The organism is Caballeronia sp. INDeC2 (assembly GCF_023631325.1).
In the GTDB taxonomy this organism is placed as follows: domain Bacteria; phylum Pseudomonadota; class Gammaproteobacteria; order Burkholderiales; family Burkholderiaceae; genus Caballeronia.
Window position 1 is genome coordinate 1 of sequence record NZ_JALQDG010000047.1, and the last position, 57,671, is coordinate 57,671.

Below are 57,671 nucleotides of genomic sequence, written 5' to 3' on the forward strand. Positions count from 1 at the left end.
GCTCCTGGATTCGGTTGGTTGGATGAGCACCAATCGTTGCGCTCGCAGCTACATATGCGAGGGCTGTGCCAGGCGAGGCTAGAAGATCCGTTCGGTTAATCTAACCTACTGATAAAGATGAAGAAATTCAGAGTCCAAGCGGACTTCGCCTCGATTCCGGAACAAAGATTCGAGGCAACGTGTCGGCTCTTGAAAAACAGATCGGGGAGGGTTGTTGGCATCGGACGAACATCGTCGCGATAGAGGCGCCTTCGTCTTCGATACAGGACGCGCGCCAGCGAAAGCAGGCGCGTCCCGTATCGAAGACGACGTGATGAAGATCAGCTCAAAGCTGCTGAGAAACGCCGAGCGGCGCCATGGCTTCCACGACCGGCACGCTCTTGGGCTGCAGATCGTGAATGAACGTCTCCGAGAGCGCAATCACGCTGGCAAGCGCGCGCGTGTCATAGAGCGCGTGATCGACATCCCCGCATACGGCGGCCTTCACTCGCGTCGTTCGCGAGAGCTTCTTGCCATGCCTGCCGAAGTGGGCGTTGAGTTGATCGAGGCCTTCGTCACCCGCGCCGTACACGAGCAGCGTGCGCACACCCTTGCGTTCGAGCGCGTGAACGACACTGTGCGGGTCCGTGAGCGACTCGTTGCCGCCGCGGCTCTGAACCGCTTTCCTGCGCGTCACACCGAGCATCTGCGATTGCAGCCGCGCCGCCGCATTCGATACGAAGGCCTTCACGATCGGCTTGAGCCCGCGTTGACCGCTCAGCACGAGCCACCATTTCTGCGGCTTCAGAATGGCCGGCCCGAGACGCGCCATCGTGTTGCGCCGCTGGTTCCTGAGCTCTTGCAGAGTCAGCCGCTCGGGTATGTAGAAGCGCTGCAGATTCACGGCGATCACAGCCGCGATAGCCGGTTCGACGAGCGATGCCCGCAACGCGCTATACGCACCCGAACAGATGCCGAATGCGACGACGTTGTCGTAGCCCTTGCGCTTGAGCCATGCGCCCGCGGTCCCGACATCTTCGATCGTGCTTTCCGCATGGATCGATGCCGTCGTGTCCAGCGTTCCGTCCGGCGAACGCGCGGGACTATCGCCGATGCCGCGCGCATCGAATCGCAACGACGCGATACCGCGTTGCGCCATTTCCCGCGCGAGGCGCACGGACAGGCGGCTGTCGCCTTGATGCACGCTGCCCGCCGTGTTGGTGATGACGATGACGGGTCCGCCCGCGAGTCTGTCGCGCGGCTCGCACAAGATGCCGAAGAGTCCAGCCGCGCCGAAGATCACCGGGCGCTCGATGGCTTCCGGCGTTTCGATGATCGCATCGTCGCTCATGCTCGGCCGCGACGCCTTTCTCGTGCGGCCCGGCATATGATCGCTTTGCTCGTCTTCGATCACGCCGCGCGCGATCCATTGCGCGGTTCGCTTGAGCGTCTTTTCCGGCAAGGTCGAAGATGCAGTCTCCTGCATGAATTCGAAATAGTCGTCGAAGCTTTCCGTTTGTACGTCGACGCCGCGATCTCGCAATGCGACGCAAAGCGACTGGCTCGCGCCGGTCCGTATATCGGCGACGAACACGCGCTTGGGCATCGCCGAATGACTCTTCATGGACCTGCCGAGATCGATCCCGCTCAACCGGCTGCGGAACGCTTCGCTATAAACCTGCCCGAGCACGTGAAAGGGCGAATCGATTTGCCTGGCTCGCACGTCGAGGGGAAGATTCTCGACCCACGTCTTGCGCAAGGCCGTCAATTCGCGCAGGTAATGGCGTCCGTTCATCACGGGCGCGAGCAGTGCGAGCGAATCCACCAGCGGATGATGCGATGCCAGCGCCGCCAACGTTGCGCCCAGCCGTAAGCCGCACAACGTGACCTTGGTCACGCCTGTCTCGTGCCGCAAACGTTCGACAGCCGCGCCGATATCCGCGACGAAGTCGTCGAGCCGATCGCTTTCGTGGTCGATGCCGACTGAGTCGCCCGTTGCGAGATAGTCGAAGCGCAGGACCGGAATATCCCGCCGGGAAAGCTCCTCGGCGAGATAGCGCATGGCCTTGTGCCCCCACGCTTCCTCATGTCCGAATGGATTGCACAGCACGACGCCGCGGCTTCCCTGACCGACATGAAGCCACCCGAAGCGGCCCCCGAAGACGATCGGCGTCATGCGTCGCCTCCCCTTCCGAAATTACCGACGCATATACGCACGCTTCGGTAAAACGCGACGCTGACAACGTTGCGCATCCCTGGGCCGCTGAATTTTCTAATAAGGTCGCGCATTTTCTTGAGCTTCTCATTGCACGTTTTGCTGGATTTAACATCTTTTCGATTCTTCAGTTCGGTGCGGTGGCCAACAAATGAGGATGTGGGTAAACCTTTAGTCGGTGCAAGCGCGTCAAGGCGAGGTCCGGGTCTCGCTGCTCTTGCGAAGCAATTCACGGCGCTCGATCAGAGATTTGTGCTCCCTTCATCGATAAAGATAAGGATCCCTACCTTCTTCCGGCAAGCGCATGAAGCGGTTCACGAGGAACTTCCACATCACCACGTTTCGGTAAAAGCGCCCGCATTGACTATTCAGTGTCATCGTCTAGATTCTTCGTCGTAGCCACGGTCATCATTCCAATTCGATTTGAAACAGGACAGGATCATGTGCAATCACCTGAAGGCGGGCCGCCCTCACTCGATCTACTGCATTCTCCCGCCGCATATGCTCGAGAACATCGCAAAGCATGCTGATGCGAAAGAGCGTGAGATTGCGATCGATACTTTGTCGAAGGATCACACGATGCGGCATTTCCGTGCCGTGCAGTCGGCGTTGGCTCCACGCCGCGCAGCGCCGATGCCCACCGTTGCAACGCCTTGTGCAAACAGGACGATCTACACGGCCAATCACACCGAAACGCTGCCGGGCACGGTAATTCGCGTTGAAGGCGGCAAGCCCGTGAAAGACGATGCAGTCGACGAAGCCTATGACGGACTCGGTGCGACCTTCGAATTTTATTTCGAAGTGTTCCATCGCAATTCGATCGACGACGCGGGATTGCCGCTCGCAGGCACCGTCCATTTCGGAACCGACTACGACAACGCATTCTGGAATTCGCAGCAGATGGTCTTCGGCGATGGCGACGGAGAGTTGTTCAATCGCTTCACCATCGCGCTGGACGTCATCGGTCATGAGTTGACGCATGGTGTGACGGAGCACACGGCCAGCTTGAACTATATGGCGCAGGCGGGGGCATTGAACGAGTCGGTGTCGGATGTGTTCGGTTCGCTCATCAAGCAATTCGCGCACAAACAGACGGCCGACAAGGCGGACTGGCTCATCGGAAAGGGATTGCTTGCCAAGGGTGTGAAGGGCGTCGCGCTGCGTTCGCTGAAAGATCCCGGCACCGCCTATGACGATCCCAGGCTCGGCGCAGATCCGCAACCGGGCCACATGAGCCAGTACGTTCGCACGACGCAGGACAACGGCGGCGTGCATATAAATTCGGGCATTCCAAACAAGGCGTTTTGTGTGACCGCGCTGGAAATCGGCGGGCATGCGTGGGAAAAGGCGGGGCGCATCTGGTACGAGACGCTGACCGACTCGCAACTCAAACCGACGGCGACGTTCAAGACGTTCGCGAAGCTGACGCTTTCGACCGCGCGCAAGCTATATGGCGCGAGCAGCGCGGAGGCGTCGGCGGTCGAGAAAGGATGGACCGAAGTCGGTGTATTGTGACGTGCTTGAGACTCTTTCTTGGCGCGGTGCTGCTTTGCACGGGCTGCGCTTTGCATCAATCGTCACGGGGGCCTTCAATGCATGCCGAGTTGACGACCGACGGCGGACTCGCCGCCTTTCCGGGCCTTGCGCGGCCCGTCGTTCTCGACGAAGACGATCTGTCGCCGGAAGAAGGCACGGAATTCGCGCGCCTCGTCGCCGCGGCGCGTGATGAAGCCGGCGCGCCGGCCCCGCGCGCCACGAAGCCGGTCCCGGACGGCCGCACATATCGAATCGACATAAACGGCGACGATGCACTGCGCCTCAAAGCCGCGGATCCGTCCATTCCTCCCGCCTTTGCTGCCTTGATGGATTTCGTGAAGCGGCATGGGCATCGGTGATTGGCTAACGCATAGCTAATTCAGCATCTCTACGATGCACAGTCATTCCGGCTGTGCATGTGCATACGGCCGGTTTCTTTATCCGGAGCCGACCATGCAGCTTCTCGACTGTGAAGCGACATCACGAGATAAGCGCTATGCGAAGAGACGCATGTTTCGCGAAGCGTCGTCGACGGAGATGGCTTACATCGCAACGGGCGAGCGACGTTGCTCGATGTCGTGCTGGACACGCGAGAAAAGCTCTATAGCGTCCAAGTGCTTGCCGACGGCGATGGACTCGACATCTTCGTGCTGAGCCCCCACGCGATCACAGATGCGACATCACCGGTGGAGTTGCATGCATGTCTCGCTTATGTATGCGGTTGCATCGTGCGCGGCGCGGCGTTGCGCCTGCATTGGAGGCGCAACTGTTTCCGAGTCCGGTCGATGCAGCCGTGAGTCAAAACCTCGCCTGGCTCCCGGCAGATCGCACGCGCCATCCCGCACGGGCGCTTGCGAAACTCGGCATCGGCACGCAGCGCGAACTGGTTGCGCTAACAGCCTTGTTCGGACGACTGCGAATGAATGTTGTCCGGTTTCGTGAGGACAGACAGACGTTCGACACGACTCTAAACTGCGCTCGCCCGAATGAAACTTGCTGATCGGGCCAGCCGGGACGAAGCGCCGGTACACCGCTCATATAGATTCGTTATCCGTATTAAAGGAGGCGACGGTGTGCCTGAATATTCAACTAACTGCGACGAACAAGTGCCACGAGCGAAGGAACATCATGCGCGTGTCACTGGTTGAAAACGACCTGCAAATGGGGCAGGCGTGGTGCTGCGCTGTCAGGCGGGTTATGCGACTTCGTGCATCGGCGACGAAGGACTGAGCGTCGATCCCGACCGTCGCACGCGTTGGCGCGACGGTGTTTCGTCGCCGTTATCCGCGGGGAAATTCGCATTGATGCATGCACTCGACGTGCTCATTCACTCGATGCGCAAGCGTTTCGGGCGCATTGATCCGCAAAGTGCGTGGCATCGGTTGGACGCTGTCGCAATGGGTCAGGTGCGCGGTAGCCGATCGCGCAGCGCAGCCGGCATGAGTAATTCTAAGCTAACTCTGCATTACTAAGATGTGCTTGTAGTTTGCTGAATCCCAATCATCCATTCAAGGAGAATCTTATGAAGCCCGCCAAAATTCTGATGGCCCTGGTTTGTGTTTTTGCCGCTGGCGCTGCTAGCGCGAAGGAAACAAAAGTCAATCCCGCAAAAATGACGTGCGCAGATTTCGTGCAGGTCGACGAGGCATATCAGCCCGCGCTCGTTTACTACGTCGCGGGCGTCGACAAACTAGGCATCAAGGAAACGGAGACCACGGTGATCGATACGGCTCAGCCCGTCGGTGCGACTGTGGCGGAAGCGTGCAAGCTCGATCCGAAGGCGAAGTTTGCGACGAAAGTCCGTTCGATGGTCAAGGCCAATCAGATCGCGCTCTTCGATCATCATTGAACGCGTGCCTTGATTTGGAACGATCGATTTAAACGGATCTTCTCTCGCACATGATCTAACCGGCCTCCAGAATGAGGCCGTCAATCATCAGTCAAATGCGTGTGCAGTTTTGTCATACATGGCAGATGTTTTTCTGTTCGCATTTTCTTGGGGCACGGTATGATAGATCGACATTACAAAATGTAATGTCGATGATGAACGAATTTCTTCTGAGCTTGTCTGCATTCATATCGCCGAACACGCAGGCACCGACACTTTCCGACGGAGCCGGACCAAAGCAGCACGCAAAGGAGCCTTCATGACAAGTCCCGTTTTCGAGTCCGTGCGTCTGGACGACGTGTTGCTCGAATCAGATCCGATCGACCCGGCCTGGATCCTCGAAGGAAATCCCGTTGCCCGTAGTGGTCGATGGTCGCAAAGTCGCGACACCACGACGTCGTCCTGGGTCTGGGATTGCACCGCGGGTCGTTTCAACTGGTACTTCGAAGAAGACGAGACGATCTACGTGATCGAAGGCGCAGTTATCATCACCGCCGAAGGCCATGAACCGCAAACGCTGCGGGCGGGACACGCTGCCCTGTTCTACGCAGGAACGCGTTCCGAGTGGCATGTTCCCAGGTACGTGCGCAAGCATGCGATCCTGCGTCCGCATATAACAAAACCGGTATTGCTCGCCCTCAAGGTGAGCCGCAAGCTTCAAAGCAAGCCGAGCGGCTATCTTCCCCGTACGTCGCTCTGAATCACAAAGCGTTCACGAGGCAGGCGGAATGCGGCGCCATGTAACGATGACCGTGAGGAAGAAGGCGACGTAGGCGAGCGTAAAGACCCAGACCGGCAAGTCGAAGTACAGGCAGGCGCCCACCCAACGCTGCACGAAGCCTTGCGCGCCCGGCGCTCCGGTGCGCAAGCGATCTTCCATGACCGTGAGCGGGCAGGGAAGGCCAACGACGGCCAACGCCGCGACGATACTAATGGCAACGATGTGCGCTCTCCGAAACGTGCGGTTTCGCGCAAAGTTGAATCGGAATGCGGCGCCGACCCAGATTGCGATCAAGCCGCCGACGATAAAGAGCACGATCAGCGCATGCAGCACGAGAACCGCGTTGGCAATCCAGATCATTTCAAATCGTTCCGGCTGAGAGCGTTCCGCTTGTCAGGCCTCGATACAGGCAGCTATTTTCTCGCGCGTGCCGGTCTGCTCAATGGTTATCGATGCACGATTCATTGAGAGGACCAGGACAATGGGGCGAGCTTCCGAAGCTCGCCGTCTCTAACCGGCTCTGTGAGCTGAGTCGTGATCCTCGCACGCGGCCGCGTTCCTCGCCGAATACGCACCGGACAAGCGGCACGGCCTCTATACAAGCATTGTGCCCGCGCACGACGCCGGGCTTGCTGTTCGGCTCGGGTCTCGTCGCCTGATGCATGCCGCGCTGACGAGCGAGCAATTGCAGTCCTTTGACTGGCCGCGCCGTTTGGTCGCTATCAGATAGCGTGCAACGCAATTCGATGCTCATAGGTGCGTCGATTTTTTTCGCCGTGTTGACGGTGCCGTTATTGCGCTGCTCACGATGAACGACGGCACGCTGCCGTTCCTTCTGTCAGAAATCCTTCCGACGCGCGTACGCTATAGCGACTTCGCAGTCTGTTTAAATTTGCGGCAATGCGCTCTCTGGTGGCACGGCTCCGCTTCGCACGTGCCGCTGGCAGATGAATAGAAATGCTATCGATTCGTAACAGATGGTTCGACCGAGATAGCTTCACAAGCTATCTCAAGCTTATTGGGACGTTCCCGGATACGGCGAACACGATAAAGCGCCCTCTTTCATTTTCTTCTTCCAAGCGGCTATCTCGCATCGACATGAAAACATTGCGGCCTTGACATGCCACAACGTGGGTGGAACTTGCTTTTCACATCCGAGCCAACCGCAAACGATTGCGCGCAACATCCGTTCGGCTACCTATGAGCTTTCAATCGTCGATAAGGGAATCGTTCATATCGAATCCAAATTACTTAAAGGCGAGAGAAATATATTCTTCGGTGTAGATCGTGCGCCGCATTATACGAACGTCCGTCTGTATTCATCCGCCGATTGAATGAAGAAGGTTTTTCATACTGTGCATATTTTGACTAAGCTCTCGACGCAATTTTTTCTCGGCTGTAACCTGCACGCATTACAAGTTCAACAAGATACAAGTTCCACGACACCCAGCAGTCGATACGCTCGTTCCATACGAAGAACACCAACGCAACGACCCTGGAGGCTGCGCGATGTCAACCTCGACTGACGTCTCCGAAGCTATGTCATTCAGTGAGAACCGCACCTATTCCGTGCAAAGTTCCACGGTGATCAAGCATGTCGGAATTATTTTGTACGACGGCTTTTCCTTGCTCGAAGCTGGTACGTTCGTTGAAGCACTGCATGTAGCGAACGAGTTGCAATCCGAAGATGCGAACCGCTCGCTGACGTATCGCGTGAATCTCGTATCGGCGCGTGGCGGAACGGTCTCGTGTTCTTCTTCCATGTCGGTCTGGACTGAACAGCTCGCCGGCCGTCATTTCGATAGCCTCGATAACCTTATCGTCGCGGGAGGAACCGGTGTCGCGCGCGCATCCGGCGATGACAGCCTCATCGACCTCCTGCGACGCGTCAGCGCGAAGCGCGTGAGCATTACCGCAATCGGAAACGGCCACATGCTGCTGTCGGCAGCGGGCGTGGAGCGGCGCGACTGGCCTTCTATGAAGCAGGGCATTCATATCAAATCGCCCTCCGCACCTCGTCCCGAGCAAGAACGCGATCAAGCTTTGATGACCTCGCTCGCACTGCTCAAGAAGGATTTGGGAACGGAACTGGCTGTGCGCGTGGCGGATCGTCTTGGCTCCGGCGGCCATCTTTCGCCGGCGGGTACGTTCGAAGCAATGGACGATGCAACGCTTGCAGAGAAGGCGCGTGCATCTGCGCGCTGGCTCGTGCAGAACTGCGCAAAGCCGATATCCGTCGTGGATGCGGCGCGGATATCTTCGATGAGCGAGCGCAATTTCTTGCGCCTCTTCAAGCGCGAGATCGGCGTTACGCCTTCGAAGTTTCTGCTTCGGGCACGGCTCGACCTCACGTGCAAATTGCTCGAAAGTAGCGATCTTCCAGTCGATAAGATTGCGCGTCGCACGGGGCTCAGCAACGGAGAGCGACTCTCGAAACTATTTCGCAAGGAATTCGCGATGTCTCCGACAGAGTTTCGCGCACGAAGCCGTCAGAAGCGCTGACGTAATTGGGACTACGTGGTCGCCTGGTCGCCCACGCTGCGCTTGGCCGACACGCAGTTCCGGAGCCGCGCCTCGAAGTGCAGAAGGATCGACTCCTTGGAGAGATTGGATACCGCGTATTGCCGGCCGAGCGCGCCGAGATGCTCGCGAAGCGGCCGGTCATCGGCGAGACGAAGAATGGCGTGAGACAAGGCTATGGGTGATTCGGGTTCCACCGCGAGGCCGACCGAGTTCACGACGTCCCATAACTCGGTGCCTTGATTCGCCGTCGCGATGACAGGGCGATTACTCGATAACATTGCGCCCAGCTTCGAAGGCATGACGATATCCGCAGCATCCGCGCGTTGTGGAAGCACATGCATGTCGGCCAGCGCAAGCAGTTCATTGAAGCGGTCTTTGGGTTGCAGATCGAGGAACTTGATATTCGTTAGATCCCTGGCCTTTTCGAGCAAGAAAGCCTTGGCGGGACCGGCACCACAGATCACGAACACGATATCCTGGCGCCATTGAAGAATCTCCGCAGCATCCGCGATGATTTCCAGACCTTGCTTGAGTCCGAGATTGCCCGAGTACAGGACGACCTGCACACCGCAACCGATAGCTAACTGCACGCGATACGAGTTGTCCTCGCTATTCGAATGTGCGTGCTGCATATCGACCCAGTTCGGAAAGGTGAAGGCTTTCTCGCAGGGAACACCTTTCTGCACGGCTAGCCGAGTCATCGCGGCGCAGGGCGTGGAGACCACATCGGCGCGCGACATCAGCCATTTTTCAACACGCAGCGCGAGTCTTTTAACGGCGTGGCCTTTCAGGATGCCGAGACGAAAAGCGGCATCGACTTCATAGTCCTGCACGTGAAGCCAGCACGATGCACTGGCAATACGTGCCGCTATCAATGCGACGGGAGATGCGAACAAAGGCGGCTCGACGAGCCACACAGCTTGAGGACGCCACGCAATTTGCCATATCGCAGCCGGAATGGCGAAGAACGAGAAGCTCATCAGATGCAACAGGCGCTTAAGTCCGGAAGGGCGCTTCGGACACCAGAAAGGAACGCGTATCACGAAGACGTTGTTGAGTCGCTCCGTCATGTATGTTCGAGGGTTATAGCCGGACTGAACGCGCCACTCCGGATAGTACGGAGATGCGGTGATAACCCGGATCGTGTGCCCGCGCAATGCAAGCCATTCCGCCAGTTCCGCGGAATACTTTCCAATCCCGGTGACCTCGGGGGCATAGTTGAGCGAGATCATCAGCACTTTCATCGAGCCACCCATGTAGTTGGAGCAGGAAAGTCGAGTGTGCGTCGGGTACGCTGACTTTCAATCGAAGCGCTTGCGAAGGAGGCGGCACGGGTTGCCACCGTAGACGCCCTCGGGCTCGAGCGAACGATGCACGACGGACATCGGCGTGACCACGGCCGAACGGCCGATGGTGACGCCCATTTGCACGACGCAATTCGCCGTGATCCAGACGCCGTCTTCGATGATGATCGGCGCGACGCGCAGATTCATCGTCGTGCTCATATCATGCGAACCTGTCGTCAGGAAAGTGCGCTGCGAAATGCAGACATGCGAGCCGATGCGAACTGGCGCCTGGTTGTAGATCCACGCATCGAAGCCGAACCAGCAGTGATCGCCGACTACGAGATTCCAGGGCGCCTTCACGCGAATAGCATGCAGGAATCGGCAACCTACGCCGATCCTTGCGCCGAACAGCCGCAAGAGGGCAACGCGCACACTGGAAAAAGGCATAAGTTTGTTATCGACGATGCAGGCTTCGGCGACGAACCAAAGCAACGCGACAATCGATGAGCGAGTCTTCACATAGTTGCCCTTTCCCGCGCGGCTCAGATCGATAACGCCCTTTAAAGTGCGACTGTCGTCGGCTTCAGGAATATGGGATTTGGGGGGCGTCGAGTTGTCGTCGCTCAGCAGTTCCGAGGCCATATGAAGTTCCCGTCGCGCTCAGGACGCGCGATTGCCAAGCGACTGTGCAGAGGGCGCCCAGCACATGCGCCGTGCCCGGAACGTCTCCAGTGCGCTCTTGAGCACCGAAAGCCTTCGTTCATCCGTGAGCGATTCGATACGCCGCTTTCCTCGCTCGACCAATTGCATTCTCAGGTCCGGATCGGTGATAAGCCTTCTAAGCGCGTCGGCCATGCTGTCCGGATTCAGCAGATCGATGAGAAGTCCCGCGTCGCCGACCTGTTCGCGCAGATTCTTTAGATCGGAATAGAGCACAGGCACACCGAGATGGAACGCCTCATACGGGGGCAGGTTCGTAGGCCCGAAGTATGTGGGCATCAACAGTGCGATAGCCTGGCGATAGAGGCAGGCCACTTCGTTATCGGACACGAAGCCGGCGAAGTGGATTCTGTCGGTCAGCCCGAGATCGGCAGCCACGGACCGGACGTAGCTCAGGTTACCGAAGTCGCGCCCCGAGAAGATCGCTCCTACCTTGATATTGAAGCGATCTTCGAGACTGCGCAGCCCACGCAAAAGATAAACGTGGTTCTTGTGCGGCCAGAACTGAGCCGGATAGTAGACGTAGTCGCAACTCAAACCGTATTTAGCTTTGATATCGACAAAGCGATCCGGATGATCGACCTCGTGCTCGGAAAGCTGCGTTCCGATTGCGGGAGAGAAGGGGATCACGTGAACGCGTTCCACATCGACGGCATAGCGCCGGACTACGTTATCGCGACCCGCTTCCGAATCGACAACGATCCCGGTCGCCTTCTTCAGCGCACGTTGATAGATGTATTCGCGGCGTTCGAACTCGCCGGCACAGCGCACCTCCGGAAACTCCACTTCGTCCCGATGTGCGAGGTCCCATACCGTGTAGAGATAGCTGAAGTGCGTGGTCACGAGAGCAAGATAAGACGGTCCCGTGAAATAGACCAGATCCGCGCCCGCATTCCGCAGACACCGATCCAGCCAATTGAAGTAGATGTTCTTCTTGAGCAATGCCGGCGGATTCAACTGACGCCACATCACATGAAGACGAGCGAGCAGCCGCTGCCAGCGTCGAACGGGGACGAATCGAGCGTCTACGCCGCAACGATGCAGTTCTTCGATCGCGGACCGACGCGTCGTAATGAAAGTCACGGTACAGAGTTCGGGCGGCAGGCGCTTCACTAGAAGCGCTGCATTGGTTGCCTGCTGAAAGCCGCCGCCTACCGAGCTGTCCAGTTCGAGAAAGACCACCATCCGGATGGGCCTGACTTGAAAACGGGCGGCAACACGATCCGTTCCGCTCGCGTGTTCACGATAATCGACGCGGTGCTGGGCAAGTCGGGGAACAGCCAGATCACCTTCGAAGGTAGCGTTCGTAACGGCGCGCTTGGACAGCATATCTTCAGTTCCCCCGCAAAAGGATGCGCATGTCGCGCTCACGTGCTCGTTGACGGCGTTCGTCACGCAGCGACTCGGCTTTGTCCAGACCTTCGGTCGCTGACTCGTCCAACGATAGCGTCCGGCATATGTGCCGGACTCGTTCTGACCGATGTCGGCAAGACGTTGGCTGACCGATAGGGCGAACGCGCGTGTAGATAGGCAGCCAAAAGCTTGATGATTTCCGCCAATGGCGCTTGCCTGGCAGAACGGACACTACGATGGCTATCCGAGAGAAGTTCAATTCGGCATCGGAAAGCAACTGCGCATCGGAGGATGTCTTTGAAAACGCTCCACATCATTCCGTCGATCGAGGCGCGGTCGGGTGGTCCAGCCGAAGCCGTAAAGAGACTCGCAACAGAACTACGGGTTTCCGGACACACGATCGATATCGTCTGTCTCGACTCGTCGGTACGCGCCGATAAGACCGATGATGTCGCGTTCGAACGCGTCGTGCGCCTTGGCCACTACGCAGGCAAGTATGCACTGAGCTTCCGCCTGGTTCGATGGCTGATTCAGCACGGCAGACAATACGATGCAATCGTCGTGGACGGAATCTGGCAGTTCCATAGCGCGGCAGTCGTGTTTTCGCTGCATCCGAAAAAGATCCCTTATTTCGTGATGCCCCACGGCATGCTCGATCCGTGGTTCAACACTGGTCACCCGCTGAAGTACGCGAAGAAGCTTGTCTATTGGTTCTTCGTTGAACGTCATGTGGTCGGCAACGCAAAAGGCGTGTTGTTCACGACAGAAAGCGAGCGCGAACTGGCGCGCAAGTCTTTTCCGCTATACACGGCCAAAGAAACCATGATGACGATCGGAACGGCGCCGCCGCCTTCGATCGAGATGACGGAGGTCGAGAAATGGCGCTCTTTCCCCGAAGCGGATAACAAGAAGCTCATTCTGTTTCTCGGGCGGCTCCATGAAAAGAAGGGCTGCGACTTGCTGATCCGCGCCTTTCACGATCTCGGCAACTCAACGAACGACTATCGACTCGTCATCGCCGGACCGGATAACAATGGCCTCGCGGCGAAGCTGCGTCGTGAAGCGGAACGGCTCGGGATCAGTGAAAGAATGACCTGGCTGGACATGGTAAAAGGCGCGGACAAGTGGTCCTTGTTGCGTGCGGCCGACGTCATGGTATTGCCTTCGCATCAGGAGAACTTCGGGGTCGTGGTGGCCGAAGCGCTCGCGTGCGGAGTGCCGGTGCTCTTGACTGACAAAGTCGGCATCTGGCAAGAGGTGGTTGCCTATGGCGCGGGCCTCGCAGACGAAGATACGCAGCAGGGCGTCACGCGTCTGCTCGCGCAATGGACAAGCTTGCCGGACGATGCGAAGGCTGCGATGCGAGCGGCCGCGAAGCGGTGCTTCAATGATCGCTTTCACGTTTCCCGCGTTGCTCAGGACTATGTCGCGTTGATGAGCGGTCGGACCGGATCGTAAGTGAACGCTTCGAACGTGCAAGTGCCGTACAAGGTTATCGGCCAGGTGAACCCGCGAATCGGTCAACACCTTGCCAGATTCCGTCACCGGATGGCGAACGAAGTGCCATAGCCGCTATTCTCGATTTACGAAGTTGCGCGCTTTCGCCTCCGCCTCTCGTTTTAAAGCGCGGTCCGGGCCGGACATCTTTAGTCGGAATACATCATGGGGCTACTCTTGGCCGAGCACGACACCGTGGTTGAAAAAGGCATCGACATCATTGCTCATGACGGTGTCACGCTGGCTCTGATCATCCGCGACTCGTTCTCGAAAGAGGGGGTCAATTTCTTCACGCCTCGTGAATACTCGCAGCAGCTCGCGCATATGGAGCATGCCGCCGGAACGAAGATATCGGCTCACGTACACAACGTGATGGCGCGCGAAGTCAAGCTGACTCAAGAGGTTCTGCTCATCAAACGAGGCCGCGTTCGCGTCGATCTATACGGCTCGAATCTGCACTATGTGACGAGCAGGACGCTCGGACCGGGCGATGTGATCCTGCTGTCCGCCGGCGGGCACGGCTTCGAGATACTCGAGGACGCCGCGTTCATCGAGGTGAAGCAGGGACCCTACATGGGCGATCAAGACAAGGTCCGATTCGAACCGCGCGTCTAGAACCGTGACGATACCGGCATCCAGACCGTTCGAACGAATTCCGAACGTGACATAAGCAAACGAGGAGAAGAGACGATGTCGAACAAGGTCGCGCTGGTCACCGGGATCACCGGTCAGGATGGTTCTTATCTCGCCCAGTTTCTGCTCGACAAGGGATACGAGGTGCACGGCGTAAAGCGCCGCTCGTCGCTTTTCAACACCGATCGAATCGATCATCTGTACGAAGACGATCATGTAGCGCAGCGGCGTTTTCATTTGCATCACGGTGACCTGACTGATTCGTCGAGCATCCTGCGCATCATTCAGCGCGTGCAACCGGACGAGATCTATAACCTGGCCGCGCAAAGTCACGTCGCGGTCTCCTTCGAGGAACCCGAGTACACGGCGAACGCCGATGGTCTGGGCGCCTTGCGGATACTCGAGGCAATGCGCATATTGGGCCTCGAAAAGAGCGCTCGTTTCTATCAGGCATCGACGTCGGAGTTATATGGGCTCGTCAGAGAGATACCTCAACGCGAATCCACGCCGTTCTATCCCCGCAGCCCGTATGCCGTTGCGAAGTTATACGCGTACTGGATCACGGTGAATTATCGCGAGGCTTACGGCATATACGCGTGCAATGGAATTCTGTTCAACCACGAATCGCCGGTTCGTGGAGAGACGTTCGTCACGCGCAAGATCACGCGAGCCATCGCTCGCATCGCGATCGGATCGCAGGATTGTCTTTATCTCGGCAATCTTGGCGCGATGCGCGATTGGGGCCACGCACGTGATTACGTTCAGATGCAATGGCTCATGCTCCAGCAATCCGAACCGGAAGATTTCGTGATCGCGTCGGGCGTTCAATACAGCGTGAGGGAGTTCGTTCAGCAGGCGGCGTCCGAACTCGGAATCACGCTTCGCTTCGAAGGCGATGGTGTCGAAGAGGTCGGAGTCGTGGAGCGCGTCACCAGCAAGGAATGCCGCGTTGCGCCAGGTACGGTGATCGTGCGGGTCGATCCTCGATACTTCAGGCCGACCGAAGTGGAGACCTTGCTGGGCGATCCGTCGAACGCGCACGCGAAGCTTGGATGGGCACCGACAGTGACCTTCCCCGCGCTCGTGAAAGAGATGGTGTTGTCCGACTATCAGATAGCGAAGCGGGACGCATTGATCACGTTGGCGGGTTATCGGGCGCTCGAACATCACGAGTAAAGACGAAACCGCAGGGACAAGGCGAACATGTGATCGAGAGAGGCCATGCACACGATAAAGATCGAAGATGGGGCAGGCATGAGCCGCGGATCTTGTCTGCCAGACACGACGGCCACGTGCCTCTAACGATGCCACCGCCTCTGGCCGCTTCGCGCCGAATGTTCTTCGCGATGTCCTCGCGTCTGTTCGAGATGCTGCCGTTCGGCGTGGGCAGATCCGAAGGGCGCGACAGGGATCGATACCGTCGCGCCGCACTCACGATCGCCTGCAACGTCTGCAGCTCGGGCCTCGCGTTCGTCGTGCTGATTGCGTCCGTGTCGTGGACGCTCCCGTATCTCGGCGAGCAGCGTTTCGGCGTATGGATGACGTTTTCGAGCCTCGCTGCAACGCTTTCGATGCTCGATTTCGGCATCGGCAACGCGCTTCTGAATCTCGTCGCGGGAGCGCGAGCGGGCGATGACGCTCGTCGCATCCGTGAACTGATCACACATGGCGTCCTGCTGTTGGGTCTCGTCGGCGCGATCTCCGCGGTATGCCTGTATGTGGCGCTCCACGTGATCGACTTGCGCCTGATGTTTGATTATCGCGCGGACGCTGCCGATGAAACGCTCGTTGCCGTGACGCTCTTCCTTGTCCTGATCTGCCTGAACATTCCATTGGGCGGTGTCAAGCGAGTGTGTCACGGGCTTCAGCGGGGCTGGGAGCAGCATATCGTAAGCTCCATAGGCTATCTGATCTCGCTTCCGCTGTTGTACTGGTGTTGTCTGCATCACGCGTCGATTCCATGGCTCTTGAGCGTCACCTACGGTATTCAGGTCGGCATGTCGATTTGCCTCGTGCTCCGACTCTACCGGCAAGGACTGCTGCAAGGCTGGTCAGAAGCGGCGCGCGGCACCATGTGGCGCGATTCTAAAAAAATTCTCAGCATGGGATCGTTGTTCTTCGGATTGCAGGTGGGCGTCATGTGCGCAAGTGGCTTCGATGCGCTTATCGTCGCAAAACTGCTCGGGGTGGCGGAGGTCGCGAAGCTTGCGGTCGCGCAGCGGCTATTCCAATTCCTCACAGTGGGCATCTCGATGTTGACGGTTCCCCTGTGGGGCCTTTACGCCGATGCCAAGGCGCGAGGCGACACACACTTCCTTTCGATGACGCTGAAGCTATCGATGCTAGGCACCGGCGCAATCGCAATGGTGATCAGTGGATTGATATTCGCGTCGTCTCCGTGGCTTCTGAGCAAGTGGGTCGGCAATCACCTCAGCATTCCAGTGGCGCTTCTCTGCGCAGTCGCTGTCATGTCGGTAGTCGATGCATTCGGCAACGCGTTCGGGATCTTCCTCAATGGAGTTGGCGAGCTGAAATCTCAATTGGTCGCGGTCGGCGTGAGCTGCACGATCGCGGTATCGCTAAAGTTCTGGCTCGTGTCGACGTTTCATGAAGTCGCGTGGGTCGTGTGGTCGACGGTGATAGCAAGCATCGTGTCGGATTACTGCGTCTACCTGAGCCTGTTCAGAAGGCGCATATTCTCGCACCTGCGCGTGCCCGTCGACCGAGGCGCGAAGGCATAGGCGACGTGACATTCGCGCCATTTTCTTGCCACATTCGGTCAGGCGCGCGGGCAAACAGCGTCGCTAGCTACATTTGAAGTAGTCGGAGCCGTTGGAGTATGTGGTCAGCATGACGTGAATCTTTCCTTGTCGATTGCTGGAGCGCTACAGATGACTAAGGACTTCGAAGACGGCGTTGCCTTGCGGCGCGGCGAAAGCATCGATACGGTAGCGGAATCGTATGTACGATTTCTGAAGACCAACTATAAGATCGTTATTGGGACGACCGTCGTGGTGGGATGTATTGCTGCCGAGTACGCGCTTTTCTCACCCCCGGTATATCAGACGAACATGCTGCTTCAGGTTCAGGAACCTCCTGAATCGTCGAGTCGAAGCTCGCTCGAAGATGTTTCGTCGTTATTTGCGGTCAAGCCTCGCGCGGCAACCGAGATCCAGAAGATCACGTCGCGCAGTATTCTGGAGGCCGCGATTGCTCCAATGCACCTCGATATTTCGCTTACTCCCAAGCGTGACATCTTGACTCGCGCGCAGTCGCGGGTGAGCGCTGCATGGCGCAGAATCAACGGCGATACTGAAACGAGCGAAGTGCAACGAGGCGCGGCTTCTGTTGCCGAGTTGCCCGGCAGTCTGCGAAACAAGGCATTGGAAGTGGTTGCGCAAAGTAACGGTCGCTATCGGCTTGTGCTTCCAGACGGCGAGACCTTCGAAGGAACCTTGTCGACACTGGAAAGCTTCCCCTCGAAGCACGGCACCATCTCTTTGAAAATCGATGCGCTTCCGGGCAACGCGGGACAGGTCTTCGCTCTTCGGCGGCTGTCGCAAGCAGCAGTAGTCGATAACCTTCAGGGAAGATTGAACGTCACCGAGCGCGGTAAGGAGTCGAATATCGTCAGCGCGTCTCTGGAGGGCACCGATCCCGAGTTCATTCGCAATGTTCTTCATGCCGTCGGCACGACTTATGTCTTGAGCGAGGAATCGAGGAGAGGCCGAGATGCTCAGAAATCGATTGAAGCACTCAGCACGGAATTGCCTGTACTCAAAGGGCAAATCGAGAAGTCCGAGGATAGGTTCAGTCGATTCAAGAACGAAACGGGATCGGTCAATCTGAGTGAGCAGGCCAGCGTCGTCATCAGACAACTGGCGGATGTGCAGGCCAAGATGACGGATCTTCAAGTGCAGCGCCAGGAGTTGTTGCGGCGGTTTACAAAGGGCGACAGTACGGTGCTCGCAGTCGACCGGCAGATCACTACGTTGAGCGCGCGTGCCACGCAGCTGGAGGCGGAAGCGCGAATGTTGCCCGAGCTCGAACAACAGGCGCTGCGGCTTTCGCGCGACATCAGCGTCAACAACCAGCTATATGCGGGATTGCTTGCAAACATGCAGCAGCTGCGCTTCATCAGGGCCGGCAGAGTGAACGAGGTGCGGCTGGTCGATGATGCAACGCTACCGGAAGAGCCGATCAAGCCCAGGCGCTGGTTGATCGTCGCGCTTGGCGTCATGGGCGGCGCGTTTCTCGGAATCCTTCTGGCGCTGGCAAAAAAGGCATGGTCGGGAAAGATCGATGATCCCGATGATATCGAGCGGCGCACAGGCTTGCCGGTGTTCGCGAGCGGACCGTTCAGCGATCTTTCACGCGCTGTTTTGTATCGACAGGGCGCCGGCGGCGTCAACGGACGGCCGGCGACTCAGCTTTCCCGATACAAGGCGCCGTCGAATGAAAGCCTGCGCCGATTCTCGGCTATCTTCGAACATAAGATGCATGCGACAGGTTCCCGCATTGCTCTTTTCAGCGGGGTGAATGCGTGGACCGGCACGTCCTTCGTCGCTGAATATGTCGCGAATCAACTCGCTCAATCCGGTACTCGCGTGCTGTTGATAGACGCGGATGCGCGTTTCGGCAGGTTATCGAAAAGACGGAATGCGCGATCCGCGCCCGGCTTATTTGAAGTTATCTCAGGGCGCAGTACATTCGACGAAGTAGTTCGAACTGGCTCGGCAGGGGATTTCGATTTTTTGCCAAGCGGAATTCAGTCGGACGGCGCAATCGCTAGCTTGTCGAGGGATGGGCTACAGAGAGCACTGGCGTCCATTGGCGATCGTTATCAGTATTTGATTCTGGATGCTGCGCCGGTGCTCAGCGCAGCGGAGACGATGATCATGGCGCGGCAGGCGGGATGCGTGTTCGTTGTCGCGCGGTCGAGATATTCGAGACTCGCTGATCTGACGGCCTGCGTCCGGGCGTTCGAATCGATTGGCGTTCGGGTGACAGGGGCGGTTCTAAATACTGTCGGTCGCAGGAAGTACAATTCGGCGGCACCGACTAAAGGTGCCGAAGCGGCAGAGACAGTCGGCAATACGCGCGGCTCGGCTGGCGTCTTCGGAGGCGCATCGCTCACGACGCAACGTGAGGCGATTCGAGACGGCATGACGCCACGTGCACCGGGACTTCACGAAACATGAACGGGCTACGGATATGCGGCTTCGGTCGCGCTGCGGCTTACGCTCTTGCATCGTTGCCCTCGATGGCGGCGATAACCGCAGCGTGTGCCGCCGACATTACGAGCGCACAATGGACGGCCTTGCAGAAAAACGCACAGTCCATCGTCGATACGGAATCCCCGGCGTCGGCGTGGCCATTCACGATAAGCGCTTCGCTGACGGGATCCGGGCGTCGACCTTATGTTTTCGCCCATTACTTTACGCCGTTCCCCCTTTCGATAGATAACCTGCCCGCGCGTTCCGACTACTACTGCACGGAATACCTGAACCGGAGTGGCGAAGGAAGCAAGTTCGCGAGCGTGGGCGGTTTCCTGCGCGATCGACCCTTACCTTTGCCACGTTACACCACCAGCGTATATAAGGAGCGCGCCCTTGCAGTGGAAGTGCTGCGCGCCCGCAAAATCAATATAGACGGCTTTGGCGTCGACATCATGCAGCTCAACAGCGGCACGCAGTGGGACGACGTGATGCGTGTTTATACGGTCGCGGAACATGTTGCACCCGGTTTCATGATTCTGGCTGAACCGGATATGTCGGCGCTCGAGGATGTAAGCGTGGCAGACATGGTCGCGGCGATACGGGTTATCGCGGGAAAGAAGAATGCCTATCGTACCCCCGACGGCAATCTGGCAGTCGCTCCGTTCTATGCGGAAAATGCCAGTCAGACTTTCTGGTCGGATGTGATTCGCGGGGCTGCTTCGGCGGGCGTGAATATCACTTTGATTCCCATCCTTCTGGATCCCGCGAAGGCCACCGATTTTCGCACGATCACGAATAGCTTTTCTTTCTGGGGCGTTCGGACTCCGGCTGAATCGACGGATAAGGGAGGCTGGGAAGATCAGGCTCTCACGATGTTCTCTTCGTTCGGCGCCGAGGTCATGATACCTGTCGCACCACAGGACGCGCGGCCGAAAGACTCCCGATTCTGGGAAGCGTCCAATTCCGCGTTGTTTAGAGCTCAGTGGACTCAGGTGCTGAATTGGAAGCCTGCCTACGTGCAACTCATCACGTGGAACGACTACTCTGAAACCACTGAGGTCTCGCCTTCTCTCGGAACTCAATTCGCCTTCTACGACCTCGCCGCATACTACATTGAATGGGCCAAGACCGGCACACCGCCGCCGATCGTTCGAGACGACATCCTTTACTTTCACCGTAGGCAAATATTCGCTCCGGGCCGATCTTCAACGCCAGAGGTCGCGATGGTCGAAGAGGGAGTGGGGTCTGTCGTCAACCAGATCGAAATGGTGGCCTTCTTGAAGGCCCCGGCCGTCATGCGCATAACGTTGGCCGGCACCGACTACACGTCTAACGGCGTGGCGGGCCTGAACGTATTTCGTGTTGCCGCAGCCCCTGGAACGCCGTCGTTTGCGATCCTTCGAAATGGGGCTGCCGTCGCTCAGGTGACGTCGAATACCGCCATCGTTGCGGTCGGGAGCACGCAGGATCCGACGTACATAGGCGGGGCGTCTGCCCGAGCACCAGTGACTCTGGATTGCAGCCATTAGTCCAGAGCGGACCGCTCACCCAAAGATATGGCGGCGATATGAAAAGTTCGGCGAATGTGATCTGCTACCTTGCGTTAGGTATCTTTCTATTCGCCGTGCAACTCTATGCACTGGGCATAAGTCCGGGGCAAAACCGGTTGATGTTTTGGTCTCACCTACTGCTGCTGGGTGTGGTTCTCTTTCATCTTGGCATGAATTTATTCGACAGAGGGCCGTCCTTCGCAGATGCCTCCATCGTCGTGTTTGAAATCACCTTTCTCATACTCGCGCCGGCGCTTCAATTGGCATACAACGCCAAAGTTCTGGTGAATACACAGCCTTTCGACGATACATACGCGCTGCAGTCGAATCTCATATTCGTGCTTTTCATTGTGTGCTACCTGCTCGCGCGGCACCTCCTTCCGCCCGCGCTTCGAAGAGTAGCCAGTCAGTCATCGTCATCATTGACGATCAGATACGCAGCGCTCGTTCCGGTTCTGGCGATTTGCGCTGTGGGTGCGGTGAGCGCATTCAATTTCGCCCGGCAACTCCAGGCCGGGGATCTCGATGGGATAGACGTCACGCCTCTGGACATGGTGCGGGCGAAACTGCTGTTCTTTCTGATCGTCCCCGTTTTCATACTGATCGTGTCGTATCGTCCCCGCAGGATCGGGCCGATTTGGGTCGCGTTCGCGCTGTTCGTGCTCGCGTTGCTACTCGTTTGCGAAAATCCGCTCACCGAGAAGCGCAATGCGCTCGGACCTATCTACCTGACCTTGCTTGCTTTGGCATTTCGACCGTGGCTGCGAAGCGCGCCGCGTGTGTTCTGGTCGATCTTTGTTCTGAGCGGGCTGTTTTTCCCTTTTTCCGAACTCTTTACAAATAGCAGAATCGATAAATGGCCGATCGCGCTTTCTACAGTGACGAGTTTCATGGAGGAACACTTCGCCTCCACGACTTATGACGCGTGGGCAAACACCGACACCATCGTGGAAATGGTGAGCAAAGGGGGAGTCTATGCGGGCAAACAGCTTGCAGGATCGCTGCTGTTCTTCGTCCCGCATACTGTCTGGCCGGACAAACCGTTGGCAAGCGCGATCGTGGTGGGCGAGTACCTCACGCAAAACTACGGCATGTGGTTCCTCAACCTTTCCGCGCCGTTGCCTGCGGAAGGTTATCTCGACTTCGCCTGGTTCGGCGTAATAGCATATGGTGCTTTGCTGGGATACTTTTCCCGATGTGTCGACTCGCTGGCCGAGTCCGAACTGCCGCTTCGGCGCGCGCTCGGATGCTATCTGTCGTTTTACACCGTGTTCCTTCTGCGTGGATCGCTGATGGTGGCGGTGGCTTATGTGGTTCCGGTTCTGGTCGCATTTCAGCTCGTATCTCTTCTTCTCACTTCGCGTGAGAGAAGAGAAAGTCTCCCGCGTACGCCGCTTTACGGTGACGTGGGGACTCGGGAATAAACCTGTGCGGTGTTATCGTCGGGCGTGTGTTTCGGTTCATCCGCTTTGCCGCCCGTGATCTGTTGTTGTGTGACCCAAATCTGACTGTCGGGAAACCAGAACTCGTTGGGCCGAGGCGGCACAGCCAGTGTGACAGGTAAGTCAGGATTGAATATCTTCGACCACGCCGACAAATAAGACGGCATCTTCACGAGATGTCCGCAGTTCGAAAGGAGCAGGCTCGATATCAACGCTTCGCGCCCGATCTCCGGTCCCGGATGTCCGCTGAAATGAACCGGCTTGTCGCCATTGGCCAGCAGTTTTGCGGGCGCCACGTTGATCGGCCGGTTGAAGGACCAGGCACAAAAAAATTCAATGAAAGCGGACTCGTCGCTCGATACGAATATGTTGGTCAGGTGCGGGTTGAGCGCGAGTGTCCGCTCGACCAACCGGCAGAAGTCCACCCACGGAAGCGTCACTGCTTCGAATTTCTTGTCGGTGCCTCTGAAATGAACGCCCAACGTGGACGCGCTGATCTCGAGTCTTGCGCAAGTCGATTCGACTTCTCGACGTATGTCCGTCGCAGGCCGGTAGTACGAGCGAAACAACGCGCTCGCGCTTTGCAGGCGTAGCGCTGCGTCGTAACGTTGGCGAAAGCCAAGTTGAACCGGATCGCGCACGGTGGACGTCCTGACTCTGCGCGGCGGTGTCGTAGCGCTCGACGGCCGGACGCTTTCGAAGAGCGCTGCAAACCAGTCGATGCGGCCTTGCGGATCGCCATACAGACCGCCGCGCGCGGAAATCTGCGGTGTCAGCCCGTGTTTTTCGCAATGCGTGAGGATAAATAACACCATCTGCATGATGGCAAAGAAGCCGCAGTTTTCCCGTATTTCGATGGCAAATGCACCGCCATTCAATCGCTGCCGCGCAAGCAGCATCGAGCGGAAAGGCGTAGCAAGCGAATATTTGAATCTTTCACTGCGCTTGAGTCGTCTCAGCTGATTGATCACCATGTCCAACATGTTCGACTCCAAAAAAGATCACGCGTCGACGTATCCCATCCGTTGCACGTTCTTCGTGAAATCCGCATAGGTAGCCGCGATTCCTTCTCTGAGCCCAATCGCAGGAGACCATCCAAGGTCGGCCAGCTTCGACACATCGAGCAATTTTCTCGGCGTTCCATCCGGTTTCGACCGGTCGAATTCCAGCGCGCCCGGAAAGCCGATGACATCGCAGACGAGACGGGCGAGGTCCGCAATCGTGATATCGCGTCCGCATCCGATATTAAATACGCCTTCGGCTATACCGCTGTCGAGCAACGCAAGCACGGCCGACGCAAGATCGTCGACATGCAGGAATTCGCGCCTCGGCGATCCGGAACCCCACACGGAAATAGATCGAAGTCCGTTCAGTTTCGCCTCATGTGCCTTACGAATGAGCGCGGCCAGCACGTGTCCATTCTGAAGGTCGTAGTTGTCGTTTGGTCCATAGAGGTTCGTGGGCATCACGGATATATACCGCATTGCATGCTGCCGGTTATATGCCTCACATAGCTTGAGCCCGGCTATCTTTGCGATTGCATAGGCTTCGTTAGTCTGCTCGAAGCCGCTCGTAAGCAGGTAATCTTCCTTGATCGGTTGAGGGGAATACTTCGGGTAGATGCAAGACGAACCGAAGAAGACCAGTTCGGGCGTGCCGCTCGTGAACGCCGCATGAATGACATTGGCTTCGATGACGAGATTCTCGTAGAGAAACGACGCCGGCTGAGTCGAATTGGCGTGTATGCCGCCTACCTTCGCTGCAGCGAGGAGCACGACGTCGATACTTTCCTGAGCAAAGAATTCGGCCACCGCGCGCTGATCGAGCAAGTTGAGTTCGTCTCTGGATCGGGTGATCAAGTGATGATATCCGCGAGCGGCAAGATGCCGAAGAAGGGCCAAGCCGACCATGCCCTTATGTCCGGCGACAAAAATCCGAGAACCTTTATTCATGTTGGTGCTCAATCGTCCATTGATGTGCGTTGATCGGAACGTGTGGCCCGACTTGAGATTGCCAGATTAGCGAGGCATTCAGGCAATGTTCAGCTTATGGCGGACGGTGCCAAGATATTGTCGCGATGAGTTTTCGCATCGTCGATGACATGGGCGACATCAGCGTGCCAGGGACGGCGTCTTATCGCGAGACCCGCTTCGGCCAACGTCATGGCATATTCGGCCACCCCTCCTGACGATCTCTCAGCCGCTCCTATTCTGGGTGAACGCATAGGAGCCGTTCGACAAGCATCGCTCATGAAACCAGGAGAGGAACCTGATGATTCCGGTCAATGAACCTTTGCTCGACGGAAACGAGAAGACATACCTCAAGGAATGCATCGAAAGCGGCTGGATCTCATCGGACGGCGCATTCGTCGAGCGCTTCGAGCGAGCGATGGCCGCTCATGTAGGCCGCAAGCATGCGATCGCCGTGGCGAACGGAAGTGCGGCGCTGGACATCACCGCTGCAGCGCTGAAGCTCGGTCCAGATGATGAAGTGATCATTCCCACGCATACGATCATCTCCTGCGCATCGGCGATCGTTCGAACCGGCGCGCGTCTGCGACTCGTCGATTCGACAGCGGATACGTGGAACTTGGATGTGGCGAAGATCGAAGAGGCCATCACGAGCCGGACCCGCGCGATCATGGCCGTACATACGTTCGGTTTGCCGGTCGACATGAAGCCTTTGCTGGATCTCGCGAGGAAGCACGGCATTGCCGTGATAGAAGACGCTGCGCAGGCTATCGGGCAAACCTATGACGGCAAGCACTGCGGCAGTTTCGGCGATATCTCGTGCTTCAGTTTCTATGCGAACAAGCACATCACGACGGGCGAAGGCGGCATGATCCTTTGCGACGACGATGCGCTGGCCGCACGCGCGAGAAGCCTGCGAAATCTTTGCTTCAAACCCGAGCGGCGCTTCGTTCATGAAGAGCTCGGATGGAACTACCGCATGAGCAGCCTTCAGGCGGCAGTCGGACTCGCGCAGTTCGAAAGGCTCGAAGCACATATCGCGCGAAAGCGTGAACTAGGCAGGCGTTACGATGCGCTTCTGCACGACGTGCGGGGACTCCAACTCGCACCGGTCGCGTGCTCTTACGCCGATAACATCTATTGGGTGTTCGGTGTGATGCTGGACGACCGCTTGCCGATCGGCGCCGACGAAGCACGCGCCATATTGGCCGATGCCGGCGTGAGCGCGCGGCCATTCTTCTGGCCGATGCACGAGCAGCCCGTGTTCCGCAAAGAAGGCTTGTTCGAAGGAGAAAGCTATCCGGTGGCCGAGCGCATGAGCCGGCGCGGATTCTATCTGCCGAGCGGGCTTGCGTTGACCGAGACGCAGCAGGATCGGGTAGTGTCCGCGGTTCGGAACATGATGTCCACGTTCCTCTAGAAGATCTCATGAGCGATAGCTGCCTGCCGCTACGGCCGCGAATATCTTCTGCTTCATATGACCGTCATCCCTCGCATCGATGATGCATCGAGTAGATCCACGGAGTGCCGTCATGGAAAATGCAACGAGTTCCGCACATTCGATGTCGATTGCAGATGCGTCAGCGCGAAAGATGCAATCATGCCGTCGCATCGTTCCGGTCATTCTCGCGGGCGGATCGGGCACGCGTTTGTGGCCGATGTCGCGCGAGCAGTTTCCGAAGCAACTCATCGGCGTGGTCGGGCGAGACTCCTTGCTGCAAGCTACCGTCACACGAATGGAAGGTTTTGCAGGCGACTTCGCCGTCGATACGCAACCCATCATCGTGTGCGGCGAAGAACATCGCTTCACGACGGAAGAGCAGGTGCGGGTATGCGGCGTCGATGCGAGGATCATCGTCGAGCCGGCGCGCCGCGATACGGCGCCGGCGCTCACGCTCGCAGCGCTTGCGGCCATCGCTCGCGACGAGGACGCGATTCTCGTGGCGATGCCGTCGGATCATTCCATCTCCGACTTGCCCGCGTTGCACGGTGCGATTTCGATAGCGGCCGATTACGCCGAGCGCGGGATGATCGTGACGCTCGGGGTGCCGCCTACACGTCCGGATACAGGCTTCGGTTATATCCGCATTGGCGCGGCGCTCGATCACGGTGCGCATCTTATCGACCGTTTCGTCGAAAAGCCGGCGGCCGAGCTTGCCGCGCAATACGTCGCTGCGCAAAGTTACTGGTGGAACAGCGGCATCTTCGTCGTGCGTGCCAGCGTGTGGCTCGATGCACTTCTGCACCTGAACGGCGAGATGCACGCGACGTGCACGGCTGCGCTCAAGGACGGCAAGGCAGATGGTCACTTCATTCGTCCGTGCCCGCATCAGTTCGGCCGTGTCCCGTCCGACTCTATCGATTACGCGGTGATGGAGCATATCGGCGGCGCCGATTCTCCTTGCAAGGGTGTGGTGGTGCCGCTGTCGGCGGGCTGGTCGGATCTCGGTTCATGGGATGCAGTATGGGAGGCAATGGAAAAGGACGGCTTCGGCAATGTCGCGAGCGGACGCGTGGTGTTTGAAGGCGCGACATCGAGTTATGCGCGATCCGAAGGCGGCCGCCTCGTTGCTTGTGTCGGGACGACCGACGTCGTCGTCATCGATACGGACGATGCCGTGCTCGTCGCCGATCGTTCGCATGCGCAGAACATCAAGCAGCTCGTCGCGCGCATTCGCGAGCAGCACGCGCCCGAAGCGGAAACGCATCGCAAAGTGAGGCGGCCGTGGGGCTTTTATGATTCGATCGAGCACGGCGAGCGCTTCCAGGTAAAGCGCATCGTGGTGACGCCCGGTGCGCGGCTGTCGCTTCAGATGCATCATCATCGCGCGGAACATTGGGTCGTCGTGCGCGGCACGGCGCTCGTGACGCGTGGCGACGATCTGTTTCTGCTTTCGGAAAACGAATCGACATACATTCCCATCGGCGTGCGGCATCGATTGGAGAACCCTGGTAAGGTGCAGCTCGAAATCATCGAAGTTCAGTCGGGTTCCTATCTCGGCGAGGACGACATCGTGCGCCTCGACGATTGCTATGGCCGCATTTGAGCGCACCGCGAGTACATTCGACACCGAGGCATGACATGCGCGATATTCAGGGATTGCTGGCGCGGCTCTTCGATGTCGCGATGGTGCTGGGCGGCGCCACCGTCGCGTCCCGAATCAGGTTCGATAACATTGCGGAGCCAGGCTATTACATGCCGTTCGTCGCCTTCGCAGCGGCGTTCTCATTGCTGTTGTTTCCAGGCTTCGGCATGTACGAGTCGTGGCGCGGACGCAGCAAGGTCGTACTGACGAGCCGCGTGTCGCTCGCGTGGCTGGTCGTGCAGGACTGCGTGCTCGTGCTCATGTTCTCGCTGCATCGGCTCGACGATGTATCGCGTCTCTGGTTCGCTTACTGGATCGCGATGTCGGGCGCGCTGATGATCGTGGGGCGTCTCGCCACGCATGCGGTGCTCGCGCGGATGCGTCATGCAGGCATGAACTATCATCAGGTGGCGGTCGTCGGCTGCGGCCGTCACTGCGAATCGATCATGAAAAGAATCGAACGCGCGAGTCATTCGGGCTTTCGCACGATCGCGATATTCAACGCATCGCCCGAATTGCCGATAACTTCGAGCGTGCCCGTATTCGATGATTTCGACGCGTTCGTGCGTCATGCCCGCGAGCAGCAAGTACATGAGGTGTGGCTCGCGTTGCCGCTTTCGCAGGATCGAACCATCCTTCGCTTCGTGAACGAATTTCGCGAGGATCTCGTCAATGTGCGATTCATTCCCGATGTGCGCAGCCTCGCGCTTTTCGAGAGCGGCGTGACAGATTTATTGGGCGTAGCCGCTATCAATCTCGTCGCGTCTCCGCTTTCGCAGAGAGCGTTGTTGCAAAAGGACGTGTTCGACCGCTTGTTCGCGCTCGCCGCTATCATCGCGATTGCGCCGCTGCTGATAGCAATCGCGATTGCGGTGAAGCTCACTTCGCCCGGCCCTGTCCTCTTCAGGCAGCGTCGCAAGGGCGCGGACGGGCACGAGTTCACCATCTACAAGTTTCGTTCGATGCGCCTGCATGTGCAGGAAGCCGGCGTGCTTCGGCAAGCCACGCGCAACGATCCGCGCGTGACGCGCGTAGGCGCGTTCCTGCGCCGCACGAGTCTCGACGAGCTGCCGCAGTTCTTCAATGTCTTGCGCGGCGACATGTCCGTCGTGGGACCGCGTCCGCACGCGCTCGAACATGACGATCTCTATCATAAAGTCGTGCAGGGTTATATCCATCGATACCGTATAAAGCCGGGCATCACCGGCTGGGCGCAGGTCAACGGCTTTCGCGGCGAAACGGACCGGATCGAGAAGATGGAAGCGCGCGTGGCGCACGATTTGTACTATCTGGGGAATTGGTCTTTCGCGCTGGATATGCGCATCATCGCCGCGACGGTGTTCAAGGGACTGCGCGGCGTCAACGCGTATTGATAGTTTCGATCATCTCTTTCGCGCGACGAATGTCGCGGACAGATCCGCTGCGCTGAGTTCGCCGCCCATCCATCTCACGCTATCCAGCACTTCGAATCCGCTGAGATCGAGCATCAGTTCGACTTCGGGCTTGAACATGTAGCGCATGACGTGCGTTTCGAGAACCGTCTCGACGCATTGCGTTTTCCAGTCCGTCATGAGGATCGTGTAATTCACCGCGACCGTATTGTCATGCGGACGCATCAGCGGTTCGGCGATGCGTATGACGCCGGTCTCGTCGCTGGATGCACGCTTGATTCTTACTTTAGGCGGATCCGCGAGGACGGCGGGACCATACCAGCAATCGAACAGGAAGAGTCCGGAGCGCGGAAGGTGCGTGGCCGCCGTGTGGCACATCGCCATGAAGTCCGCGTTGGTCGTCTGATAGCTCGCGACATGGAACAACGATACGACGGCGTCGTACAGTTCTTCCGTGCGCACGGTGCGCGCGTCGCCTTGCTGGAACTTCAGCCGCTTCGCAATCGTGCCCGGCAGCGTAACGCGTCGGGCATCGGCGCGGGCGAGCATGTCCGTGCTCATGTCGACGCCGGCGACGCTGAATCCCGTCGATGCGAATTCGGCCGCATGACGGCCCGTTCCACAGCCGAGATCCATAAGATTGCCCCCGACGATTCCATACCGGCCGAGAAGATCGGTGACGAAGGCCGCTTCCGCTTTGTAATTTTTCTCGTGATAGAAGAGATCGTAGTAGTCCGAGTAGTGCTTGCTGAAGCTCATGTGAGCGACTCCGGCAGAGTATCGTTCAATCGAAAGCAAGTCCGAAAAGGTGCGCCCGGCTTACGACAGAGCGTAGTCACGAGGCATCTAACGGCCGTCCGTGTGACCGAATTCGGCAAGGTGTTGGCCGGGTTGGAGCGGGGAGATGAAAGGCAGAGATCGACCTCGTTCCGACGACAACGATTGCGTTATTGCAAGCGCCTTTCGAAGTCTTCTAGTTCTGATAGGTTGGTAGTCCGAATACTTTCCTGCGGCATCCGCAATCATGCGAACCAGGCCGTGAGATGCGCCATTCTCGGCCAAAACCATGCTGTTGGCCGCCACTGCGGAAAGGATGTACCGAATGGAACACTACGCTCCCCAAGTCGTGCGCAACGTACCGCATGTATCTGCGACCGAAACATAGGGAGATAACGCCATGTCTCACGGTACTGCCTTCGGCGATGCAGAGATCAGCAGTGTCTATCACTCGTCTGAAGAGAGAGCGATCAAGCTCATAGGGATTCTCTTGTACGACGGATTCTCGCTTCTCGGCGCGGGAACGCTCGCCGAGGCGCTTCATATCGCCAACGAACTCCAGTCGTCGAGTTTGAGCAACGGCGTGACGTATAGCGTGCGTCTCGTCTCGGCGCGTGGCGGCGCGGTCGCCTGTTCGTCGTCGGTTTGTGTGTGGACCGAGCGGTTGGGCGGCCAGCGCTTTCAGGGCTTCGATGCCTTGTATATCGCGGGCGGCGCCGGCGTCACGCGCGCGGCCGTCGATGAAGGACTTATCGAGTCATTGCGGATCGCCTGTTCGCAAAGCTGTGTCGTCGGTTCGCTCGGCAATGGCGAGGTGCTGCTGACGGCCGCGGGGATATCGCGCCGCAACTGGGCATCGGTCGGGCGGGGCGTATGGAATGTCGGGGCGTCGAACAGCACGGCATCGACAGAACGCGGCGATGCATTGATCAACTCGCTGGCGCTCGTGAAGCGCGATCTCGGCTACGACATCGCGACGGCGGTAGCCGACCGCCTTGCCTCTTCCAGCGACCAGCATTTGCCGATCATGCTCAGCACGATCGGGACGACCACGCTCGCGGAGAAGGCGCACGAATCGGCGCGCTGGCTGGAGCGCAATTGCGGACGCCCCATTTCCGTGGGCGATGCGGCGCGAACCGTGGCGATGAGCGAGCGCAATTTCCTGCGGCTTTTCAAGCGTGAAATGGGCCTGACGCCTTCGCAATATCTTCTGCGCGCGCGGCTCGATCTGAGTTGCGAGCTGCTCGCCAAGAGCGACTTGCCTATCGACAAGATCGCGCGCAGAACCGGATTGACCAATGGAGAAAGGTTCTCAAAGGTATTCCGAAAGCAATTCCTGATGTCGCCGACGGAATACCGGTCTCGCAGAAAGAATGGCGACGCGTAGACGCATAACGCGAGCGATGAATGCTCAGGCCGCCAGCACTTCCTTGACCGCCGCTTGCACATTCTCGATAGCCGCGGCGTGCTCTCGAATCAGCCGATAAACCGTCTCGCCCGGCACGGTCTCCAATTCGAGCAACTGATCGGCGATCGCGCGCAACACCGGCTCGTTCGCCTGCAGCAGCGCGAAGCATTCATCGCTCAGATCGTGCAGCAACGCGTTCGCGTGCTCGATCGAATTCTTCAGTTGCAAGCCCGCATACTGTTGCGGCAGCGCTGCGAGACTGAAGAGATTGCCGTCTTCGTTGAAGCCGAATTTCGACACCATGTCGAGGCTGATGCGCGATGCTTCCTGAAGATCCGACGCCGCACCGCTCGATGCTTCTTCAAACATCAGCAGTTCCGCATTGCGGCCGCCGAGCAGCACCTGAATCTCGTTACGCAATTCTGTCTCGCGATACAGATGCTTGTCCTGCATCTTCGTGATGAGCGCGACGCCCAACGCGCCGCCGCGCGGCAGGATCGTGACTTCTTCGAGCACGCCCGTGCCGAGCAGCGCCGCGACGAGTCCGTGACCCGCTTCATGCACCGCGATGCGCGTGCGTTCGTCGTCGGACAATGCGCGCTCCGCGCCGTTGACATCGCCGATGCGCGCGATCTTGATCGCTTCGAGGAAATGCTTCGCGGTCACTTCACGTTCGCCCGCCTTGCGCGCGACGAGGCCCGCCTGATTGACGATCATCGACAGCGTGGCCGGCGAGAGTCCTGTAGTCAGACGCGCAAGTTGATCGAAATCGATGTCGTCGTTCTTCTTCGTCAGATTGGCCGCATAGAAACGCAGGATCTCCGCGCGATCGTCGAGGCTCGGCAGACGCACCTGCACCGTGCGATCGAAACGGCCGGGGCGACGCAGCGCTTCGTCGAGATTGTCCGGATGATTCGTTGCCGCGACGATGATCACGCCTTCGTTCGATTCGAAGCCGTCCATCTCCGCGAGCAGTTGATTGATGATGCGATTGCTCTCCGCTTCGACGGGGCCGCCGCCGGTATCGGTGCGCTTGCCGAGGCCATCGGCTTCATCGATGAAGATCACGGTCGGCGCGTTCTTGCGCGCGAGCTCGAACAGATGCTTCACTTTCTGAATGCCGACGCCGTAATACTTCGCGCTGAAGTAACTGCCCGTAATTGCGATGAAGTTCGCGCCGCATTCGCCCGCGAGCGCTTGCGCGAGCCGCGTCTTGCCGACGCCCGGGCCGCCCGTCATCAGAATACCGCACGGCGCCCGTACGCCCATGCCGGTGAATTGTGCGGGCTCGGTGAGCCACGCGCGCACGTCGTTGAGGGCCGCTTTCGCTTCGCCCGCGCCGATCACATCGTCGAAACGCAGCGTTGGCGATTCGCCGAGCAACTGCGCGCCGCCGCGCATCTCGCGGCGCATGAACCAGAGCACGCCGCCGAGCATCAGGAGCGGCAGCAGCAGGCTCAGGATGTCGCGCGAACGATCGAACATTTCGCTCCAGCGCGCCACGCCCGTTCGCACGTCGGCATCGGGCAGCCACACGAGTTGATAGGGGGAGCTTGCGCCGGGCTTCATATCGCCGAGCAGTAGTGCATTGGAGAACGCGCCGTTATGATCGGCCACGTAGTATTTCTCGCCCTTGAGCGTAGAGACGAGAATTGCGTCCGGACTGACGCCGATCGTCGCGACCTTCTTGTCGCGGATGTCGGTCAGCATTTCCGATGCGTCCTTTTCCCGATGCGTCCACGACGACGAATCATGGCGCATCTGACTGGCGACGCCCGTCAGCGCCGCGGCCTGCGATTGCGCGGCGCGCCACTCATTGCGCCAATGCAGGAAGCTCCCGCCCGCCGCGAGCGTAGCCGCGATCACACCGTACGCGATATATCGGCCAACGCGTGACCGCAGCGATTTCCTTGCCGTCTTCATCAATTCTTTCCCAATGGGCCCTGAGGCGGCGCCCTTCAATCTATCGTCGGAAGAAATGGCTTCCGGACGTGTCTCTTCGTGCCTCGGTGGTGGGATGCCCGCCGCGTATGTCTCGATGCTTCAAGATGGCGAGGCGATCGACCTGAACCGCTGATCGTCAACCATGCGAGCATGGCCCTTTATCGGGAAGTGCTCCGCTGGAATGGTGCCCATATCGCATGACCATTCGATAACGCGGAACAGCGCGCGCACGTCGTTTCAGCTTTCACGTCCCTTCTTTTAATTAACGGCAGGTGACGAGTCTTCTTGACGACCGTGTAAAAAGCGCATATTCGCGCTCGCGGCTTGATGCAGGTTTGATGGCGTATGCAGGACGGAGCCAAGGATATCACGGGAAAAAACTATGCTCCATCCGGTAAGGAATACTGCTTGCTTAACGTGGTTCACTGTCCGCGCCATGGGGTGCGCGGCGGATCGAACCGGAGGGACATAACATCATGTTGTATTACGCGTTGGTCTTTTTCATCATCGCGATCATCGCCGCTGCCCTCGGGTTTGGCGGCATCGCGGCAGGCGCGGCGAGCATCGCCAAGATCCTTTTCTTCATCTTCCTCTTCATCTTCCTCGTGACGCTGGTGATGGGCCTCATGCGACGGTGACGGCCGTCTGACGCGGGCGTCGTGTCGCGGCAGGGCGGCGCGACGCCTTTCTTTTGCCTTCCCGTTATCTTGCGATGGCCGAGCGCAGTGCCGCATCGCGGCGCACGATCCAATTGAAGAGCGGCGTGGCCATCAGTGTGCTGAGCACGGCCATCAGCACGAGGATCGAAAACAAGCCGGGCAAGATCACGCCCGCCGCGAGTCCGATGTTGATGATGATGAGTTCCATCAGACCGCGTGCGTTCATCAGCGCGCCGATCGCCATTGCGTCGCCGGAAGGCTCTCCATTCGCGCGCGCGGCGGCCCAGCACGCAATGCCCTTGCCCCCGAACGAAGCGAACAGAATCGCGACAGCCGCAAGCATGATGGCCGGATCCATCAGCATGTCGAGCCGCGTGTTGAGGCCCGAGTAGGTAAAGAACATCGGCAACAGAAACACCACGACGAAGGGCTGAAGCATGTCGCGCAGCTTTGCCGTCAACGGGCCGCGCGGCAGCGCGACGCCGAGCAGAAAGCCGCCGAATACGGCATGAATACCGATAGCGTCCATCGCGAATGCGCAGAGCGAGAACAGGGTCAGCACGATCGCGAGCACGCTCGTCGGCAACGGCGCATGCGGATTCAATCCGGCCGCGAGCCGGCGCAGCAATTTCCCGCCGGCGAAGATCATGAAGAGCGCGAAGGCCGCGCCGCCGCCGATTGCCGCGTACGCGCCCATCCACGAGCCGCCGAAGCTCGCGAGCACGATCGCGAGGATGCACCACGCGGCGGCGTCGTCGAATGCGCCCGCGGTCAGTGCGAGCGTGCCGAGCGACGTGCCGGTCAGCCCGCGTTCGTGGATGATGCGCGCGAGCATCGGAAACGCGGTGATCGCAATCGCCGCGCCGAGAAACAGCGACGCCTCGTAGAGCCGCACCTTCTCCGCGAAGAGACCGGGGATCGTGTGCAGCCACGGCGTCAGGGCGAACGCGAGCGCGAACGGCGCCGCGATGCCCGCGAGCGACACGCTCATCGCACTCTTCGCGCGTGCGCGGAAGTGGTCCGCGCGAAACTCCGTGCCGACGAGAAACATGTAGAGCCCGACGCCTAGCTGCGCGGCGACGTAGAGCATGCCCATCGTCGGCTTGGGAAAGAGCGCCTGTTGCCACTGTGGCAGCAGCATGCCGAAGAGCGACGGGCCGAGCAGCACGCCCGCGATCATCTCGCCGACGACCTGCGGCTGACCGACGCGTTGAGCGAGTCTGCCGACGAGCTGGCTCGCGAGCACGATCACCGCGGCTTGAGCGAAGAAATAGACGGACAATTGGGAAGACGGCATCGTTTTTGAGCGGCGAAAGAACGGACGACGGGAGTCTGACGGCGAGGGCGGCGCTCTGTCAACGTGCGCAAGGGGCTTGGCACGCGCATTTCGTACCGGTATTGTCAAAGAGTTCGACAAAGCGTCACGAAAGAGCCCGTCCTCGCGACGACCCGACGGAGCAACCGCCCCGGCCGAGTTGAACGGCAGGTCGCAAGTGAGGATAAATGCGCGGGCGTGTTTTCGTCGGCGCACTGTTCACTGTGCCGAAGGAGCGTGCGATGGGGATCCGACATATCGCGCCACTTGCCCTACCGGCTCAGCACTGAATAGCTCCGGCCCTTCGCTGCCGACCGGTCAATAGGGTCTGCGCGTGCTTTCTTGCCTAACGCCTCCATCTCACTGCATTCGTTCTTCGTTGGTTTCCCTTGCATACCCGGCGGCAGCGCGTAGCGCTGGGCCGAAGCTATTTGGTGCTGAACCAGCACGCTTAAACAACTAGCTTGTCAGACCGTGCGCGACCCAAGCCCGGTTAGGCCTTTGAGGGCGACACTTAAGCAGCCCGCGATCGCATGGCAAGCATGGCCAAACTGCGTGTGACCGCGGGCCTGGCAAGCTGCTTTCTGCCGCCCCGCACAGCGGCAGTGCTGATAAACCAACATGAAAGCGGGATCCGGCGAAAGCCAGAGCGAAAACCAAAGCTAAAGCGAACGCTCGATAGCCTTGCCGAGCAAATCGACCCCGAGATCAATCTCCTCCTCACTAACAGTAAGCGGCGGCGCGATACGAAACACGCCACCCATCCCCGGCAACTGCACGATATTCATACTCAACCCGAGCTTCATGCACTCGCGCGTGATCGTCGCGCCGAGCCCATCGGCGGGTTCCTTCGTGCGTCGATCCTTCACGATCTCCACGCCGAGCAACAAACCGCGCCCGCGCACATCGCCGATGCAGTCGAAGCGCTCCATCAGATCGAGCAGACCGCGTCTGAGCCGCGCGCTCATCACGTTCGCGCGCGCGACGAGTCCATCGCGCTCGACCACGTCCAGCACGCGCAGGCCGACGGCAGCCGGCAACGGATCGGACACGTGCGTCGTATAGAACAGATAGCCGAGTTCGTGCGCTCTTTCTTCGATCGCCGCCGACGTCACGGTGGCCGCGAGCGGCAAGCCCGCGCCGAGCGTCTTCGATAGCGTGAGGATGTCGGGCGTGACGCCGTCGCGCTGGCACGCGAACATCGTCCCCGTGCGGCCGATGCCGGTTTGCGCTTCATCGAGAATCAGCAGCATGCCGCGCTCTTCGCACTTGCGCTTCAACGCCGCCATGTAGCCTTCCGGCAATTCGATGATGCCGCCCGAGCTCAGAATCGGCTCCGCGATGAACGCCGCGAGATTGCCGCTCGACTGACGATCGACGAGATCGAACGCGTAGTCGAGTTCCGCGAGCCAGTCGTAGTGACCATTGCGCTCAAAGCGAGCGCGATACGGAAACGGCGCGGGAATCGCAAACGATCCGACCGCCGCCGGACCGACGCCCTTGCGCCCGGCGCTGTACGTGGCCGACGCGGCGTGGCCCGTCATGCCGTGCCACGACTGCGCGAAGCCGACGATTTCGTATCGACCCGTCACGAGCTTCGCCATGCGGACCGCCGCCTCGTTCGACTCCGCGCCGGTGCTGAGCAGCAGCGCGCGATCGAGCCCGGCAGGCGTGATGTCGGCGAGACGCGTCGCGAGATCGACTACGGGGCGCGACAGCATCCCGCTGAAGAGATGATCCAGCTTGCCCGCATATTCGCCGATCACCGACACGATGTCGGGGTGACTGTGACCCAGCACGGCGCTCATCTGTCCCGAGGTGAAATCGAGAATCGCGCGGCCGTCGGCATCGTAGACGAAGCTGCCCTGCGCGCGCTCGATGATCATCGGCTCGAATGTGCCGCCGTAGCGGATGAGATGCTGTCTGGCGTTCTGCCAAAAAGTTGCGTCGTCGTTCCGGGACACCGTGCTTCTCCTGGCGTAAGGGAAAAGGAACTTGCAGTGTAGTCGGCGCTCTGGTTTTATAGAATCGAATAGTTCTAATGCGACATAGAAGAGGAGCTAATACCTTGAGTCTTTCGCTCGAGATCGAATTGCTGCGATCGTTCGCCGTCATCGCGGAAGTACGGGCGCTGAGCCGAGCGGCCGAGCGCATCGGCCGAACGCAATCGGCGCTCAGTCAGCAGATGAAGCGGCTCGAGGACATCGTCGATCAGCCGCTCTTTCAGCGCACCGGCCGCGGCGTCGTGCTGACGAATCCCGGCGAGCGTCTGCTCGTGCATGCGCAGCGCATCTTGCGGCTTCACGATGAAGCGATGGCCGATCTGTGCGGCAAGGGGCTGTCGGGCAACATCCGCTTCGGCTGTCCCGACGATTACGCCGCCGTTTTCCTGCCGACCTTGCTGCGGCAGTTTTCGAGCCAGCATCCGCATGCGCTCGTGGAAGTCGTGTGCGGCCCGACGCCCCGGCTCGCCGAACAATTGAAAAAGCGCGCACTCGATCTCGCGATGCTCTCGCTGCCCGAAGACAGCCCCGGCGAAGACGTGATTCGGCGCGAGCAGCTCGTCTGGATCGGCTGTCCGGGGATGGAGTCGGCGCATTACGATCCGCTGCCGCTCGCGCTTTCCGATCCGGATACGCTCGACCACATCGCCGCGTGCGAGGCGTTGCAGCGCGCGGGCAAGGCGTATCGCATCGCGTATGCGAGCAGCAGTCTCGCGGGACTCACCGCGCTGGTGCGCTCGGGGCAGGCTTTTGCGGTCATTACGCAGACGGCCGTGCCCGCGGATCTGTGCGTGCTGAATGCGGATCCCGGCCTGCCGGCGTTGCCGGGCGTGGGCATATCGCTGAAATTCGCGCGGGAGCGGCCTTCGTTGTTGACGTCGGCGTTCGCGGAGCACATCCGGCTTACGCTGCCATTGCTTTGATTCGATCCGGCGAAGTGAGCCGTAAACCGGCCGCTTTCCGGCGCTTGCCGCGTCGCTCAAGGGCGCTAAGATGCTTTCCATCCCCTCTAGCTCTTTTCCCTCCAGGGAGTGAGCGACTTCGCGTCGTGCGGATTTCTGTCCGCACGACGTTTTCTTTTGCGGCGAAAGTTTGCGCGTGCGGGCTACACTAACCGCTTAACTTTTGCGCCCTGAACGCCATGCCATCTCACGACTTCGACAGCGCCGACGTCTCGCAAGACCCGGCGCTGCTGCGACGCCTGCTACGCGCAAAGGACCGCATGGATGCGTCGTCGCACGAAGATTGGCCGGTCAGTCGCCTGGCCGAAGTCAGCGGCGTTTCCGAAGCCCATTTCGCGCGCTCGTTCAAGCGGGCCTTCGGCATTCCGCCGCATCGCTATCTGCTGACGCGGCGCATCGAGCAGGCCGTCACGCTGTTGCGCGATACCGACCTTTCGATCACGGACATCGCCTTCGTCACCGGCTGGGAGAGCCTCGGCACCTTCGGCCGCATCTTTCGCGATATCACCGGCCACAGTCCGGGCGCGATGCGCATCGAGTCGCGCGCCGGCAATTCCGCGCTCGACCGCATGCCCGCGTGCGTGCTGAAGGCGGCGCAGCGTCCCGATCTCACGATCGCAGTTTTGGAGAAGCGGCGGCGCGGCGCGAAAGGTACAGTGCGGCCATCTTCAACGAAGGAGGTCACATGAATCAGGGCATCAGCGTGGTAGGCATCCATGTCGACGATCAGGACGAAGCGCTCGCGTTCTACGTCGACAAGCTCGGTTTCCGCGTCCACACCGACGTGCGCAACGGCACGTACCGGTGGCTTACCGTGCAGCATCCGGATCAGCCGTCGTTCCAGCTCGGCCTGTTTGCGCCGGGCCCGCCGATTCACGACGACGTCACCGCGCTCACCTTGCGCGCGATGGTCGCGAAGGGCGCGATGCCGCCGCTCGTGCTGTCCGTCGCGGACTGTCGCGCGGCCTACGAACGGCTGAAGGCGAGCGGCGTGGAGTTCACGCAGGAGCCGGTCGACCGCTTCGGCAGCGTCGATGCCGGATTTCGCGATCCCGCCGGCAACGGCTGGAAGATGATTCAGGCGCCGCGCTGACCGGGACGTGATGTGTCTTTGTTCGCGGCGACGATGAGGTCTGTTTACACAATCTTCCGAACATGACCGACTTGCTCCTTCAATCGCAACGAACCGGCACGGCTTCCTCGTATGATCCGCCTCGCGACACGCCGGCGCTCGTGCTGGCGTGGATCAGGCGCGCCCGCGAATCGCAGATTCGTCACTACACGATGGCCGACAGGCTGACGCTCTGCGGCAGACGGCTCGGCCTCGCTGTCATCGGCATCACGGCGGCAACGGGCACGTCGGCGTTTTTGTCGCTCGTCGCGGCGGCGGTGTCGCCGGACGTGCGTGTGGTCATCGGCATGACGAGCCTGAGCGCGGCCGTGCTCGCCTCGTTGCAGACGTTCTTGCGCTACAGCGAGCGGGCCGAGCTGCATCGTCGTGCGGGCGCGCAGTACGGCGCGGTGCGGCGACGTCTCGAAGCGATCCATGCGGCGGACCCTTATGTGCACGATGCGCGCGTGATCGATGCGGTGCGTGACGAGCTCGATCAGATCGCGCAGAGTGCGCCGCATTTGCCGAGGGCGGTGGCGAGTGGCATGGCGATGGAGGGGAAGACTTGACGGTGGTGGCTGAGCTGCTTTTTGCCGCTGGCGCCTTTCGTCACCCTGGACCTTGCGACTTGAAGAGCGGCTAGAGTCCTCAGGACCGGTTGGCTGCGTTGTCGCCGGCGCTCAGGCCTGCAGCCCGGAGAAAGGAGGGCTGATAATCATGAATCAACGGGAAAGCGGATTGAATGAGCCCGCCTTGATGTTGAGATCCTCCGGAGATGGTGCCGTCGGAAATCTGTTGAAGCCATGCCTATCGTCGGACTCGTAAGTCAACCTAAGTAATTTCAGGTCGCTACGACATTGCTGGAAGACTCTGTACTCGAAGCAGACGTCACCACTGGCACGAAGGCGGTTGCGGACACGTCTGAGCGGGGTGCCTTCACAATTTCGAAGTGAATCGTCGGCTGAGTTCCGCTGAAGTATTGGGCGCGACCTGCGCGGCGAGAGATGTTTCCCATTAGACGAAACGGCGTACACATCGCCGGGCTATTGCCTCTTCAGGCCAATCCCTTGGCGGAATCGGTCAGGAGCGACGCAGGCCCATTGGTTCGACATAGCTTGAAAGGACACGCGATGCGTTTGCGCGTGCCGGTCTAGTTAGCCTTTGGTGCCTGCCATGTACAAAATCCTGAGCCCGATTGGAACCGAAGTCGAAATTCCGGAAACCGCGTCGCAGAACTCGACTACGTTCGATTTGATCGACCTTGCCGACGCAAAGCGCTACTACGAAGAAAATGGCTATGTCGTCGTGCGCGGCGTGGTGGATGAGGCTGTATGCGATTCCATCCGCAATGCGTTCGACATAACCGTCAAGCGCTATCCGGGATACATCTATCGCCAGGCGACGGCGAACCCGGAAAAGAACAGAATCAACGAGTACGGTTTCGTGATGAATCCGCTGCTCAATCTTCAGTCGCTTGGCGAAACGGAGTTCGCGCCGCTCAAGAAGCTGGCGGTCAAGGCGTTTGCGAGTGCGCCTATCAAGGCCATCACACGCGAACTCTTCGCGGAAGAAGGCAAGCTCGTGCAGAGCATGTACTTCGAAGGCAATGCGGAAACGTGGCCTCATCAGGACACGTATTATCTCGACAGCGAGAGAATCGGCACGATGGTGGGCTGCTGGTACGCGCTCGAAGATATCGACGCGGGCGCGGGACGTTTCTTCGTGGTGCCGCGCAGTCATCGCATCGACATGGTGAAGAACGGAAAGAACTTCGACGTCGCCTTCAATCATGGCCAATACAAGGAACTGGTCCGAAAGATCCTCTCCGAACAACAACTCGAATTCCGTGCGCCATTTCTCCAGAAGGGCGATGTGCTCGCCTGGAATTCGAAAACGATTCACGGCAGCTTGCGCACGACGCGGCCGCAATTCTCGCGCAGTTCCCTGACGTCGCATTTCATTCCGGCGTCTCACCGGTTCTTGCAATTCCAGTCGAAGATCAAGCCGCTGAATCTGCGCGAGTTCGACGGCATGGCGTTCAATTGCCCGAAGGACATGGAGCGGCTGTCGAGCCGCGTCGTGCTGGGCATCGAAACGACATTTCCAAAGACATTTCAGATGGCGAAGAAACTGGCCATCAAGGCGCTCGTGAAATGATGTCAGCCGAACCGTGCTCTCAGATCACGAAGAAGCCATGCGTGCCGTCGCGCTCCAGTTGCGCGACAAGTCCATATTCCCAGTCGAGATACGCCTGCATGGCTTCGTGCGCATTGTCGACGCCTTCATAAGGGCGCCGATAACGATCGATACGCGGCGACGCAAGTCTTGCCGCGCCGCCTTCCGTGGCCAAGCCTGCTCGCGTCCACGCCGCGTTGCCGCCTTCGAGCACGTGAACCTGCTTTCCGGTCAGCGCCGCGACATCGGCGGCGGCATAGGACGCAAGCGCGCTCGTGCCGCACGTGAGCACGTAGCGCTTCGCATCCGGCAGTGCGCGCAGGTCGTCGTGCGCGGATGTGAGATGCGAGCGCAGAATCCAGTACGCGCCGGGAATGTGCGCCTTCACGTAGTCGGCGCTCGGCGCAAAGTCGAGCAGCACGACGCCGTTCGTTGGATCATCGAGCAACGCGGCAAGCGCTTGCGGCGATAGCGTCGCCGATGCAAGAGGCGCGGGCCGCTCGGGCTGCCATGCACCGTGTTGCGTGAGGTCGCGTTCGCTGGCGCCATCGACGACATAGGTCTCGACGTTCATCTGCGCGAGCCACGATGCCGTCATGTTCGCGCGCACGCCGTCATCGTCGAAAAGCACGACGCGCGCGCCGCGCACCGGCGCGAACATCTCCGTTTCCTGCACGAGCTGGCCGCCGGGCGCGCTTCGGAATCCGCTCGCATGCGCGTGCTCGTATTCACCGGGCTTGCGCACGTCGAAGCGATATGTCGTGCGCGATGTGTCGCCGGCCCAGCGCGCGGCCTCGTCGAGCGATGTGCGGCGCACGCCCGCGCGCGTGGCGAGCGCATGTGCCGCGTGCCGCGATGCATCGAGGCCGCCCGCATCGCGTCCCGCTTCGGGATCGAAGCGCCGTTCGCTGCCGTGCTCGAGCGTCTGTCCTGCGAGCGTCCAGCCGATGGTGCCATTGCGCAGTGCGGCCACGGGATTCGGCAGTCCCGCATTGACGAGCGATTGCGCGCCGATGATGCTGCGCGTCCTGCCCGCGCAATTCACGACGACGCGCGTCGATGGATCGGGCGCGAGCGCACGCGCGCGCAACACGAGTTCCGCGCCCGGCACGCTGATGCTGCCGGGAATGTTCATCGTGCGATATTCGTCGAAGCGGCGCGCATCGAGCACGACGAGATCGTCGCCGTTCTTCAACAACGCATCGAGCGCTTCGGCCGAGAGCGAAGGCGTATGCCGCGTGGCTTCGACGAACTCGCCGAACGCCTTGCTCGGCACGTTGACATCGCGAAAGACTTCGCCGCCCGCGCGAATCCAGCCGTCGAGGCCGCCGGCGAGCAGCGCGACATTCGTATAACCCAGCTCCGCGAGCCTCGCGGCGGCGCGCGCGGCAAGCCCTTCGCCATCGTCGAGCAGCACGATCGGAACATCGCGGCGCGGCAGGCGCGAATACGCATCGAGCTCGATGCGCGCCAACGGAAAATTCGCCGCGAAAAGCGGATGGCACTGCGCGTGCGGGTCTTCTTCGCGCACATCGAGCAACGCGATTTCTCGTCTTGCGAGCAATGTTTCGCGCACGTCTTCATACGTGCGTACGGGATAGGACATAGGCTTTTGATGTTCGTTATGACTGCGCGAGCAATGCCGCTTCACCAATGCGAAACGCGCCCAGTTCGTCGGCGTCGCATTGCGCGATGAGGCCGGTCTCCCACGCGAGATAGGCGCGCGCCGCATCGAGATTGCCTTCGTGACGATCGTGCACGAAGAAGAGAAAGTCGATACGTTCATCACGCGCGATCTGCACTGCGCTGCGATCCACTGCGTGCGGCCACGCGTCGATGCCGAGCGCCGCGACCGCCACATGCGCGAAGCCCGCGTCACGCAGATCGTTGGCGACGAGTTTCGCGGCGTCGCGCGCGTTCGGATCGGTGAAGAGCACGACGGGCGTTTCGAGCGTCGCGTGTGCGTCACGCAAGGTATCGAAGACACGCGGACGAATCGTCCAGCGCGAATGCGCGGGCCGCGCGTGTTGATGCGCGGCGCTCGAACGCAGATCGAGCACGATGGCGTCGTCTCTAACCGCCTCTTCATCGCGCGCGGCGGGTGCATGTATATGCGCGCGCGAGGTCCAGCGCGCCGCGATATCCGCATCGACAGTCGCGGCATCGAAGCCCAGTTGCACGAGCCAATGCGCGACGACCGGCGCGCGGATGCCGTCATGATCGACGAGCAACAGACGCGCATGCCGCACGGCCACGCTCTGATCGGTTGCCTGCACGAGTTGTCCGCCGGGCGCGTGCTGCGCGAATGGCAGACCGTCGCGGGCGTATTCCTCGGGCGTGCGCACGTCGAGCAGATACGTGGTGCGTGTGGCGTCGTCGAGCCAAGCGCGGGCGGCGTGGTCATCGAGCGCGGCGATGCCGAAGCGTTGCGCGAGCGCTTGAGCACGCGCACGCGCGTCGTCGACGGACGATGGTGCATCGGCATGGCTGCGCGTGCTGCCGTGTTCGAGCGCGAGACCCGCGAGCGTCCATCCTTGCGTGCCGTTTTCGAGCGCGAACACATCGCGTCGGATGCCCAGATTGCGCAACGTCTGCGCGCCGATGATGCTGCGCGTGCGCCCCGCGCAATGAATCACGATGGTCGTGTCTGGCGAGCCCGCGAATGCGTCGATATGCGCGGCGAGTTCACCGTTCGGTACGCAGACCGCGCCCGGTATCGCCATCTTGCGATGCTCTTCGCGCGTGCGTCCGTCGATGAGCGCGATTGGACAACCGCCGCGTTCCGTGCGCCATCGCTGCAACTGCGCGGCGCTCACATGCGGCGTGCCGTATTCGCGTTCGACCAGCTCGCCGAAGGTCTTCGACGGCACGTTGACGCCGCGAAAAAGCGTATAACCCGCGCGTTGCCATGCAGGCGCGCCGCCTTCGAGTATCGCGATGTCGCCATAGCCGAGTTGCCGAAGACGCGCCGCCGCACGCAGCGCGACGCTCGCATGCGCATAGCCTTCGCCTTCCGCGACGAAGCCATCGTCGAGCAATACGATGCGCACGCTTAAGCGCGGCAACAGACGCGGCGCATCGACTTCGAGCCGGCTGAAAGGCAAGGGCGTCGCGAAGAACGGATGTCCTTCGCCGAATTGCCCGGCTTCGCGCACGTCGAGCAGCGCGAGCTCGCGGCCGTCGTTGAGCCAGTTGCGCAGCGTGGGTGCGTCGATGAAGCGAAAAGCGTCGAGGGCGAGGGACATGGATGGTCAGGTACGAATGAGACGAAAGGCGCGGCGCAGATCGTCGATGAGATCGGACGGATCTTCGAGACCGGCATGCAGCCGCACGACGGGCGTATCGTTGCGGAAGTAACTATGTGCGCGCAGCCGCGATGCCGGCGCGACCAGTGCAAGGCTTTCGAAGCCGCCCCACGACGCGCCTTGCGAGAAGAGACGCAACGTATCGACGAACGCGCGTGCATGCGATGCATCGTGAAGCGGCGTGAAGGCGAACGACACGAGCCCGTTCGCGCCGCGAAAATCGCGCTGCCATAGCGCATGACCCGGATCGTCCGGCAACGCGGGATGAAACACGCGCGCGACGGCCTGCTCGCTTTGCAGATATTCGGCGATCGCGAGCGCATGACGCGCATGTTGCGCGAGCCGCACGCCGAGGGTCCGGATGCCACGCAGCGCGAGATAGGCATCGTCCGCGCCGACGGACAAGCCGAGCGCTTCGTGCGTGTCGCGCAGGCGATGCGCGAGCGCGGCGTCGTTCGTGCTCAGCGCGCCTTGCATGAGATCCGAATGACCGCCGATGTATTTGGTCGTCGCCTGGATAGACACATGCGCACCGTGCGCGAGCGGTCGATGCAGCCAGCCCGCGCTCCATGTATTGTCCGCAGCGAGGACGATTCCGTGCTCGCGTGCAAACGCGCCGAATGCGGGCAGATCGATGATCTCGTACAGAAACGAACCCGGCGATTCCACGTAGACGAGCCGCGTGTTCGCGCGCAACGCATCGCGCGGCGGTCCGTCCTGCCCGGCGAAGTAAGTCGCTTCGATGCCGAGCCGCGCGAGCAGCGGTTCGATGCGCTCACGCACCGGACCGTACACGCTGTCCTGAATCAGCACGTGATCGCCCGGCGTGAGCAACGACAGAAAAACGAGCGTGATCGCCGACATGCCCGACGGCGCGAGCAGTGTATGCGCCGCGCCTTCCAGTTCGCCGATGGCCGCTTCCAGCGCGCGATGCGTCGCGGTGCCGTGGCGTCCATACGTCGCGACATTTCCGCCGTCATGACGCAGCCGATGCAGCCGCTCATACTCCGCGCTCGATTCGAAGCGCACGGTGCTCGTGCGCACGACGGGCACGTTGACGGGCGCGGCGCCATCGTCGAAGGTGCCGAGGCCCGTGCGCAAGACGCGCGTTGACAGGGCGTGCGCGCGCTCGTCCATCAGCCGACCGCCTGTGTCTGCCGATGCAGATGCGTCTGGTTGTAGCGCACGATTCTGCCGTCCTCGAAACCGAGCCGCCCCGACAGCGTTTCGAGCGGCCGGCCATAGAGATGGAAATGCAGCGTCGGTTGCGCGCCCGTCACGTGGATGCTGTGAATGTCGTCGGGCAGAAACGCGATCGGCGTGCCGGGTTCGACGATCACTTCGCGATCGACTTCGATCGTCGCGCGCTCGTCGTCGCGGCGATCGTCGGTGCGTTTGTAGACGCGGTTCACTTCGCTGCCCTCCACCGCGACGATCACGGCCCACGTATCGTGGTTATGCGCGATCGTGGTCTTGCCCGGCAGGAGCGAGTTCAGATAGAGCGCGATGCCGTCGCTGCCGGGATTGAGTCGATAGCGCGTCGAGGTATCGCCGCTCGCTGCATCGGGCGGCGGGAAGTCATCGCGTGAAAAAAGCTCGGGACGTGCCGCGAGCGTTTCGAGCGCGGACGCGATGTGCGCGAGGGCATCGCGCGTGAGTCCGTCGCGTTCGAGAATCGCATGCGTGTCTGCGACGAGCGAATCGATGCGTTCGCGCCGTTCGTCGGATAGCGTGGTCGATGAGGTGGAAGTCTGGGTCACGATGGAATCGATGCGAGTTTCAGGGATGAGCGCGCGCGTCGCGTGCGGCTCTGGGTGCTATCGAGAAAGCGGCGCGTGCGCTCGTCGCGCGGCGCATGGAAAATCTGCTCGGGCGATCCTTCCTCGACGATCACGCCGCCTTCGGTGTACGCGACGCGATCGCTGATGTCTTCGGCGAAGCGCATTTCGTGCGTGACGAGCACGCATGTCAGCCCTTCATCGACGAGTTCGCCGATCACATTGAGCACTTCGCCGACGGTTTGCGGATCGAGCGCGGACGTCACTTCGTCGAAAAGAATCAGTTCGGGGCGCATCGCGAGCGCGCGTGCAATCGCAACGCGCTGCTGCTGTCCGCCCGACAATTCGCCGGGGTACGCATGGGCCTTGTCGGCGAGCCGGACTTTTGCGAGCAACGCATGCGCCGTATGCTCGGCTTCGGCGCGGCTCGCGCCGAGCACACGCATCGGCGCGATGGTGAGATTCTCCAGCGCGTTCAAATGCGGGAAGAGGTTGTATTGCTGGAACACGAAGCCGATGCGCTTGCGCAACGCGATCTTCTCGTCATCGCGTTTCAGGCTCGCGACATCGACGCCATTCACGCGCACTTCGCCGCGCTCGGGCGCAATCAGACCGTTGATGCAGCGCAGTATCGTGGATTTGCCCGATCCCGAAGGCCCGATGATCGACACGGCCTGATTGCGCCGCACGATCAGATCGATGCCGCGCAGCACGGCGGCATCGCCATACGACAGATGAACGTTGCGCAACGTGACGAGCGCTTCTGCGTCGTGGCCGGACGGCGGCGCGCCTGACAATGCGGCGCGTCCATGAACGAGGGACATCATGGGGCGATCTTCACTGCAAAAAGGAATGCTCATTCTAGAAACGCGCCGGTCCTTTTCGAACGAAGCAATCGTCACAAGGTTATTCGCGCACGCACGATGCTTTTTTCTTTTCGCATGCTTTGCAAAGCAGATCAGATTGGTTCCCCGCGCGCGTGTCCTTGCGTACGCTGGCGTGTCCTTTCACTACGACAGCATTCGAGGCTTCGATGCCATTCGCCGTTCATCTTCGTTCGCTTCTTCGAACCACCCGCCGATACGCATTGCCCGGCGCGCTGATGCTCGCGGGCATGGGCGCAGCTCATGCCGATGCGACGCTCGACAAGATCAACTCGCGCCATGAGCTCGTCGTCGGCGTGATGATCACGGGGGGACCGTTCGGCTCCATCGATCCGGCCACGCAAAAACTGCGCGGCTTCAACGTGGATCTCGCGCAGGAACTGGCGAAGCGTCTCAATGTCGGCGTGCAACTCGTGTCGGTGCAGCCTTCGACGCGCGTGCAGTTCCTTCAGCAAGGCAAGGTCGATATTCTCGTGGCCAACATGGAGTACACGGAACAGCGCGGCGAGATCCTCGATCATGTCGCGACGCCGTACTATCAAGTCGGCGGCACGGCGATCACATCGAATACGAGCGGCATTACGCGATGGGAGGACTTGCGCGGCAAGCCCGTATGTATTTCGCAGGGCAGCAGTTATATCAAGCCGGTCGTTGAGCGTTACGGCGCGATTCCGCGCGCATTCCCCGGCGCGGCGGAATCGCTGCTCGCGCTGAAAGGCGGCAACTGCGTGGCCGCGGTGCACGATGCCGCGCCGCTGCTTTATCCGTTGCAGGCGCGCGATCCGGAGTGGCGCAACTATCGCACCTTGCAGCCCGAGTTGATTCCGTCGCCTTCGGTGATCTGGGTGCGGCAGGGCGAGAAGGACATCGCGGCGCGGCTCGATCCGATCGTGCGCGACTGGCATCGCACGGGATGGCTCATCGATGTCGAAGCGAGGAACGGTCTCACGCCGGCGTCGCCCGCGCTCGCGCAATGGCACACGCAGTATTCGTCGACGGCGGTGTCGTCGAAGTGAATGCGTTCATCGAAAGGGTCGCGCATGCCGGGCTCGATTACCGCTTCCTGCTCGATCATTACGACCGCACGTCGTTCGTCGATGGCATCGGGTTGAGCGTCGGCATCGTTGCAGCGACGCTCGCGGGCAGTGCGCTTAGCGGCGTGGTGCTTCTCGTCGCATTGCGTTCGCGCAGTGCGCTTATCGCGGGCGTCGCGCGTGGCGTGATCGAACTGACGCGCAACACACCGACCATCGTGCAGTTGTATTGCGCGTTTCTCGTGCTCAACACGCTGATCACGCAAACGCTGCATGCGCATGGCGCGAACAATCCTCTCAAGCCGTTCCTGTGGGTCGTGATCGTGCTCTCGATCAACAAGGGCGCGTTCCATGCGGAAGCATTGCGTGCGGGCCTCGATGCATTGCCGCGCGAAACGCTCGAAGCGCGGAATCGCTCGGCTTCTCGCGGCGCGAGCGTTTCCGGAGCGTCGAGTTGCCGCTCGCGTTGCGCACGGCGTTGCCCGCGCTCGTCAACAATGCGGTGGAGTTGGTGAAGGCGTCGGCGATTGCATCGGCGATTGCGGTCGGCGACATCACGTATCAGTCGATCATGATCTGGACGCAGCGCGACAACGTGCTCGCGTTGATGCTGCTCATTCTTCTGTTCTTCTATGCGCTCACGGCGCTCGTCAACGTGTCGGGCCGCTGGATCGAGCGAAGGCTTTCGGTGCCCGGTTATGGTCAGCGCTAGATTCGACGTTCGCGGCCGTTTCGGCTCGGGCGCGTATGCATCGGCAACGATCGTCGTCGCGGCGACGGCGCTCTGGATGCTCGCGCCGCGCGATATCTCCGGCGCACAATTGCTCGCATTGTTCTTGCGCTGGCTGCCTTCGCTGATGCGCGGCTTCGCGGTGAACGTGGGCGTGAGCATCGGCGCGCTTGCGTTCGGCACATCGATCGGATTGATCGTCGGTGCGCTTGCCTTGCGAAGCGCAATGGCGGCGCGCTTCGCGCGGCTCTGGATTCAGGCGTTCCGCAACGCGCCGTGGCTCGTGCTGATTTTCTTCACGACATATGTGTTCCCTTTCGAGTTCACGATAGCGGGCCACGTCGTCCCCTTTCCCGACTGGCTCAAGGTGATCGCGGCGCTCGCTCTGCCTGCAAGCGCGAATATCGCCGAAGTGTTTCGCGGCGCGGTGCAATCGATTCCTTCGACGCAGTGGGACGCCGCCGGCTCGCTCGCGATGTCGCGCAGACAAATACTCTTGCTCATCGTGCTGCCGCAATGCGTGCGCCGCATGTTGCCGCCGTGGATGAACGTGTACGCGATCATCACGATGGGCACCGCGCTGTCGTCACTCGTCGGCATACATGACGTGCTCGATACCGCGCAGATCGCGAGCACGACGGTCGCGCATTCGAGCTTCACCGTGCTCATGTACATGAGCGCGCTCGCGTTGTTCTTCGCGTATTGCTATCCGGTCACGCTCGCCACGCGTGCGATTGAGCGGCGCATGCAAAGCGGACGCATCGTGAATAAAGCCTGATTCACCTGATGAATGAACGCTTAAACGATGCGTTTTGTTTGTTCTTCCGAAACGTTGCCCGGTATGCTACGGTGATTCGTATGTATTACTTGCGACCGGGCGATCGCTGATTGTCGATCGGCCTTCCGAACTGATTCGGACGGAGTGTGACAATGGACCAGCGGGCGGCATGCTCGTCGCTATATCTCGTCATCTGCCCCCGATGTGAAAGTCTTTCATCCGTAGAAGAAAGCGCATGCCCGTTCTGCGGCGCGGACCGGCACGGGGCGGTGTTGACGAAGGGCGCGGAAACAGCGCTGCGGGCGGTCGAGGCGGCGCGCGGCGTAACGCGTCATTTTCAGGAGCCGAACGAGATCGCGCGCGTGCGATGGTCCGTGCGTCCGCGCCGGCGTGAACCGCGTTTGCCCGCGCCTGCGTCCGCGTCCGCGTCTGCATCGGTCAGCGCGGCTGCCGTGCTCGAATCGCATCGCGCATCGAATTCGATATTGGCCACCGTCGCTATGGGCGCCGTCGTGATCGGGGCGTGTTTCCTGATACGCGCTTATTTCGAGCAGCATCCGTCGACGCCGCGTGCAGGGGCGTTGCCTGTTGCGGTTGCAGGCAGCGTCGCGCTGGCAGCGCCGAAGAAGGTCGATGTGCCGCCGCAGCGTGTCGTCGAGGCTCCGCCTCCGCCTCCGCCTCCGGCGAATCCTTCTGTCGAAACGGCTTCACCGATCATGGCGGTGGCCGCGTCGAGCGAGGATCACGACACTCGCAAAGTCGTCGCCCCCGAACGTTCGGTCGTAAAGAAACGTCCGGCGGCGCGTGCACAACATACGAGTAAAGCCGCTATCAAGCCTGCTTCCAAACAAGCCGCCGCATGTACGCATAAGACGAGTCGTGCTTGCAACGAGCCGCCGCAACGGCGCGTGACTGTCGCGGAGACGAAGCATCGGCGATCGAACAAAGCACCGAATCCTGCTCCGGTCGCGCGAGCAAAAACTGGAACGAGGGAGTTTCAGAAGGTCTCGGCGATTCCTTCACCGGTGAAACCGGCCATGACCGCAGACGGAAGCTGGAAGCCGAGTAAAACGAAGAATTAACGGAACCGTATCGTCGTAAGAAAGACGGGTGCGCTTCGCGCAGAGCGCGAAGCGCGTTTCTGAGGCTTTATTTTGCGGGTTGCCAGTGATCGTCGACGGTCTTGTCCGTCACACGCACGGTCGCGACCATGGGCGAATAACCGCGCAGCTTGATTTCATCGACGGCGAGTCGCTCCGAGCGATAGACCTGCTGCGTGATCTTCGTGCCGTCATGGAATTCGAGCGTGTAGCCGTCGATCGGCCCCCACTGGCCCTTGGGCATCGGTTCGATATAGACATTCTGCATTGCGTTACTCCAGCGTGATTGGAAAGCACTGGGCGGTTCGCATTGGCGAACGTCACCTCTTGTATAAGAGGTTATCGAAGAAACAGCGGAAGGCGGGCGCTGAGCGTCCTGCCTCGAACAATAAAAAATCGAAACGAATCAGTGCATTAGGCGCGCAGTCTCATGATGAGAAAGCCCATCCTCCGATGTGCAACCGCGTCGTGCTGCCATGCAACGTAAATTTTCGGGAAACGGTCCTCAATCCCGTATCGTGAAAAATCAATGGCGATAGTCGTTGATCGCGGACACGGCCACATCCGCCGGAACGGGCGCGAAACGGAACCCGTTGCGCCCCTTGCGCTTGGCTTCGTACATTGCGCGATCCGCGTCGCCGAGGATCGCTTCCGCGGACGTGTCGAAGCCGCCGGCGCATATCGCGATGCCCACGCTCGTCCCCAGCAGCGCCTCGGCGTAACCAAGCTCGAACGGCCGGCCGATCGCGCGGCAGATGTCCTGCGCGATGCGGCTGCACGCGCTCGCCGATGAAACGCCTCGCGCGAGCAGCACGAATTCGTCGCCGGCGAGGCGGCAGACGAGATCGCCGGCACGCGTGGTCTTCTTCAGGCGCGCGGCCACTTGTCTGAGGAGTGCGTCGCCGGCATCGTGACCGTGTTGATCGTTGATGCTCTTGAAGCCGTCGAGGTCCATGAAGAAGAGCGCGAAGGGCACGTGTTCGTTGCGGGCCGCATCGATGCAAAGCGCGAGCTGCTCGGCCAGTGCGCGGCGGTTGGGCAGGCCCGTCAATGCATCGAGCATCACTTCGGAGCGCATCTGGTTCTCGCGCCGCTTCGTCTCGGTGATGTCCTGCGACATGATGTAGAAGCCGCCGACATCGTCTCGCTGAAACTCGGGGATATATGTCGCGTTCCAGATGCGGCCGGGCGCGCCTTCGTACACGATGTCCTCGTGCGTGACGCGTTCGCCCGCGAGCACGCGGCGGAAGTAGGGCAGGCAACGCTCGAACGTCGCCGCGCCGATCGTGTCGCGAACGCTCTTGCCGCGCAACGCGGCCGGCTCGACGCCGAACACCTCGCGATACACCTGGTTGTTGAAGCGGTAACGCAGATCGGCATCGACATGCGCGATCAGCACCGGCAAGTTGTCCGTGATCGTCTGCAATGCGGCGCGGCTGCCGGTGAGCTCACAAGTGCGTTCGAGCACGCGGCGTTCGAGCTCCTGTCGATAATCGCGCAACACCTGTTCGCTGTGCTTGCGGCTCGTGATGTCGTGCATCACGCTCACGAAGTGCAGCGGCAGGCCGCGATCGTCGCGAATCAGCGCGACGGAAAGCTCGATCCACACCAGATCGCCGTCGCGGCGCCGATAGCGCTTCTCGAGCGTATAGGTTTTTCTGGCGCCATCGAGCAGTTCAGCGACGAGTTGCAGATCCGCGGGAAGGTCCGCTTCCTCGGTGATCTGCTGGAAGGTCATCGTGACGAGTTCGTCGGCGCTATAGCCGGTGATGTCGCATAGCTTCGGATTGACTTCAATGAAGCGGCCGTTCAGATCGACGATTGCCTTGCCCGTTGGCGTCTGTTGAAAGATCGTATGAAAACGCGACTCGGACAGACGCAGCTTGCGACGGTCCGCTTCCTGAAGCTCGCGCGTCTCGCGCGCGGCTTCGCGCTGGACGATCTCGCGCTCGACGGTGGCCGCGAGATCGCACAACGCGGCTTGCAGAGACGCGCTCAGCGTGCGTGGCTTCGTGTCGATGGCGCATAGCGTGCCGAGCACCAGGCCATGCGACGAGCGCAGCGGCACGCCCGCATAGAAGCGGATATGCGGCGCGCCCGTCACGAGCGGATTGCCCGCGAAGCGCGCGTCGCCGTGCGTATCCTCGACGAGCAGCAGGCGCTCGGAATGCAGCGCGTGCGCACAGAAGGACACGTCGCGCGCGGTTTCGCAGACATCCAGCCCGACGCGCGATTTGAACCACTGCCGCTGTTCATCGACGAGCGATACCAGCGCGATCGGCACCTGCAACAGCTCGGCGACGACGCGCGTCACACGGTCGAAGACTTCTTCATGCGCGGTGTCGAGCAATTCGAGGCTGCGCAGCAACTGGAGCCGCTTCGCTTCTTCGGCGGGCAAAGGCGCCGCGTGCCATTCGTGTACGGGTTGCAAGGTTCTTCTCGATTCTTATCGGTAACGTGCCCAATACCACGATGAGCAATGTATCGAACCATCCGCAATCCCGATTCGTCGATCAAAGGCAGGCTTGTGCCTCAGTTCGACGCATGCTTCAAAGACCCAGGCACACTGCTCCGCCCGCGACGACCACGCATGCGAGCCAGCGTTTCGCGCTGACCGGCTCGTGCAGAAACACGCGCCCGATGAGCGCAGCGAACACGACGCTCGTCTCGCGCAACGCGGATACGGCGCCCATGGCGCCGGACTGCATCGCCCAGATCACGATGCCGTAGGCGGCGATCGACACGAGTCCGCCTGCGAGCGACGAGCCCACGGCCATCGGCGCTTCTCTCACTGGCGTCCAGAGCGCAGGAAGCCCGCGCTTCGCGACGAAGATCACCGGCATGAGCCAATAGAACATGAACATCCACGCGGTATAGGTGAACGCTTGGCCGTCGGAGAGGCGCACGCCGATGCCGTCGATCACCGTATAGATCGCAATGGTCACGCCGGTCGTGAACGCGGCGAGCGCGCCCGCGCGGGATACGCGGCCGCCCTGCAACGCGAGCGCCATGATGCCGCCCGATATCAGCACGATCCCGAACACATGCAGCAAGCCGATGCCTTCGTGCGCGAAGAGCGCCGCGCCGAGCGTGACGAGCATTGGCGATGATCCGCGCGCGATCGGATAAGCCTGCGCAAGATCGCCGCGACGATACGAGCGCACGAGGCTCACGTTATAGACGATATGCACGAGCCCCGAAGCCACGATATACGGCCACGCGGCTTTCGCGGGCATCGGCAGATAGACGATGACGAGCGCCGACACGACGCCGATGGCAATGCTCATCCATGTCATCGAAAGGAAGCGGTCGCGATTGCCATGAAGCATCGCGTTCCAGCTCGCGTGGAGCACGGCTGCGAAGAGAACGACACCGCCGGTGTAGGTGAACATGCGCTTTATGTCGTTTATATGACGGATGATTGATAGAGTAACTATCTTGTACGCAGCCTACAAACCATATAAATTGCAGAGTCGTGTTAGAAAATCTCTTTTGAATGAGACCGATATTGCCTTCGCTCAACGCGTTGCGCGCCTTCGAGGCGGCGGGGCGGCTCGGCAGCTTCAAGGACGCCGCTGTGGAACTGCATGTGACGCACGGCGCGATCAGCCAGCAAGTGCGCCTGCTCGAAGTGTGGCTCGGCGCGTCGCTGTTCGAGCGCCATAACCGGCGCGTCGTGCTCACGCCCGCAGCGCGCGCTTATCTCGCGGAGATCGGTCCGTTGTTCGATCAGCTTGCGCAAGCCACCGCGCGATATGGCTTGTCGGAGACCGTATCGCGAACGCTGAGCGTGAATGCGCCCGCGACGTTCACCTTGCGCTGGCTCGTGCCGAGGCTCGAAAAATTCCGCGTGCGTCATCCCGATGTCGAAGTGAGGATAGAGACATCGAACGAGCCGGTGGAGCGATTGAAGGACGCTCACGACATCGTGATTCGCGGCGGCCCGGACACGTTTTACGGCTACGTAATGCGGCCGTTTCTCGAAGAGGCGCGCTTGCCCGTGTGCAGTCCGGCACTGCTGCGACGCGTGCCGCTGCGAACGCCCGAAGACATGCGTCGGCATACCTTGCTGCATACGTCGAGCTTGCCGCGTGTCTGGCCCGACTGGCTCGCGCAGGCGCAGCTATCCACGCTGACGCCCGCGGCGGTGCTGACTTTCGATCACTTCTATCTGACCTTGCAGGCGGCTGTCGATGGTATGGGCATCGCAATGGGCCCGACCGCGCTCGTCGCCGACGATCTCGCCACGGGCCGGCTCGTCGCGCCGTTCGATGGTCCGCGCTTGCCGTCGCGAAGTTACTGCACCTATATCGCCGATGAAAAAGCCGGCGACGATCTGATCGTGCTGTTTCGCTCATGGCTGGAGGACGAAGGCCAGGCGTTCGCGAACGCGCACGAAGTGTGAATGGATGAGCGAAGATTCATGCGTTTAACGAAGACTTTCATTCGATTGCTGGCCATGTCGATGTTATGCGGCATCGGCGTATCGGCGGCGCACGCGCAGAGCGCCGTGACTTTATACGGCACTATCGATACGAGCATCGAAGTGACGAACCCCGGCTCGTCGTGGACGCCGCGCATGGATTCGGGCGCGTATCGCGGCTCGCGTTTCGGCTTGCGCGGTTACGAGCAACTGAGCGCCGATACGCGCCTGCTCTTCGATCTCGAAAGCGGCTTCAGCTCGGCGGACGGCAGCTTCGCGACCGCCAACACGATCTTCAACCGGCAGGCGTGGATCGGCCTCGGCGCGCCGTGGGGCGAGTTGCGCATGGGCCGCCAATATTCGCCGATCTATATCCCGTTCAAGGGCGGCCTGGATGCTTTCGGCGCGGGCACGACCGCATCGGGTCTCAACAATCTGTCGAAGATCACGCCTTATACGGATAACGGCATTGCGTATCTGTCGCCCGATATTCACGGATTCACGACGACGCTCATGGTCGCGTTGCGCGATAGCGGCGACGGCAACGGGCTATCCGGCAACTACGAAACCTTTGCGTATCACAACGGGCCGTTGCGCGTGTCGTACGCGCATCAGCAGACGGAGGGCAACGCCGGTCTGCGCGCGAATCTCGGCGGCATGTCGTATCGCATCGGCAAGACGACGGCCTTCGTGTCGTACTTCAATGGCGATGGCGGCACGCCGCGCTATCACAGCGACGGTCTTTCGGTATCTATGCGCTATGCGATGACGCCACGCCTGCGCGCGTCGCTCGGTTATGCATACGCACGAGATCGCTCGGGCGGCGACAACGACGCGGACCAGTTCAGCGTCGCGTGCGAATACGATGTTTCGCCTAAGGTGCTGCTCTATGCGAGCGGCGCGATGCTGCGCAATCATGGCGACGCGACATTCACGCTGCGCGGCGTGAATGTCGTCGGGATTCCGGCGGCTTATCCCGGCGCGCCGATACGCGGCGTGCAGGTCGGCATGATCGACCGGTTCTGATGCTCCAGCGCGCATCGCTCGGCGTGGCGTGATGCTTGCTATTCCGTTCGCACGGACATTGCTCGATGAAGGAGGCAGCGTATGACGACGAAACCTGGACAATCGACAGACGACGATGCCGCGACGTATGACGCTTTCAAGGAACTCGTCAACATGACACCGTCGCGAATAGAGAAGTGGCTTGCAACCGACGAGTCGCGCGAAGTCGGTCAGAAGAACGGCGGCGGCGAGTCGGTCGGGCACAAGTCGGGGCGGCATATCATCGATATTCTCGGCAAGAAGAAAGCCGATCTGAGCGACGACGATTACGCGCACATGCGCAAGGTGATCGGCTATATCAAGCGGCACCTCGCGCAACGTCCGCATGACGTCGAACATTCTCACTGGCGTTACTCGCTGATGAACTGGGGCCACGATCCGTTGAAGTGAGCTTCAGTCGACGACGAACACGCTGCGCAGTTTGCCGCCGTCATCGTCCCAATGCTCGACGAGTTGCGAAAGCGGCACGGCTTTCGTATCGACATGCAGGCCGCCCATTGCGGCCGCTTCCAGCACGGCCTGCGCCGCCGCGAGCAATCTATCCAACGCGATGCTGCCGAGGCCGCTTCCCAGCAGCGTGATCGCATTCGCGCGCAGCACGGCAGCAGGCAGACCGATCTCGCCGCCGCTGATCGAGCCGATTTGCACGAAGCGCAACGCGCGCTGTTCCTGCGATGCACGCGCCGCCGCGATCAGCAACGCGCGCGCGCTCGTTCCCCACAGATAATCGAGCACGACGTCGATGCCGCCGGCGAATGCGGCTTCGAACGCGCGGTTCATCGCGGCTTCGTCGTCGCCGAGTGCGATGGTTTCATCGGCGCCCATTGTGTGCAGCTTGTCGAGCACGGTCCGATTGCGTCCCGTCGCGATGACCTTTGCCGCGCCGAGCTGCTTCGCGACCTGCACCGCGAGTTGCCCCGACGCGCCCGTTGCGCCGTTGATCAGCACCGTCTCGCCGGCGACGAAACGCGCGCGTTCGGTCAGCGCCGCCCACGACGACATGCCGGGAATCGCGATGGCCGCGGCGGTGACGTCGTCGAGCGCATCGGGCAACGCGATGCAGCGCTCGGGCGCGACGAGCGTGCGTTCGGCCATCGCGCCGAAGGGCGCGACGGGCGCGAAGAAATACACGCGCTCGCCGCTGTCGAGACGCCCGACGCCATCCACGCCCGCGACGAACGGATACGTATTCGACGACGAATAATGCTGTC

Annotated in this window: 48 protein-coding genes and 2 pseudogenes (1 of these 50 running past the window's edge); 30 read left to right on the forward strand and 20 right to left on the reverse strand. The window is 60.4% G+C overall.

Annotated elements, in window-relative coordinates:
- Window positions 1-325: 325 nt before the first annotated feature.
- A complete protein-coding gene (locus tag NCS28_RS30800; RefSeq protein WP_250517577.1) occupies window positions 326-2,155 on the reverse strand; it encodes an alpha/beta fold hydrolase in 1,830 nt (609 codons plus the stop codon).
- Window positions 2,156-2,635: 480 nt separating this feature from the next.
- On the opposite strand from NCS28_RS30800, the gene NCS28_RS30805 reads away from it, so the two are divergent.
- The 4 genes from NCS28_RS30805 (at window position 2,636) to NCS28_RS30825 (ending at window position 6,318) form a co-directional block, all read left to right on the forward strand.
- Entirely contained in the window at window positions 2,636-3,709 is a 1,074-nt protein-coding gene (locus tag NCS28_RS30805; RefSeq protein ID WP_250517578.1) for a M4 family metallopeptidase, read from the forward strand.
- Between the two features lie 77 nt (window positions 3,710-3,786).
- Window positions 3,787-4,089: a protealysin inhibitor emfourin gene (locus tag NCS28_RS33440; protein ID WP_350029833.1), complete on the forward strand. Its 303-nt coding sequence runs from the start codon at window positions 3,787-3,789 to the stop codon at window positions 4,087-4,089.
- Window positions 4,090-5,252: 1,163 nt separating this feature from the next.
- Window positions 5,253-5,579 (forward strand): HdeA/HdeB family chaperone, encoded by a 327-nt coding sequence (locus tag NCS28_RS30820; protein WP_250517580.1) that lies wholly within the window; start codon window positions 5,253-5,255, stop codon window positions 5,577-5,579.
- Between the two features lie 298 nt (window positions 5,580-5,877).
- The gene (locus tag NCS28_RS30825) at window positions 5,878-6,318 is read left to right on the forward strand and encodes a cupin domain-containing protein (protein ID WP_250517581.1); all 441 of its coding nucleotides are present in this window, start codon (window positions 5,878-5,880) and stop codon (window positions 6,316-6,318) included.
- Window positions 6,319-6,330: 12 nt separating this feature from the next.
- Here NCS28_RS30825 and NCS28_RS30830 read toward each other — a convergent pair whose 3' ends face one another.
- Window positions 6,331-6,699, reverse strand: a complete 369-nt coding sequence (locus NCS28_RS30830; protein ID WP_250517582.1) for a DUF2784 domain-containing protein — start codon at window positions 6,697-6,699, stop codon at window positions 6,331-6,333.
- 30 nt (window positions 6,700-6,729) lie between these two features.
- On the opposite strand from NCS28_RS30830, the pseudogene NCS28_RS30835 reads away from it, so the two are divergent.
- Together NCS28_RS30835 and NCS28_RS33570 are read left to right on the forward strand one after the other, a co-directional pair.
- Window positions 6,730-6,887, forward strand: a pseudogene (locus NCS28_RS30835) (GlxA family transcriptional regulator); the annotation flags it as partial.
- Between the two features lie 991 nt (window positions 6,888-7,878).
- A complete protein-coding gene (locus tag NCS28_RS33570) occupies window positions 7,879-8,841 on the forward strand; it encodes a GlxA family transcriptional regulator (RefSeq protein WP_502801259.1) in 963 nt (320 codons plus the stop codon).
- 11 nt (window positions 8,842-8,852) lie between these two features.
- Here the strand turns inward: NCS28_RS33570 and NCS28_RS30850 are convergent, their stop codons facing one another.
- The 3 genes from NCS28_RS30850 to NCS28_RS30860 are packed head-to-tail and all read right to left on the reverse strand — an operon-like array spanning window position 8,853 to window position 12,263.
- A complete protein-coding gene (locus tag NCS28_RS30850) occupies window positions 8,853-10,106 on the reverse strand; it encodes a glycosyltransferase WbuB (RefSeq protein ID WP_250517583.1) in 1,254 nt (417 codons plus the stop codon).
- A gap of 57 nt (window positions 10,107-10,163) precedes the next feature.
- Window positions 10,164-10,790, reverse strand: coding sequence for an LbetaH domain-containing protein (locus NCS28_RS30855; RefSeq protein ID WP_250517584.1), 627 nt, complete (start codon window positions 10,788-10,790; stop codon window positions 10,164-10,166).
- Window positions 10,791-10,808: 18 nt separating this feature from the next.
- Window positions 10,809-12,263: a glycosyltransferase family 4 protein gene (locus tag NCS28_RS30860; protein ID WP_250517585.1), complete on the reverse strand. Its 1,455-nt coding sequence runs from the start codon at window positions 12,261-12,263 to the stop codon at window positions 10,809-10,811.
- 150 nt (window positions 12,264-12,413) lie between these two features.
- Between NCS28_RS30860 and NCS28_RS30865 the strand changes: the two genes are divergently transcribed.
- The 7 genes from NCS28_RS30865 (at window position 12,414) to NCS28_RS30895 (ending at window position 22,544) form a co-directional block, all read left to right on the forward strand.
- On the forward strand, window positions 12,414-13,679 hold the full coding sequence (locus NCS28_RS30865; RefSeq protein ID WP_250517635.1) for a glycosyltransferase: 1,266 nt from the start codon (window positions 12,414-12,416) through the stop codon (window positions 13,677-13,679).
- A gap of 204 nt (window positions 13,680-13,883) precedes the next feature.
- The gene (locus tag NCS28_RS30870; protein ID WP_250517586.1) at window positions 13,884-14,333 is read left to right on the forward strand and encodes a cupin domain-containing protein; all 450 of its coding nucleotides are present in this window, start codon (window positions 13,884-13,886) and stop codon (window positions 14,331-14,333) included.
- A gap of 75 nt (window positions 14,334-14,408) precedes the next feature.
- A complete protein-coding gene (gene gmd / locus NCS28_RS30875) occupies window positions 14,409-15,527 on the forward strand; it encodes a GDP-mannose 4,6-dehydratase (RefSeq protein ID WP_250517587.1) in 1,119 nt (372 codons plus the stop codon).
- A gap of 191 nt (window positions 15,528-15,718) precedes the next feature.
- Window positions 15,719-17,092: a lipopolysaccharide biosynthesis protein gene (locus NCS28_RS30880; protein ID WP_250517636.1), complete on the forward strand. Its 1,374-nt coding sequence runs from the start codon at window positions 15,719-15,721 to the stop codon at window positions 17,090-17,092.
- 150 nt (window positions 17,093-17,242) lie between these two features.
- On the forward strand, window positions 17,243-19,552 hold the full coding sequence (locus NCS28_RS30885; protein WP_250517588.1) for a GNVR domain-containing protein: 2,310 nt from the start codon (window positions 17,243-17,245) through the stop codon (window positions 19,550-19,552).
- On the forward strand, window positions 19,549-21,099 hold the full coding sequence (locus tag NCS28_RS30890; RefSeq protein ID WP_250517589.1) for an endo-1,3-alpha-glucanase family glycosylhydrolase: 1,551 nt from the start codon (window positions 19,549-19,551) through the stop codon (window positions 21,097-21,099). Before NCS28_RS30885 ends, NCS28_RS30890 begins: the two co-directional genes overlap by 4 nt.
- A 38-nt stretch (window positions 21,100-21,137) precedes the next feature.
- Window positions 21,138-22,544, forward strand: a complete 1,407-nt coding sequence (locus NCS28_RS30895; RefSeq protein WP_250517590.1) for a hypothetical protein — start codon at window positions 21,138-21,140, stop codon at window positions 22,542-22,544.
- Here the strand turns inward: NCS28_RS30895 and NCS28_RS30900 are convergent.
- Window positions 22,517-23,545: an O-fucosyltransferase family protein gene (locus tag NCS28_RS30900; RefSeq protein WP_250517591.1), complete on the reverse strand. Its 1,029-nt coding sequence runs from the start codon at window positions 23,543-23,545 to the stop codon at window positions 22,517-22,519. The two genes, NCS28_RS30895 and NCS28_RS30900, sit on opposite strands and share 28 nt — an antisense overlap.
- A gap of 18 nt (window positions 23,546-23,563) precedes the next feature.
- Window positions 23,564-24,514, reverse strand: coding sequence for a GDP-L-fucose synthase family protein (locus tag NCS28_RS30905; RefSeq protein ID WP_250517592.1), 951 nt, complete (start codon window positions 24,512-24,514; stop codon window positions 23,564-23,566).
- A 319-nt stretch (window positions 24,515-24,833) separates the two neighbouring features.
- On the opposite strand from NCS28_RS30905, the gene NCS28_RS30910 reads away from it, so the two are divergent.
- The 3 genes from NCS28_RS30910 (at window position 24,834) to NCS28_RS30920 (ending at window position 28,991) form a co-directional block, all read left to right on the forward strand.
- Entirely contained in the window at window positions 24,834-25,952 is a 1,119-nt protein-coding gene (locus tag NCS28_RS30910) for a DegT/DnrJ/EryC1/StrS family aminotransferase (RefSeq protein WP_250517593.1), read from the forward strand.
- Window positions 25,953-26,094: 142 nt separating this feature from the next.
- Window positions 26,095-27,579 carry a mannose-1-phosphate guanylyltransferase/mannose-6-phosphate isomerase gene (locus tag NCS28_RS30915; RefSeq protein WP_502801260.1) on the forward strand — a complete coding sequence of 495 codons (1,485 nt, stop codon included), beginning with the start codon at window positions 26,095-26,097 and terminating at the stop codon, window positions 27,577-27,579.
- Window positions 27,580-27,614: 35 nt separating this feature from the next.
- Window positions 27,615-28,991: an undecaprenyl-phosphate glucose phosphotransferase gene (locus tag NCS28_RS30920; RefSeq protein WP_250517595.1), complete on the forward strand. Its 1,377-nt coding sequence runs from the start codon at window positions 27,615-27,617 to the stop codon at window positions 28,989-28,991.
- A gap of 9 nt (window positions 28,992-29,000) precedes the next feature.
- On the opposite strand, the gene NCS28_RS30925 is transcribed toward NCS28_RS30920, so the two are convergent.
- Window positions 29,001-29,768, reverse strand: a complete 768-nt coding sequence (locus NCS28_RS30925; protein ID WP_250517596.1) for a class I SAM-dependent DNA methyltransferase — start codon at window positions 29,766-29,768, stop codon at window positions 29,001-29,003.
- A gap of 418 nt (window positions 29,769-30,186) precedes the next feature.
- On the opposite strand from NCS28_RS30925, the gene NCS28_RS30930 reads away from it, so the two are divergent.
- A complete protein-coding gene (locus tag NCS28_RS30930; RefSeq protein ID WP_250517597.1) occupies window positions 30,187-31,173 on the forward strand; it encodes a GlxA family transcriptional regulator in 987 nt (328 codons plus the stop codon).
- A 24-nt stretch (window positions 31,174-31,197) separates the two neighbouring features.
- On the opposite strand, the gene NCS28_RS30935 is transcribed toward NCS28_RS30930, so the two are convergent.
- The gene (locus tag NCS28_RS30935) at window positions 31,198-33,117 is read right to left on the reverse strand and encodes an AAA family ATPase (RefSeq protein WP_250517598.1); all 1,920 of its coding nucleotides are present in this window, start codon (window positions 33,115-33,117) and stop codon (window positions 31,198-31,200) included.
- Window positions 33,118-33,614: 497 nt separating this feature from the next.
- On the opposite strand from NCS28_RS30935, the gene NCS28_RS30940 reads away from it, so the two are divergent.
- Complete coding sequence (locus tag NCS28_RS30940; protein WP_250517599.1) at window positions 33,615-33,776, forward strand: DUF1328 family protein; 162 nt, start codon at window positions 33,615-33,617, stop codon at window positions 33,774-33,776.
- A 64-nt stretch (window positions 33,777-33,840) separates the two neighbouring features.
- Here NCS28_RS30940 and NCS28_RS30945 read toward each other — a convergent pair whose 3' ends face one another.
- Together NCS28_RS30945 and NCS28_RS30950 are read right to left on the reverse strand one after the other, a co-directional pair.
- Window positions 33,841-35,094, reverse strand: coding sequence for a cation:proton antiporter (locus NCS28_RS30945; RefSeq protein WP_250517600.1), 1,254 nt, complete (start codon window positions 35,092-35,094; stop codon window positions 33,841-33,843).
- Between the two features lie 680 nt (window positions 35,095-35,774).
- Window positions 35,775-37,076: an aspartate aminotransferase family protein gene (locus NCS28_RS30950; RefSeq protein WP_250517601.1), complete on the reverse strand. Its 1,302-nt coding sequence runs from the start codon at window positions 37,074-37,076 to the stop codon at window positions 35,775-35,777.
- Window positions 37,077-37,153: 77 nt separating this feature from the next.
- On the opposite strand from NCS28_RS30950, the gene NCS28_RS30955 reads away from it, so the two are divergent.
- From NCS28_RS30955 to NCS28_RS30975, 5 genes are all read left to right on the forward strand, one after another.
- On the forward strand, window positions 37,154-38,038 hold the full coding sequence (locus NCS28_RS30955; RefSeq protein ID WP_250517602.1) for a LysR family transcriptional regulator: 885 nt from the start codon (window positions 37,154-37,156) through the stop codon (window positions 38,036-38,038).
- 218 nt (window positions 38,039-38,256) lie between these two features.
- A complete protein-coding gene (locus tag NCS28_RS30960) occupies window positions 38,257-38,766 on the forward strand; it encodes a helix-turn-helix domain-containing protein (protein WP_250517603.1) in 510 nt (169 codons plus the stop codon).
- The gene (locus NCS28_RS30965) at window positions 38,763-39,170 is read left to right on the forward strand and encodes a VOC family protein (protein WP_250517604.1); all 408 of its coding nucleotides are present in this window, start codon (window positions 38,763-38,765) and stop codon (window positions 39,168-39,170) included. Before NCS28_RS30960 ends, NCS28_RS30965 begins: the two co-directional genes overlap by 4 nt.
- A gap of 62 nt (window positions 39,171-39,232) precedes the next feature.
- Window positions 39,233-39,757: an SLATT domain-containing protein gene (locus NCS28_RS30970; RefSeq protein WP_250517605.1), complete on the forward strand. Its 525-nt coding sequence runs from the start codon at window positions 39,233-39,235 to the stop codon at window positions 39,755-39,757.
- 604 nt (window positions 39,758-40,361) lie between these two features.
- Window positions 40,362-41,345, forward strand: coding sequence for a phytanoyl-CoA dioxygenase family protein (locus NCS28_RS30975; protein ID WP_250517606.1), 984 nt, complete (start codon window positions 40,362-40,364; stop codon window positions 41,343-41,345).
- 19 nt (window positions 41,346-41,364) lie between these two features.
- Here NCS28_RS30975 and NCS28_RS30980 read toward each other — a convergent pair whose 3' ends face one another.
- From NCS28_RS30980 to NCS28_RS31000, 5 genes are read right to left on the reverse strand one after another with little or no spacing between them, the layout of a single operon-like run.
- Complete coding sequence (locus NCS28_RS30980) at window positions 41,365-42,969, reverse strand: rhodanese-like domain-containing protein (protein WP_250517607.1); 1,605 nt, start codon at window positions 42,967-42,969, stop codon at window positions 41,365-41,367.
- 16 nt (window positions 42,970-42,985) lie between these two features.
- Window positions 42,986-44,608 carry a rhodanese-like domain-containing protein gene (locus tag NCS28_RS30985; RefSeq protein ID WP_250517608.1) on the reverse strand — a complete coding sequence of 541 codons (1,623 nt, stop codon included), beginning with the start codon at window positions 44,606-44,608 and terminating at the stop codon, window positions 42,986-42,988.
- Between the two features lie 6 nt (window positions 44,609-44,614).
- Window positions 44,615-45,805: a cystathionine beta-lyase gene (gene metC, locus NCS28_RS30990; RefSeq protein ID WP_250517609.1), complete on the reverse strand. Its 1,191-nt coding sequence runs from the start codon at window positions 45,803-45,805 to the stop codon at window positions 44,615-44,617.
- Window positions 45,805-46,431 (reverse strand): cysteine dioxygenase family protein, encoded by a 627-nt coding sequence (locus tag NCS28_RS30995; RefSeq protein WP_250517637.1) that lies wholly within the window; start codon window positions 46,429-46,431, stop codon window positions 45,805-45,807. The genes metC and NCS28_RS30995 overlap by 1 nt, the downstream gene beginning before the upstream one ends.
- Window positions 46,425-47,270 (reverse strand): amino acid ABC transporter ATP-binding protein, encoded by an 846-nt coding sequence (locus NCS28_RS31000; RefSeq protein WP_250517638.1) that lies wholly within the window; start codon window positions 47,268-47,270, stop codon window positions 46,425-46,427. The genes NCS28_RS30995 and NCS28_RS31000 overlap by 7 nt, the downstream gene beginning before the upstream one ends.
- A gap of 278 nt (window positions 47,271-47,548) precedes the next feature.
- Here NCS28_RS31000 and NCS28_RS31005 point away from each other — a divergent pair, with 278 nt between their 5' ends.
- From NCS28_RS31005 to NCS28_RS31020, 4 genes and pseudogenes are all read left to right on the forward strand, one after another.
- Window positions 47,549-48,346: a transporter substrate-binding domain-containing protein gene (locus NCS28_RS31005; RefSeq protein WP_250517639.1), complete on the forward strand. Its 798-nt coding sequence runs from the start codon at window positions 47,549-47,551 to the stop codon at window positions 48,344-48,346.
- A pseudogene (locus NCS28_RS31010) lies at window positions 48,304-49,076 on the forward strand (ABC transporter permease subunit). Before NCS28_RS31005 ends, NCS28_RS31010 begins: the two are co-directional and overlap by 43 nt.
- Window positions 49,063-49,872, forward strand: a complete 810-nt coding sequence (locus tag NCS28_RS31015; RefSeq protein ID WP_250517610.1) for an amino acid ABC transporter permease — start codon at window positions 49,063-49,065, stop codon at window positions 49,870-49,872. Before NCS28_RS31010 ends, NCS28_RS31015 begins: the two are co-directional and overlap by 14 nt.
- Window positions 49,873-50,372: 500 nt before the next feature.
- Window positions 50,373-50,954, forward strand: coding sequence for a hypothetical protein (locus NCS28_RS31020; protein ID WP_250517611.1), 582 nt, complete (start codon window positions 50,373-50,375; stop codon window positions 50,952-50,954).
- A gap of 67 nt (window positions 50,955-51,021) precedes the next feature.
- On the opposite strand, the gene NCS28_RS31025 is transcribed toward NCS28_RS31020, so the two are convergent.
- From NCS28_RS31025 to NCS28_RS31035, 3 genes are all read right to left on the reverse strand, one after another.
- On the reverse strand, window positions 51,022-51,240 hold the full coding sequence (locus NCS28_RS31025) for a hypothetical protein (RefSeq protein ID WP_250517612.1): 219 nt from the start codon (window positions 51,238-51,240) through the stop codon (window positions 51,022-51,024).
- A 258-nt stretch (window positions 51,241-51,498) separates the two neighbouring features.
- The gene (locus tag NCS28_RS31030; RefSeq protein ID WP_250517613.1) at window positions 51,499-53,403 is read right to left on the reverse strand and encodes a bifunctional diguanylate cyclase/phosphodiesterase; all 1,905 of its coding nucleotides are present in this window, start codon (window positions 53,401-53,403) and stop codon (window positions 51,499-51,501) included.
- A gap of 118 nt (window positions 53,404-53,521) precedes the next feature.
- The gene (locus tag NCS28_RS31035; protein ID WP_250517614.1) at window positions 53,522-54,364 is read right to left on the reverse strand and encodes an EamA family transporter; all 843 of its coding nucleotides are present in this window, start codon (window positions 54,362-54,364) and stop codon (window positions 53,522-53,524) included.
- Between the two features lie 104 nt (window positions 54,365-54,468).
- Here NCS28_RS31035 and gcvA point away from each other — a divergent pair, with 104 nt between their 5' ends.
- From gcvA to NCS28_RS31050, 3 genes are all read left to right on the forward strand, one after another.
- Window positions 54,469-55,377, forward strand: a complete 909-nt coding sequence (gene gcvA / locus NCS28_RS31040) for a transcriptional regulator GcvA (RefSeq protein WP_250517615.1) — start codon at window positions 54,469-54,471, stop codon at window positions 55,375-55,377.
- Between the two features lie 54 nt (window positions 55,378-55,431).
- Complete coding sequence (locus NCS28_RS31045) at window positions 55,432-56,421, forward strand: porin (RefSeq protein ID WP_250517616.1); 990 nt, start codon at window positions 55,432-55,434, stop codon at window positions 56,419-56,421.
- Window positions 56,422-56,502: 81 nt separating this feature from the next.
- Entirely contained in the window at window positions 56,503-56,850 is a 348-nt protein-coding gene (locus tag NCS28_RS31050) for a DUF3140 domain-containing protein (RefSeq protein ID WP_250517617.1), read from the forward strand.
- Window positions 56,851-56,853: 3 nt separating this feature from the next.
- Here the strand turns inward: NCS28_RS31050 and NCS28_RS31055 are convergent, their stop codons facing one another.
- Window positions 56,854-57,671: the 3' portion of a quinone oxidoreductase family protein gene (locus NCS28_RS31055; protein ID WP_250517618.1), read on the reverse strand. The gene runs 139 nt beyond the window's last position; 818 of the gene's 957 nt are visible here — the last part of the coding sequence; the start codon falls outside the window, past its right edge — the gene reads right to left on this strand; its stop codon occupies window positions 56,854-56,856.

What these genes read in the sequence shown, in the direction of transcription:
- gmd (WP_250517587.1), top strand. Translation starts at nt 14,409, where the DNA reads ATGTCGAACAAGGTCGCGCTGGTCACCGGGATCACCGGTCAGGATGGT.
- metC (WP_250517609.1), bottom strand. Translation starts at nt 45,805, where the DNA reads ATGGACGAGCGCGCGCACGCCCTGTCAACGCGCGTCTTGCGCACGGGC.
- NCS28_RS30930 (WP_250517597.1), top strand. Translation starts at nt 30,187, where the DNA reads ATGTCTCACGGTACTGCCTTCGGCGATGCAGAGATCAGCAGTGTCTAT.
- NCS28_RS30850 (WP_250517583.1), bottom strand. Translation starts at nt 10,106, where the DNA reads ATGAAAGTGCTGATGATCTCGCTCAACTATGCCCCCGAGGTCACCGGG.
- NCS28_RS30975 (WP_250517606.1), top strand. Translation starts at nt 40,362, where the DNA reads ATGTACAAAATCCTGAGCCCGATTGGAACCGAAGTCGAAATTCCGGAA.
- NCS28_RS30970 (WP_250517605.1), top strand. Translation starts at nt 39,233, where the DNA reads ATGACCGACTTGCTCCTTCAATCGCAACGAACCGGCACGGCTTCCTCG.
- NCS28_RS30905 (WP_250517592.1), bottom strand. Translation starts at nt 24,514, where the DNA reads ATGAATAAAGGTTCTCGGATTTTTGTCGCCGGACATAAGGGCATGGTC.
- NCS28_RS30890 (WP_250517589.1), top strand. Translation starts at nt 19,549, where the DNA reads ATGAACGGGCTACGGATATGCGGCTTCGGTCGCGCTGCGGCTTACGCT.
- NCS28_RS30880 (WP_250517636.1), top strand. Translation starts at nt 15,719, where the DNA reads ATGCTGCCGTTCGGCGTGGGCAGATCCGAAGGGCGCGACAGGGATCGA.
- NCS28_RS30910 (WP_250517593.1), top strand. Translation starts at nt 24,834, where the DNA reads ATGATTCCGGTCAATGAACCTTTGCTCGACGGAAACGAGAAGACATAC.
- NCS28_RS30945 (WP_250517600.1), bottom strand. Translation starts at nt 35,094, where the DNA reads ATGCCGTCTTCCCAATTGTCCGTCTATTTCTTCGCTCAAGCCGCGGTG.
- NCS28_RS31005 (WP_250517639.1), top strand. Translation starts at nt 47,549, where the DNA reads ATGCTCGCGGGCATGGGCGCAGCTCATGCCGATGCGACGCTCGACAAG.
- NCS28_RS31015 (WP_250517610.1), top strand. Translation starts at nt 49,063, where the DNA reads ATGGTCAGCGCTAGATTCGACGTTCGCGGCCGTTTCGGCTCGGGCGCG.
- NCS28_RS30800 (WP_250517577.1), bottom strand. Translation starts at nt 2,155, where the DNA reads ATGACGCCGATCGTCTTCGGGGGCCGCTTCGGGTGGCTTCATGTCGGT.
- NCS28_RS30870 (WP_250517586.1), top strand. Translation starts at nt 13,884, where the DNA reads ATGGGGCTACTCTTGGCCGAGCACGACACCGTGGTTGAAAAAGGCATC.
- NCS28_RS33570 (WP_502801259.1), top strand. Translation starts at nt 7,879, where the DNA reads ATGTCATTCAGTGAGAACCGCACCTATTCCGTGCAAAGTTCCACGGTG.
- NCS28_RS30885 (WP_250517588.1), top strand. Translation starts at nt 17,243, where the DNA reads ATGACTAAGGACTTCGAAGACGGCGTTGCCTTGCGGCGCGGCGAAAGC.
- NCS28_RS30920 (WP_250517595.1), top strand. Translation starts at nt 27,615, where the DNA reads ATGCGCGATATTCAGGGATTGCTGGCGCGGCTCTTCGATGTCGCGATG.
- NCS28_RS33440 (WP_350029833.1), top strand. Translation starts at nt 3,787, where the DNA reads ATGCATGCCGAGTTGACGACCGACGGCGGACTCGCCGCCTTTCCGGGC.
- NCS28_RS31045 (WP_250517616.1), top strand. Translation starts at nt 55,432, where the DNA reads ATGTCGATGTTATGCGGCATCGGCGTATCGGCGGCGCACGCGCAGAGC.
- NCS28_RS30940 (WP_250517599.1), top strand. Translation starts at nt 33,615, where the DNA reads ATGTTGTATTACGCGTTGGTCTTTTTCATCATCGCGATCATCGCCGCT.
- NCS28_RS30980 (WP_250517607.1), bottom strand. Translation starts at nt 42,969, where the DNA reads ATGTCCTATCCCGTACGCACGTATGAAGACGTGCGCGAAACATTGCTC.
- NCS28_RS31035 (WP_250517614.1), bottom strand. Translation starts at nt 54,364, where the DNA reads ATGTTCACCTACACCGGCGGTGTCGTTCTCTTCGCAGCCGTGCTCCAC.
- NCS28_RS30865 (WP_250517635.1), top strand. Translation starts at nt 12,414, where the DNA reads ATGATTTCCGCCAATGGCGCTTGCCTGGCAGAACGGACACTACGATGG.
- NCS28_RS30855 (WP_250517584.1), bottom strand. Translation starts at nt 10,790, where the DNA reads ATGGCCTCGGAACTGCTGAGCGACGACAACTCGACGCCCCCCAAATCC.
- NCS28_RS31025 (WP_250517612.1), bottom strand. Translation starts at nt 51,240, where the DNA reads ATGCAGAATGTCTATATCGAACCGATGCCCAAGGGCCAGTGGGGGCCG.
- NCS28_RS30805 (WP_250517578.1), top strand. Translation starts at nt 2,636, where the DNA reads ATGTGCAATCACCTGAAGGCGGGCCGCCCTCACTCGATCTACTGCATT.
- NCS28_RS30895 (WP_250517590.1), top strand. Translation starts at nt 21,138, where the DNA reads ATGAAAAGTTCGGCGAATGTGATCTGCTACCTTGCGTTAGGTATCTTT.
- NCS28_RS30820 (WP_250517580.1), top strand. Translation starts at nt 5,253, where the DNA reads ATGAAGCCCGCCAAAATTCTGATGGCCCTGGTTTGTGTTTTTGCCGCT.
- NCS28_RS31020 (WP_250517611.1), top strand. Translation starts at nt 50,373, where the DNA reads ATGGGCGCCGTCGTGATCGGGGCGTGTTTCCTGATACGCGCTTATTTC.
- gcvA (WP_250517615.1), top strand. Translation starts at nt 54,469, where the DNA reads ATGAGACCGATATTGCCTTCGCTCAACGCGTTGCGCGCCTTCGAGGCG.
- NCS28_RS30965 (WP_250517604.1), top strand. Translation starts at nt 38,763, where the DNA reads ATGAATCAGGGCATCAGCGTGGTAGGCATCCATGTCGACGATCAGGAC.
- NCS28_RS30955 (WP_250517602.1), top strand. Translation starts at nt 37,154, where the DNA reads ATGCGACATAGAAGAGGAGCTAATACCTTGAGTCTTTCGCTCGAGATC.
- NCS28_RS30925 (WP_250517596.1), bottom strand. Translation starts at nt 29,768, where the DNA reads ATGAGCTTCAGCAAGCACTACTCGGACTACTACGATCTCTTCTATCAC.
- NCS28_RS30985 (WP_250517608.1), bottom strand. Translation starts at nt 44,608, where the DNA reads ATGTCCCTCGCCCTCGACGCTTTTCGCTTCATCGACGCACCCACGCTG.
- NCS28_RS30915 (WP_502801260.1), top strand. Translation starts at nt 26,095, where the DNA reads ATGTCGATTGCAGATGCGTCAGCGCGAAAGATGCAATCATGCCGTCGC.
- NCS28_RS30935 (WP_250517598.1), bottom strand. Translation starts at nt 33,117, where the DNA reads ATGAAGACGGCAAGGAAATCGCTGCGGTCACGCGTTGGCCGATATATC.
- NCS28_RS31050 (WP_250517617.1), top strand. Translation starts at nt 56,503, where the DNA reads ATGACGACGAAACCTGGACAATCGACAGACGACGATGCCGCGACGTAT.
- NCS28_RS31000 (WP_250517638.1), bottom strand. Translation starts at nt 47,270, where the DNA reads ATGTCCCTCGTTCATGGACGCGCCGCATTGTCAGGCGCGCCGCCGTCC.
- NCS28_RS30830 (WP_250517582.1), bottom strand. Translation starts at nt 6,699, where the DNA reads ATGATCTGGATTGCCAACGCGGTTCTCGTGCTGCATGCGCTGATCGTG.
- NCS28_RS30825 (WP_250517581.1), top strand. Translation starts at nt 5,878, where the DNA reads ATGACAAGTCCCGTTTTCGAGTCCGTGCGTCTGGACGACGTGTTGCTC.
- NCS28_RS30960 (WP_250517603.1), top strand. Translation starts at nt 38,257, where the DNA reads ATGCCATCTCACGACTTCGACAGCGCCGACGTCTCGCAAGACCCGGCG.
- NCS28_RS30900 (WP_250517591.1), bottom strand. Translation starts at nt 23,545, where the DNA reads ATGTTGGACATGGTGATCAATCAGCTGAGACGACTCAAGCGCAGTGAA.